Origin of the sequence: Pseudomonas sp. LAM2023, from assembly GCF_016620375.1 — a bacterium.
Lineage (GTDB): Bacteria > Pseudomonadota > Gammaproteobacteria > Pseudomonadales > Pseudomonadaceae > Aquipseudomonas > Aquipseudomonas anuradhapurensis.
Map to the genome: position 1 here is coordinate 1 of NZ_JAENHV010000009.1, position 55,367 is coordinate 55,367.

General features: G+C 62.8%; 55 protein-coding genes and 3 pseudogenes (1 of these 58 running past the window's edge). 37 read left to right on the forward strand and 21 right to left on the reverse strand.

All coding sequences use genetic code 11. The features are described 5' to 3' along the window. From JKP78_RS00110 to JKP78_RS00130, 5 genes and pseudogenes are all read left to right on the forward strand, one after another. Positions 1 to 1,215: RHS repeat-associated core domain-containing protein (locus JKP78_RS00110; protein ID WP_234454389.1), on the forward strand; the 1,215-nt coding region annotated here is incomplete at its 5' end. 3 nt (positions 1,216 to 1,218) lie between these two features. Continuing rightward, a complete protein-coding gene (locus tag JKP78_RS00115) occupies positions 1,219 to 1,848 on the forward strand; it encodes a hypothetical protein (RefSeq protein ID WP_186685524.1) in 630 nt (209 codons plus the stop codon). Between the two features lie 124 nt (positions 1,849 to 1,972). Further along, positions 1,973 to 2,301: pseudogene (locus JKP78_RS24940) on the forward strand (RHS repeat-associated core domain-containing protein); the annotation flags it as partial. Positions 2,302 to 2,680: 379 nt separating this feature from the next. Then, a complete protein-coding gene (locus tag JKP78_RS00125) occupies positions 2,681 to 2,971 on the forward strand; it encodes a hypothetical protein (protein ID WP_186685526.1) in 291 nt (96 codons plus the stop codon). Between the two features lie 550 nt (positions 2,972 to 3,521). Further along, positions 3,522 to 3,887 carry a hypothetical protein gene (locus JKP78_RS00130; protein WP_186685528.1) on the forward strand — a complete coding sequence of 122 codons (366 nt, stop codon included), beginning with the start codon at positions 3,522 to 3,524 and terminating at the stop codon, positions 3,885 to 3,887. A 165-nt stretch (positions 3,888 to 4,052) separates the two neighbouring features. On the opposite strand, the gene JKP78_RS00135 is transcribed toward JKP78_RS00130, so the two are convergent. Beyond that, positions 4,053 to 4,277 (reverse strand): hypothetical protein, encoded by a 225-nt coding sequence (locus JKP78_RS00135; protein WP_186685529.1) that lies wholly within the window; start codon positions 4,275 to 4,277, stop codon positions 4,053 to 4,055. Between the two features lie 26 nt (positions 4,278 to 4,303). Then, entirely contained in the window at positions 4,304 to 4,786 is a 483-nt protein-coding gene (locus JKP78_RS00140; protein ID WP_200625805.1) for a hypothetical protein, read from the reverse strand. Positions 4,787 to 5,015: 229 nt separating this feature from the next. Between JKP78_RS00140 and dapF the strand changes: the two genes are divergently transcribed. Together dapF and JKP78_RS00150 are read left to right on the forward strand one after the other, a co-directional pair. Further along, positions 5,016 to 5,822, forward strand: a complete 807-nt coding sequence (dapF, locus tag JKP78_RS00145) for a diaminopimelate epimerase (protein WP_200625806.1) — start codon at positions 5,016 to 5,018, stop codon at positions 5,820 to 5,822. A gap of 120 nt (positions 5,823 to 5,942) precedes the next feature. Continuing rightward, positions 5,943 to 6,992, forward strand: coding sequence for an alpha/beta hydrolase family protein (locus JKP78_RS00150; RefSeq protein WP_186685532.1), 1,050 nt, complete (start codon positions 5,943 to 5,945; stop codon positions 6,990 to 6,992). Between the two features lie 33 nt (positions 6,993 to 7,025). On the opposite strand, the gene JKP78_RS00155 is transcribed toward JKP78_RS00150, so the two are convergent. Further along, complete coding sequence (locus JKP78_RS00155; RefSeq protein WP_186685533.1) at positions 7,026 to 7,454, reverse strand: MAPEG family protein; 429 nt, start codon at positions 7,452 to 7,454, stop codon at positions 7,026 to 7,028. A 190-nt stretch (positions 7,455 to 7,644) separates the two neighbouring features. On the opposite strand from JKP78_RS00155, the pseudogene JKP78_RS00160 reads away from it, so the two are divergent. Further along, positions 7,645 to 8,468 (forward strand): annotated as a pseudogene (locus tag JKP78_RS00160) (MmyB family transcriptional regulator). 6 nt (positions 8,469 to 8,474) lie between these two features. Here JKP78_RS00160 and JKP78_RS00165 read toward each other — a convergent pair. Beyond that, a complete protein-coding gene (locus JKP78_RS00165) occupies positions 8,475 to 9,701 on the reverse strand; it encodes an MFS transporter (RefSeq protein ID WP_170029521.1) in 1,227 nt (408 codons plus the stop codon). A gap of 233 nt (positions 9,702 to 9,934) precedes the next feature. Continuing rightward, positions 9,935 to 10,810, reverse strand: coding sequence for a universal stress protein (locus tag JKP78_RS00170; protein WP_200625807.1), 876 nt, complete (start codon positions 10,808 to 10,810; stop codon positions 9,935 to 9,937). 180 nt (positions 10,811 to 10,990) lie between these two features. Here JKP78_RS00170 and JKP78_RS00175 point away from each other — a divergent pair, with 180 nt between their 5' ends. Continuing rightward, positions 10,991 to 11,239, forward strand: a complete 249-nt coding sequence (locus JKP78_RS00175; RefSeq protein ID WP_170029523.1) for a hypothetical protein — start codon at positions 10,991 to 10,993, stop codon at positions 11,237 to 11,239. Positions 11,240 to 11,348: 109 nt separating this feature from the next. On the opposite strand, the gene JKP78_RS00180 is transcribed toward JKP78_RS00175, so the two are convergent. The 3 genes from JKP78_RS00180 to JKP78_RS00190 all read right to left on the reverse strand — a co-directional run bounded on the left by JKP78_RS00180 (position 11,349) and on the right by JKP78_RS00190 (position 13,667). Next, positions 11,349 to 11,729: a termination factor Rho gene (locus JKP78_RS00180; RefSeq protein WP_186685535.1), complete on the reverse strand. Its 381-nt coding sequence runs from the start codon at positions 11,727 to 11,729 to the stop codon at positions 11,349 to 11,351. A gap of 97 nt (positions 11,730 to 11,826) precedes the next feature. Then, positions 11,827 to 13,290 (reverse strand): MFS transporter, encoded by a 1,464-nt coding sequence (locus tag JKP78_RS00185; RefSeq protein ID WP_200625808.1) that lies wholly within the window; start codon positions 13,288 to 13,290, stop codon positions 11,827 to 11,829. Positions 13,291 to 13,307: 17 nt separating this feature from the next. Then, positions 13,308 to 13,667, reverse strand: a complete 360-nt coding sequence (locus JKP78_RS00190; RefSeq protein WP_186685539.1) for a hypothetical protein — start codon at positions 13,665 to 13,667, stop codon at positions 13,308 to 13,310. A 289-nt stretch (positions 13,668 to 13,956) separates the two neighbouring features. Between JKP78_RS00190 and pstS the strand changes: the two genes are divergently transcribed. The 9 genes from pstS (at position 13,957) to JKP78_RS00235 (ending at position 23,820) form a co-directional block, all read left to right on the forward strand. Further along, positions 13,957 to 14,988, forward strand: coding sequence for a phosphate ABC transporter substrate-binding protein PstS (pstS, locus tag JKP78_RS00195; RefSeq protein WP_170029527.1), 1,032 nt, complete (start codon positions 13,957 to 13,959; stop codon positions 14,986 to 14,988). Between the two features lie 72 nt (positions 14,989 to 15,060). Beyond that, a complete protein-coding gene (gene pstC, locus JKP78_RS00200; RefSeq protein WP_186676966.1) occupies positions 15,061 to 16,026 on the forward strand; it encodes a phosphate ABC transporter permease subunit PstC in 966 nt (321 codons plus the stop codon). Continuing rightward, positions 16,026 to 16,919 carry a phosphate ABC transporter permease PstA gene (gene pstA / locus JKP78_RS00205; protein ID WP_186686030.1) on the forward strand — a complete coding sequence of 298 codons (894 nt, stop codon included), beginning with the start codon at positions 16,026 to 16,028 and terminating at the stop codon, positions 16,917 to 16,919. The genes pstC and pstA overlap by 1 nt, the downstream gene beginning before the upstream one ends. Before the next feature lie 75 nt (positions 16,920 to 16,994). Then, entirely contained in the window at positions 16,995 to 17,756 is a 762-nt protein-coding gene (pstB, locus tag JKP78_RS00210) for a phosphate ABC transporter ATP-binding protein PstB (protein ID WP_217858976.1), read from the forward strand. A 46-nt stretch (positions 17,757 to 17,802) separates the two neighbouring features. Next, on the forward strand, positions 17,803 to 18,501 hold the full coding sequence (locus JKP78_RS00215; protein ID WP_186685541.1) for a hypothetical protein: 699 nt from the start codon (positions 17,803 to 17,805) through the stop codon (positions 18,499 to 18,501). After that, a complete protein-coding gene (locus JKP78_RS00220; RefSeq protein ID WP_200625809.1) occupies positions 18,501 to 19,127 on the forward strand; it encodes a hypothetical protein in 627 nt (208 codons plus the stop codon). Before JKP78_RS00215 ends, JKP78_RS00220 begins: the two co-directional genes overlap by 1 nt. A 288-nt stretch (positions 19,128 to 19,415) precedes the next feature. After that, positions 19,416 to 20,600: a porin gene (locus JKP78_RS00225; RefSeq protein ID WP_186685545.1), complete on the forward strand. Its 1,185-nt coding sequence runs from the start codon at positions 19,416 to 19,418 to the stop codon at positions 20,598 to 20,600. A gap of 177 nt (positions 20,601 to 20,777) precedes the next feature. Continuing rightward, positions 20,778 to 21,941, forward strand: coding sequence for a nitric oxide-sensing protein NosP (nosP, locus tag JKP78_RS00230; protein WP_186676955.1), 1,164 nt, complete (start codon positions 20,778 to 20,780; stop codon positions 21,939 to 21,941). Then, positions 21,910 to 23,820: a PAS domain-containing hybrid sensor histidine kinase/response regulator gene (locus tag JKP78_RS00235; protein ID WP_186685547.1), complete on the forward strand. Its 1,911-nt coding sequence runs from the start codon at positions 21,910 to 21,912 to the stop codon at positions 23,818 to 23,820. Before nosP ends, JKP78_RS00235 begins: the two co-directional genes overlap by 32 nt. 5 nt (positions 23,821 to 23,825) lie before the next feature. Here the strand turns inward: JKP78_RS00235 and JKP78_RS00240 are convergent, their stop codons facing one another. The 6 genes from JKP78_RS00240 to JKP78_RS00265 all read right to left on the reverse strand — a co-directional run bounded on the left by JKP78_RS00240 (position 23,826) and on the right by JKP78_RS00265 (position 29,137). Then, positions 23,826 to 24,491 carry a response regulator gene (locus tag JKP78_RS00240; RefSeq protein WP_186676943.1) on the reverse strand — a complete coding sequence of 222 codons (666 nt, stop codon included), beginning with the start codon at positions 24,489 to 24,491 and terminating at the stop codon, positions 23,826 to 23,828. 57 nt (positions 24,492 to 24,548) lie between these two features. Further along, positions 24,549 to 25,109, reverse strand: coding sequence for a PQQ-dependent catabolism-associated CXXCW motif protein (locus JKP78_RS00245; RefSeq protein ID WP_200625810.1), 561 nt, complete (start codon positions 25,107 to 25,109; stop codon positions 24,549 to 24,551). Between the two features lie 287 nt (positions 25,110 to 25,396). Then, complete coding sequence (locus JKP78_RS00250; protein WP_170029538.1) at positions 25,397 to 26,188, reverse strand: ABC transporter permease; 792 nt, start codon at positions 26,186 to 26,188, stop codon at positions 25,397 to 25,399. Continuing rightward, positions 26,185 to 26,925 carry an ABC transporter ATP-binding protein gene (locus JKP78_RS00255; RefSeq protein ID WP_186685551.1) on the reverse strand — a complete coding sequence of 247 codons (741 nt, stop codon included), beginning with the start codon at positions 26,923 to 26,925 and terminating at the stop codon, positions 26,185 to 26,187. The genes JKP78_RS00250 and JKP78_RS00255 overlap by 4 nt, the downstream gene beginning before the upstream one ends. Then, positions 26,922 to 27,911, reverse strand: a complete 990-nt coding sequence (locus JKP78_RS00260; RefSeq protein ID WP_200625811.1) for a YVTN family beta-propeller repeat protein — start codon at positions 27,909 to 27,911, stop codon at positions 26,922 to 26,924. Before JKP78_RS00260 ends, JKP78_RS00255 begins: the two co-directional genes overlap by 4 nt. Before the next feature lie 32 nt (positions 27,912 to 27,943). Next, entirely contained in the window at positions 27,944 to 29,137 is a 1,194-nt protein-coding gene (locus JKP78_RS00265) for an ABC transporter substrate-binding protein (RefSeq protein WP_186685555.1), read from the reverse strand. Between the two features lie 157 nt (positions 29,138 to 29,294). Here JKP78_RS00265 and JKP78_RS00270 point away from each other — a divergent pair, with 157 nt between their 5' ends. Then, on the forward strand, positions 29,295 to 30,572 hold the full coding sequence (locus JKP78_RS00270; protein WP_200625812.1) for a HAMP domain-containing sensor histidine kinase: 1,278 nt from the start codon (positions 29,295 to 29,297) through the stop codon (positions 30,570 to 30,572). Further along, positions 30,569 to 31,207, forward strand: coding sequence for a response regulator (locus JKP78_RS00275; RefSeq protein WP_200625813.1), 639 nt, complete (start codon positions 30,569 to 30,571; stop codon positions 31,205 to 31,207). The genes JKP78_RS00270 and JKP78_RS00275 overlap by 4 nt, the downstream gene beginning before the upstream one ends. Before the next feature lie 286 nt (positions 31,208 to 31,493). Here the strand turns inward: JKP78_RS00275 and JKP78_RS00280 are convergent, their stop codons facing one another. Both JKP78_RS00280 and exaA read right to left on the reverse strand, forming a co-directional pair. Then, the gene (locus tag JKP78_RS00280; protein ID WP_200625814.1) at positions 31,494 to 32,153 is read right to left on the reverse strand and encodes a pentapeptide repeat-containing protein; all 660 of its coding nucleotides are present in this window, start codon (positions 32,151 to 32,153) and stop codon (positions 31,494 to 31,496) included. A gap of 63 nt (positions 32,154 to 32,216) precedes the next feature. Beyond that, entirely contained in the window at positions 32,217 to 34,097 is a 1,881-nt protein-coding gene (gene exaA, locus JKP78_RS00285; protein ID WP_200625817.1) for a quinoprotein ethanol dehydrogenase, read from the reverse strand. 253 nt (positions 34,098 to 34,350) lie between these two features. Here exaA and pedF point away from each other — a divergent pair, with 253 nt between their 5' ends. The 10 genes from pedF to JKP78_RS00335 all read left to right on the forward strand — a co-directional run bounded on the left by pedF (position 34,351) and on the right by JKP78_RS00335 (position 44,938). After that, positions 34,351 to 34,812: a cytochrome c-550 PedF gene (pedF, locus tag JKP78_RS00290; RefSeq protein WP_170029546.1), complete on the forward strand. Its 462-nt coding sequence runs from the start codon at positions 34,351 to 34,353 to the stop codon at positions 34,810 to 34,812. A 5-nt stretch (positions 34,813 to 34,817) separates the two neighbouring features. After that, positions 34,818 to 35,693 (forward strand): substrate-binding periplasmic protein, encoded by an 876-nt coding sequence (locus JKP78_RS00295; protein WP_186685565.1) that lies wholly within the window; start codon positions 34,818 to 34,820, stop codon positions 35,691 to 35,693. A gap of 144 nt (positions 35,694 to 35,837) precedes the next feature. Continuing rightward, positions 35,838 to 36,599, forward strand: coding sequence for a quinoprotein dehydrogenase-associated SoxYZ-like carrier (locus JKP78_RS00300; protein WP_186685567.1), 762 nt, complete (start codon positions 35,838 to 35,840; stop codon positions 36,597 to 36,599). A 41-nt stretch (positions 36,600 to 36,640) separates the two neighbouring features. After that, positions 36,641 to 37,573 carry a quinoprotein relay system zinc metallohydrolase 1 gene (locus JKP78_RS00305; RefSeq protein ID WP_186685569.1) on the forward strand — a complete coding sequence of 311 codons (933 nt, stop codon included), beginning with the start codon at positions 36,641 to 36,643 and terminating at the stop codon, positions 37,571 to 37,573. Positions 37,574 to 37,845: 272 nt separating this feature from the next. After that, positions 37,846 to 39,630 carry a PQQ-dependent alcohol dehydrogenase PedH gene (pedH, locus tag JKP78_RS00310; protein WP_170029550.1) on the forward strand — a complete coding sequence of 595 codons (1,785 nt, stop codon included), beginning with the start codon at positions 37,846 to 37,848 and terminating at the stop codon, positions 39,628 to 39,630. A 161-nt stretch (positions 39,631 to 39,791) separates the two neighbouring features. Further along, complete coding sequence (gene exaC / locus JKP78_RS00315) at positions 39,792 to 41,312, forward strand: acetaldehyde dehydrogenase ExaC (RefSeq protein ID WP_200625818.1); 1,521 nt, start codon at positions 39,792 to 39,794, stop codon at positions 41,310 to 41,312. 270 nt (positions 41,313 to 41,582) lie between these two features. Further along, positions 41,583 to 41,654: a pyrroloquinoline quinone precursor peptide PqqA gene (pqqA, locus tag JKP78_RS00320; protein ID WP_003243383.1), complete on the forward strand. Its 72-nt coding sequence runs from the start codon at positions 41,583 to 41,585 to the stop codon at positions 41,652 to 41,654. A gap of 50 nt (positions 41,655 to 41,704) precedes the next feature. Beyond that, positions 41,705 to 41,977, forward strand: a complete 273-nt coding sequence (pqqD, locus tag JKP78_RS00325; RefSeq protein ID WP_170029552.1) for a pyrroloquinoline quinone biosynthesis peptide chaperone PqqD — start codon at positions 41,705 to 41,707, stop codon at positions 41,975 to 41,977. An 89-nt stretch (positions 41,978 to 42,066) separates the two neighbouring features. Continuing rightward, positions 42,067 to 43,230: an alcohol dehydrogenase-like regulatory protein ErcA gene (gene ercA / locus JKP78_RS00330; protein WP_170029553.1), complete on the forward strand. Its 1,164-nt coding sequence runs from the start codon at positions 42,067 to 42,069 to the stop codon at positions 43,228 to 43,230. Continuing rightward, on the forward strand, positions 43,214 to 44,938 hold the full coding sequence (locus JKP78_RS00335) for a PAS domain-containing hybrid sensor histidine kinase/response regulator (protein ID WP_170029554.1): 1,725 nt from the start codon (positions 43,214 to 43,216) through the stop codon (positions 44,936 to 44,938). The genes ercA and JKP78_RS00335 overlap by 17 nt, the downstream gene beginning before the upstream one ends. Positions 44,939 to 45,084: 146 nt before the next feature. On the opposite strand, the gene JKP78_RS00340 is transcribed toward JKP78_RS00335, so the two are convergent. Further along, positions 45,085 to 46,872, reverse strand: coding sequence for a thiamine pyrophosphate-requiring protein (locus JKP78_RS00340; RefSeq protein ID WP_200625819.1), 1,788 nt, complete (start codon positions 46,870 to 46,872; stop codon positions 45,085 to 45,087). 78 nt (positions 46,873 to 46,950) lie between these two features. Beyond that, on the reverse strand, positions 46,951 to 47,373 hold the full coding sequence (locus JKP78_RS00345) for a low affinity iron permease family protein (RefSeq protein ID WP_186685579.1): 423 nt from the start codon (positions 47,371 to 47,373) through the stop codon (positions 46,951 to 46,953). A 157-nt stretch (positions 47,374 to 47,530) separates the two neighbouring features. On the opposite strand from JKP78_RS00345, the gene JKP78_RS00350 reads away from it, so the two are divergent. From JKP78_RS00350 to JKP78_RS00370, 6 genes and pseudogenes are all read left to right on the forward strand, one after another. Next, positions 47,531 to 47,773, forward strand: a complete 243-nt coding sequence (locus JKP78_RS00350) for a hypothetical protein (RefSeq protein WP_170029557.1) — start codon at positions 47,531 to 47,533, stop codon at positions 47,771 to 47,773. Further along, a complete protein-coding gene (gene xth / locus JKP78_RS00355; protein ID WP_200625820.1) occupies positions 47,770 to 48,567 on the forward strand; it encodes an exodeoxyribonuclease III in 798 nt (265 codons plus the stop codon). Before JKP78_RS00350 ends, xth begins: the two co-directional genes overlap by 4 nt. A gap of 308 nt (positions 48,568 to 48,875) precedes the next feature. Then, a pseudogene (locus tag JKP78_RS24945) lies at positions 48,876 to 50,162 on the forward strand (chemotaxis protein CheB); the annotation flags it as partial. A 136-nt stretch (positions 50,163 to 50,298) separates the two neighbouring features. Further along, positions 50,299 to 51,045, forward strand: a complete 747-nt coding sequence (locus JKP78_RS24950; protein ID WP_325166777.1) for a hybrid sensor histidine kinase/response regulator — start codon at positions 50,299 to 50,301, stop codon at positions 51,043 to 51,045. Between the two features lie 226 nt (positions 51,046 to 51,271). Then, positions 51,272 to 51,691 carry a general stress protein gene (locus tag JKP78_RS00365; RefSeq protein ID WP_170029560.1) on the forward strand — a complete coding sequence of 140 codons (420 nt, stop codon included), beginning with the start codon at positions 51,272 to 51,274 and terminating at the stop codon, positions 51,689 to 51,691. Between the two features lie 60 nt (positions 51,692 to 51,751). Next, positions 51,752 to 52,630, forward strand: coding sequence for a manganese catalase family protein (locus JKP78_RS00370; protein ID WP_186685583.1), 879 nt, complete (start codon positions 51,752 to 51,754; stop codon positions 52,628 to 52,630). A 43-nt stretch (positions 52,631 to 52,673) separates the two neighbouring features. Here JKP78_RS00370 and JKP78_RS00375 read toward each other — a convergent pair whose 3' ends face one another. The 3 genes from JKP78_RS00375 to JKP78_RS00385 all read right to left on the reverse strand — a co-directional run bounded on the left by JKP78_RS00375 (position 52,674) and on the right by JKP78_RS00385 (position 54,397). After that, positions 52,674 to 53,183: a ferritin-like domain-containing protein gene (locus tag JKP78_RS00375; RefSeq protein WP_186674443.1), complete on the reverse strand. Its 510-nt coding sequence runs from the start codon at positions 53,181 to 53,183 to the stop codon at positions 52,674 to 52,676. 254 nt (positions 53,184 to 53,437) lie between these two features. Beyond that, on the reverse strand, positions 53,438 to 53,644 hold the full coding sequence (locus JKP78_RS00380; RefSeq protein ID WP_200625821.1) for a tautomerase family protein: 207 nt from the start codon (positions 53,642 to 53,644) through the stop codon (positions 53,438 to 53,440). 18 nt (positions 53,645 to 53,662) lie between these two features. Beyond that, positions 53,663 to 54,397 carry an SDR family NAD(P)-dependent oxidoreductase gene (locus JKP78_RS00385; RefSeq protein ID WP_200625822.1) on the reverse strand — a complete coding sequence of 245 codons (735 nt, stop codon included), beginning with the start codon at positions 54,395 to 54,397 and terminating at the stop codon, positions 53,663 to 53,665. Positions 54,398 to 54,521: 124 nt separating this feature from the next. Between JKP78_RS00385 and JKP78_RS00390 the strand changes: the two genes are divergently transcribed. Then, positions 54,522 to 55,367, forward strand: the 5' portion of a protein-coding gene (locus tag JKP78_RS00390; protein WP_186685589.1) for a LysR family transcriptional regulator. Its footprint extends 75 nt past the window's final position; the window shows 846 of its 921 coding nt (coding positions 1-846); it begins with the start codon at positions 54,522 to 54,524; its stop codon lies beyond the right edge, outside the window.

Here is a 55,367-nt window from a genome sequence, read left to right on the forward strand (position 1 = left end):
CGCCCGCTGGAAGCCGATCCACGGCGCAACAAGCTGATGGACAACCTGCTGCGCGAGTACGCCGGGACCCATTACAAGTACGACGAACGCGGCAACCTGATTCATCGGCTGCACAACGGCTCCCATGCCCATTTCACCTGGGACCTGTTCGACCGGCTAACGGGGTACAACGACGACAAGCTCAAGGTCGACTACAGCTACGACGCCCTGGGTCGACGGTTGCACAAGCACTCGGTGGCGCACTTCTGGGACAGGCCGGAAGCGGGCACCGGTTGGAACCAGCTGCAACGGGCCAAGCGCCAACGTGAACTTGGCTGCGGCTTTACCCTGTTCGGCTGGGATGGCGACACCTTGGCCTGGGAAAGCTCACCGCCAAGGGACGATGGCGATACTGGCCGTACCGTGCATTACCTGTACGAGCCGGGCAGCTTTGTGCCGGTCGCTCAGGCGCTGCGCAAGAGCCCGATCCGCTTGCACAAGCAACCGGACTGGAGCCAGCGCGAATACGATTTTGACCAGGATCCGCTGTGGCATACGGAGGTGAAACCGCAGGCGTTTGACGCAATTGCCTGGTACCAATGCGACCATCTCGGCACGCCGATGGAGCTGACCGATGAGCAGGGCGATGTTGCTTGGGCGGGGCAGTACAAGGCGTGGGGTGAAGTCAAAGAGGAGCGCTCGGAATGGGCCAAACAACACGGCCTGAGCAACCCGATTCGCTTCCAAGGTCAGTACCATGATCACGAAACCGGGCTGCACTACAACCGCTATCGATACTATGATCCAAAGGCTGGGCGATTTGTTAGCTTGGATCCGATTAGCTATGCGGGCGGTTTGAATTTTTATGAATACGCCCCTAACCCGCTAGAATGGGCTGACCCGCTTGGCCTGCAACGCGTAATCGCTACTAAAAGTCGTTCTATAGCGCTGAGAAAAGCCCAGCAGCATGCACAAGTTCCACGGAAGAGCAAGGGCGGCGAGGAGATTCCAATTGAACAGTTACGAGACGACAGCCGAGGAAAGAATTACGCAACTCTAAAAGGTTGTGGCGTTAAGTGCCTCGGTAGATCCTATACAGACGGATCCGAAGTATTTGATCATCCTGATGGCCACCCACATATGACGGGTGAAGGGCAACCTGAACACCATAGAAGTGCCCATGTACATGCTACCGATAAAAAAGGCGAAACAATTATTTTTACTTATCCGGGCTAGGTTATGACTAATTACGATTTGGTCGTTTATGGTGATGCGTTTCGGAAATTCAAAAATATTTCAAATGATTTAATTAGAGGGCTTCCTGCAAAAGATGATGACGAATTTCTCACAATGACCGCTTCAAGTGCTAGTGGTGTTGTAGGCTTCAAAACGTGTGAGAATTCGGAAGAATTTATAAGGCGCCTGCTAAACAGATGTTTCTACTTGGATGCGAGTAAAAATCGTATATGTAGGCCTGGAGAGCAGGTAGAAAAAAATATCCCAGGATATATATTTATGAGCAAAGGGGGTGAATTTGAGGTTCTTGTGAAAGAGTATGAGGACTATGTTTTGAGTTGCAAGAAGCATAGGGTTTTATCGAAGTATCATGATGTGCCTTCTCCTGCGCCCGCTTTGCTATCAGTGCTCATCGATGATGATCGTCGCAAAGTTAGCGTGGAGCTTTATGAGAGCTTACTGGCAACGTGCCATTTTTTTGGAATAAGGATCAGTTCCGGGGAGCATGGTTGGGGTGCATTTGATCTGGTCTCATCCAGTATGGATCATGTGTTGAATATTATCTCAGATCTTGCTGCTCCTAGTGGAAATATAAAGTTTGTCAATGACGCGAAGGAACTTCCGTACAATTGATCTTATAGGGGGCGTCATGCTCGCATGATAATAGTGTAAAATTTGGGATGGCAAGATAACCCATCAAAAATGGGCAGCATTGGCAAACTTTTTCAGCCAACCTGCCCGCGAATTTCTCATTTGTTACCTGTACGAATCGGGCAGCTTCGTGCCGGTTGCTCAAGCGCTGCGCGACAGTCCGATCCGTTCGCAGGAACAGCCGGAATGGAGTCAGCGCGAATATGACTTTCACCAGGATCCGCTGTGGCACGGAGGTGGCGAAACAGCATGGCCTAAGTAACCCGATTCGCTTCCAAGGCCAGTATCACGATCATGAGACGGGGCTACACTACAACGCTATCGATATTATGATCCGGAAGCTGGTAAGTTCCTTAGTCAGGATCCCATTAGCTATGCTGGGGGCTTGAACGTTTCAATCCAATACAATGGACCGATCCCCTAGGGCTGTCCCCTAAGTCAATTGCTAAAGCAATTTTTGAGCTGAGAGCGGGTCGTAGTGTAACGGTATGTTCATTCAAGGATGCATCAGCAGTTCTATTCGGAGCCTTCCCAGGCGCACAAAAGTCTGCGGGGCGGGTGATAAGGATGCAGATAAAACTGCAAGAGACAAGGCGGCGTTCAAGTCAAATCGTCAAAATGGATCAGGTCTGGCGTCTTACCATATGGATTACAAAATTAATCCTGCTACCGGCGTTCTCTTTGGGTACGAATCTTTGCCGGACGGGCACCCGCATAAAACTATTCCTCATGTAAGCGTTGTTACGCCAAATGGGGGAAGGGCTGATATATTTGTAGAGCGCCGTGCTAGTTGTCAGCGGAAATAGGAGGTGGCATGGTCGGGGTAAATGATTTGAAAGAAATCAATGCGCGACTTAGAAATAAAGGGTGTATATGGGTTAATGCGGAATATTGGAGTGAGGGCGAGTTGATAAAAAAGGAGCTTTTTTTGAGATTGTCTGGCTCTAGGTGTAGCGTGGGTTTTGATCATTATTTAGATAAATATGAGGATGCAACTAGTCTATACATGGCCTATGTTCGTAGAGATTTTGATCAGCTATCTGATGCTATAGAATTTTGTATTGGAGAGTTGTCTTTTAAGGTCCAGGATTTTTTGGCGAGTTGATTGCGGGGTGATTCGGCTTGTGAGTATTCGCAATTAAATTGTACATTAAAGGATAGTAATGGTTGCTATTAAGCCTGTTGCAACTACAAGGAGGGCAGATACCTGATCGACGGTTTTCACAATGGTTCCCAGGCCATCTCACCTAGGACCTGTTCAACCGGCTAACGGGGTACAACGACGACAAGCTCAAGGTGGACTACAACTACGATGGCCTTGGCGAATTGGTGCCTCCCATCATATTTACCGAGATGCAGCGATGAAAGGGATTTTAGGGTATGGCATTAATGACGATTAGCCTTCATAGAAAGAAACCCTGATGGTAGGACGAGAGGAACCCCGCAGTACCGTGCTAACACGACGCAGAATAGTGTCTCTACTGCAAGGGTTTTGGGTGGCGAGATCATAGTGGATTATAGCGCTCTACGATTAGCGGGGTTGAGCCCAATGGTTGTGAAGTGTGCGGCATTGCAGGCTAGGATTTCACTGGGATGGAGTTGGCAGTGATACAACTACACAGACGCCCTTGGGGCGTGCGAGGTTTAATAAAAAAATGAAGTGTGTAGAGCAGTTGGCTTACAGTAAGTTAAAGCGTTTCGTAGATGGTGTTTCGAATAGAGATTCATTCCTATTGCGGCGAGAGTTTTCTATAACTCCTTCTGTGATTGACGAAATATGTGAATCAATTGATGGTTTTTATGATTCGGGAGTAAAGCTTTCAATTGCGAACTTGGCAAATGCTGGGCAGGTTCAAGCTGGAGGGCGAAGTTTGATCGATTTTTATCCTATGGATGATGGCGCTTTAGGTGTGGAATGTGTATTGCTAGTTGATGGCAAGGCAGGGGAGGCCATTCTGCATGCTGAATTTTCCATTGAGGGTGATAAGTGCGAGTTGAAGTACAGGTATATAGGCGCTTGATTTGAGTCCCTCAGTGTTGTTGCTGTTTGGTGGGTTTGATTGAAGAGTGGAAGCTGTATTAAACTTAGGCTGCGGTTTGTTCGCTGGCGAGGGTTGTGTTGATTCCTGCCGGCTTAGTGCTTCTCCATATTCGGCGTATTTTGATTTAAATTTTTTCCTCTCAAATCATCGTCTAGTCAGAAACAACCCGATGCCGACCAGCACAGCAAGGGCAGACATCAACCCCAAGTCAAAGCCCTGCAAATGGGGCCGGCTCAGCGCAACGCTACCAATCAGTCCTGCAATGATCATTGCAACGCCTAGCCACTTACGCAGCCGGTACGGTTTAAGGACTCGTTCAAATAGAAAAGCCAGCGCAACGAAGATGACTACCTGGATAGGTTCGGACATCTGCACCTCCTATCAAGCCCTGATGATCACTCAGCAGTACGCTGCGGGCCAATCCCACCATTCACCTGCGCCTGAATACTCACGATAACGTCGCCAGCATGGTAAGTGGGTAAAACGTCATTAACGTAAGAGCGCACCCCCATCCCTACAGCAGTGCCGGCGGCGAGCCCTGCTAGTGGCCCGGCCAGATTGCCCACGGTACGGGCAGCCCCACCGAAGGCGGACAGAGCCAGGTTGGCAATGCTGGTGCGCTGGGTATTGAGAGTGTCTGCTTGTTGACTGGTCAGCGGTTGGGAAATGCCGACCATCATCACGCAGGGCAGGTTTTTTGCCTGCATCTTGTCGTATATCTCTACGACTTTGCTATTGACTTGAAAATGGGCGCGCTTTGCTTCGCCGAAATGCAGCTCGCGCAAGCGGCCGCGTTCACTGTCGGTAAGGGTGATCTGCGAGACGCTGAACACGATCCCGTGGTTGCCCATGTACTGATATGTTCCTTCAAATTTCATTCAACGCATCCTTTCGTAACAGACATTGATTCTGAACAACCGGGTATCCAGATGCAAATTCGCAGCTTCGCACGGTACGCTCCCTCCCGCGCTTGCCGGTATTCATAACGTTTGCTCTCGGCCAACGTGACGCCCCCACCCAGGGCCCGCTAACGGCGCAACGGTCGTGTGCTATGTTTCAGCCACACTTCATCATTTCCCGCCCCGAATCGTCCTGGTGGACCAACTCATGCAGTTCGTAAAATATCACGCAGCTGGCAACGACTATCTCGTCTACCACGACGATATCCCATTCGATTTCTCGACCCCGGCTATCTCGGTGATATGCGATCGGCATAAAGGACTGGGCAGTGACGGCATCCTAGTGCCTGTCATCGAGCCAGGCAAAATGCTCTCGGTGCGTATTTTCAACACCGATGGCTCCGAGGCGGAGAAGAGCGGCAACGGCCTGCGAATTCTGTGTCGCTACCTTTGGGACCAGGGCATCGTTACAGACGAAGCGTTCGAACTGGCAACCAAAGGCGGCAAGGTTCATTGCCAGGTACTCGACCACGGAAGACGCATTTCCATCGCCATGGGTATGGCGGCATTCCCCGAGACCGAACGCCACGCAGTGGACGTCGATGGCATGCAACTGCAACTGAACCCCGTATCGATGGGCAACCCCCATTGCGTAGTGTTCGTCGAGCAACCCACCGAGACACTTGCACGCCGATTCGGGCCAATCATTGAGCACTTGGCACTTTTTCCAAACAGAACCAACGTCCAATTCGTCAACGTTGTGGATCGCCGAAACCTGACGGTGCAGATCTGGGAGCGTGGCGTGGGCTACACCCTGTCTTCGGGCACCAGCAGTTGTGCCGCTGCGGCAGTCTCACATCGGCTTGGGTTCGTTGATGATCAGGTGACCGTGCACATGCCGGGGGGGCAAATCACCATCGAGCTCGATGAGGCCTACAACGTCCTCATGCAGGGCCCGGTGTGCAAGATTGGGCGGTATTGGCTGGATCAAGAGTGTCTGTCACAGATCGGCTGAATGCGCTCATCGCAACCCCGCTGCGCAAAAGTATGGGTGTGCCGCCACCATGGCTGGTATGGTGCCTGCGCTCGGTTCGCATCCTCTCGACACTGAACCCCGTCAAGGAAGACAAAAACAATGAAAACAGTCCTCGGCCTGCTGCTCTTCATTAGCCTGCAGCTACCGGCATTCGCTGGCTACAAGACCATTGGCTTCCAAGCCTCGACATTATCGGACGAGCAAAATGCCCGCCCGCTGGAGCTGGTCATCTGGTACCCGAGTACGACCACTGCCGCCCCCCGGCTGGTCGCTGATACCGCAGTGTTCATCGGTGACCTCGCCGTACACGACGCACCTCCAGCTGCAGGCACATACCCGCTGGTGGTGCTTTCCCACGGCTTTCGCGGAAACTGGGGCAACCAGTCGTGGCTGGCCAGTGCACTGGCCCACCAAGGCTACATCGTGGCGGCGGTCAACCACCCCGGCACCACCACCCGCGATCGCGGCCCTGCGGCCGCGGCACAGTTGTGGCAGCGCCCCATCGACCTGCGCCGGGCCATTGATGCGGTGATGGCCCGGGCGGGCCAGGTTGGACGGGTGGCGAAAGGGCAGGTCGCAGTGGTCGGCCATTCCCTGGGGGGCTGGACTGCGCTGGAAATCGCCGGCGCCCGGTTCGATGCCACGCGCTTCGCCCAGGACTGCGTCACCCATCCGCAGTTGTCCAGTTGCAGCGTTTACAAACAGATCAATCCCGACCGCGACCCGGTATCGCAGGCACGCCTGGGCGGCGATCTGCGCGACGACCGTGTCACCGCCATCGTTACCCTGGATCTTGGCCTGTCACGGGGCCTGAGCGATGAAAGCCTGGCGGCATTGCCGGTGCCGGCGCTGGTGATTGCGGCGGGTGCGCCTTCGGCAGACCTCCCGGCGCAGTTGGAGTCTGCCGACCTGGCCAAGCGCCTGCCTGCGGCGACCAGCCGTTATGTCGAGATCGCGGACGCCAGCCACTTCAGCTTCCTGTCGCCGTGCAAACCAGGTGCGGTGGCGTTGCTTGAAGAGGACGCGGCTGGGGACGGCGCTATTTGCCGAGATGGTAATAGCGCCCGCACGCGGACGCAGATCCAGTTGCAGATTGCCTCACTGGTCAGTGGCTTCCTGCAGCAGCATTTCGCCATGGCTGATCGCTGAGGCCGTTGGACAGTTGACACCTGGCCGGCTCGATCACGGCGATAGCAGGGTCTTCATGAGCGATGCGCAGAGCCCCAGCAAACAGAAGATGCCGACACCGTAGCAGGCCGTTCGCCAAGGCTGGATGCCCTTCAGGTAGGCCAGGGTGTGCAGTACTCTGGCGACGGTAAACACAATGCTCAGACTGGCCGTGACGGGTGCAGGGGCATTCAGGGCAATGGCCAGCCCACCGAGCGCGAAGAACGCCGGAATGTTTACCAGGTCGTTCGCCCATGCCCGGCTGCCTCGGATGACTTGCGCCAGCTCCTGGCCCCGAGCTGCCCGCTTGAACACAGCGGCATCCTCTGCATTGGTGAATGCCTTGTGACGTAACCGGAACAAGCCCTGGTAGCAGGACACCGCAAACATCTTCAGGAACAGCACCACCACGCATGATGCATAGACCGTCAATGCACTGGTCATCCCTGGCGCCTCCGGTCAATGGTGGGATAGGGAAACAGCGAAAAAAGCCGCAAAGAAGCCAGCGCAAACAGGCGAACTGCCATGGTCCTGTCCTTGGTAGGGTTTGCTGGCACAGTACGGACAGGGTGCTTTACGCTCAATGACCTGTGAGGTCATGACACAGGACACAAGGATTAATCGGAGGTAAGGCATGGATCGCTTGCGGTACTACCAGAAGACCGTCACCCCAACTACGACGGCGGGCCAGCATGTGCGCAACCTGCGCCGTCAGGCGGGGCTCAGTCAGCTGGACCTTGCGCTCATGGCCGGCGTTTCCCAACGCCACCTCAGCTGTGTCGAAACTGGGCGCGCCAGAGCGAGCCCCGGTACCTTGCACGCCGTGCTTTCGGCCCTGGGGGCATCGCTGGAGTACTGCAACGAAGTGTTTCTCGCTGCTGGCTATGCCCCTCGCTACGCCGCAACGCCGCTCGAATCGCCCGCCCTGGATGTAGTTCACGCGGCCATCGAGCAGATCCTGCAGGCGAACAATCCGGTGCCTGCCATCGTCCTCGACAACAACTGGGACATTGCAGCTGCCAATGTCAGCACCGGTCTGCTGTTGGCCATGGCGGGCATACCGCAGGATTCGGCTGCAGGCCTTAACTTGTTGGAGACGCTGCTCAGCCCCGGGGGGCGGGGTGACCGCTTGGCAAATGCGCAGGAGGTCCGTGCCGCTGCCTGGCACCGTGCGGCCCGGGAGTCGGCCTGCAATCCGGCCCTTGCCAAGCGCCTGAGCAGCCTTCCGCCCCCGGGTAATGCCATGCAGGCAACGGTCACCAGCCCGATGCTGCTGACACGTGTGTGCACGGCAACTGGTGAGTTGAGTTTCGTCTCTACCTTCACCACCTTCGGCATGCCACTGGACATTACCGTGGAGTCATTGCAATCGAACATTTGATACCCGCCGACCTGTCGACCCGGCAACGGATGGCGCAGGCGTTCGAGCAGTGGAACCTGGCACACGGCTATCGCTGATGGCCCTCAGCCGGGTTGCGCCGCCAGGCTGTTGCTGACATTACGCCCCAGCACCAGCACGGTGGCGAAGCCACAGCCGACCAGCGCCGTGGCCAAGCTCAACAGCACCGCGCTGCCCAGCTGGTCGACGATGCGCCCGCCGAAGAACGAGCCCAGCGCAATGATCACCTGGAACATGGCAACGAACAGCGGCATGCCACGTTCGACATCCTTCGGTGCGACCACGAACATCCAGATGCTCGCGCAGGCCGGGAACGCACCGAAGGCGAAGCCCCACAACCCGATCAGCATCGCGGCACCGCTGAGGCCGGTGGCGAAGTGCGGAAACAGCGCGGTGCTGGTGCCGATCATCACCGCGACCAGTAGCAGGGTATGGCGCACGCTGCGGTTGGCCGCGAAACCGGCAAACAGATTGCCGATTACCCCGGCCACGCCATACAGCAACAGCAACGAGCCAATGGTCGGCCCATCGAAGCCGGAGCTCTGCTTGAAGAACGGCGCCACATAGGTGTACGCGGCAAAGTGCGCCAGGCCGATCAGCAGGACGGCGATCAGGCCGACGCGCGCCAGTGGGTTGATGAACAGGGCCGGCAGGTCGCTGATACGGATGGCCTTGTCCGGGTTGAGCCGGGGCAGCAACAGTACCTGCGCCAGCAGCACCGGGACACCCAGCAGCGCGGTGATCAGGAAGGTCATGCGCCAGCCCATCAGGCCACTCAGCCAGGTGCCTACCGGCACGCCCAGCACGGTGGCCAGGGTCACCCCGACCATGATGATCGAGGTGGCCTGGGCAACGCCCACGCCCTTGGGGGCCAGGCGGCCGCTGAGGGCGATGGCGGTCGCCCAGAAGCCACCGATACTGATGCCCAGCAGCACGCGCCCGAACAGCAGCAGGCTGAAGTCGCTGGCATAGGCCACCACGGCGTTGGCGATAATCATGATCAGTGTCAGGCCGATCAGCAGGTAGCGACGGTCCAGGGCGCCAATGCCCACCGACAGCAACGGCGCGGCAAGGGCGGCCATGATGCCGGGCAGGGTCACCATCAGGCCGGCGTGGCCGGCACTGATGCCGAGGTCGCTGGCCACGTCGTTGAGTACACCCACCGGCAGAAACTCGCTGGTCACCAGCGCGAAGGCGCCGACGGCGACCGAGAGAATCGCCAGCCACTGTTGTTTGACACTTTGTTGCGCATGTTCGGGCAGGCCACGAGGAGCCTGGCTGGAATTTTCCATGGTCTTGGATTCCGGAAGGGAGATGTCGCCTGAAGCAGGCGCTAGGAGCGGGGAAGAATCTGAAAGCGATTGTACGGGGCGGTTTTGCCAGGCCAACAGGCGTCGCTCGATAGTAATCATCAATGCGATCGATGCAACGCCTTGCGCGCAGCACCCGTTGTTGGCCTGGGGTATAAAGCAGCAGGCTACCGCCCGCCAAAATGGAGGACGGCTGTCCTCCACCTCACGGCAGGTTACGGCGCGACCAGCACATCACATTGGGACTCGTTCAGCACCTGCTGGGTGACGCTGCCGATCAACAGTTCTTCCAGTGCGCCTTGCCCCTGTTTACCAACCACGATCAGGTCGCATTCCAGCGCCTGTTCCTGTTCGGCAATGCGCCACGCCGGGTCACCGTGCAGCACGATCTGCCGGGCTTCGGGCAGCCCTGCGAGTGCGCTCAAGGCCGCGAGTTGCTGTTGGGCATCCTGGCGGATGACATTGCGATAGTGCTTGAGGGTGTCGTGATCGATGCTGGTGAAGCGCATGCTGCTTTCGAAGGGGGCCTGGTACACATGCAGCAAAACGATCTCGGCCTGCGGTGCAATGGTTCTGGCCAGTTCGAGGCTGCGCAGCGACGCCGAGGAAAAATCCACCGGCACCAGCAAGGTGCGATAGGTATCGCGCGGTGGCTGCTTGACCACCAGCACAGGGCAGGGCATGCGGTCGAGCATTTTCTGTACCGTCGAGCCCAGCAGCACGCGGCGTACCAGGCTTTGGCCCTTTGCTCCGCAAACCAGCAGGTCGCTGCGTTTGTCCTGCACCACGCGGGTGATCTCGGCGGTGACCGAGCCAGTGGCGACTTCCACACCGGCGCCAATGTCGTAGCGCTGGAACAGCATCGCGGCCAATGCGCGAATTTTCTCGCCAGCGGTATCCAGCACGCGCTTCAACAGGCCGTCATCCGGTGCAGCCAGTTGCTTCAGGCGCTCGAAGGGGGCCGGGTTGGCAACGTACAGCAGGTCCAGTGGCGCCTGGTGCGCCTTGCTCAGGTATGCCGCGCGCTCCGCCGCGTTGCGGGCAGAGGGCGACAGGTCGGTGGCTACCAGTATGTGTTTCAGCGGGCTCATGTGGGGCTCCTTGTCCAAAGCCGTGCGTGCAGCCATCGTCGCGCGAACCCCGCTGGGCGGCTTGATTTACATCAAAGGAGTACGGCACAGGGCGTCAGCACTGCGCCTGGCAATTTTTTGCATGAGCCAGCTTGATGCTTTCACATAGCCATACTAATACTAAGGTGTTGCCGAAAGGGGATGATCATGCAGACGCGCTTCGTTGTGGTTCCCGCTGTGCCACTCAAGAAAGAGACCTATCCTCGCCGGCTTGGCTTTCCTGCCGCCCTGGGGGAGGGTTACGACCTCTACGACACGCAAGACAAGGTTCGCCTGAGCCTGAACCTGCCGACTCGCGCGCAGGCTGAATTCGAATGTGAATGCCGCAACCGTTGTCCGGATGCCGATGCCACGCCTATCGCCGGCAATGGCCTGGGGGCCATGGGCTGAACCGCGCTGGATGCTGCTGGCAATCCCCGCTGCCACCGGGGCCGCTAACGGCTTGCGCGCCAAGTGTTGACCCCGGCGGCACCGTGGCCGCCCCCTGTCTCGATGTGCCTCAAGCGTGCTTGCGCAGCGCTTCAACCAACTGGGCCTTGGTCATGCTGGAGCGCCCCTTGATGTCCTTGCTGCGCGCTTCCTTCATCAGGCTTTGCTTGGTCTGGGTTTGCAGTGAGGCGCCCGAGCTGCGCGAATGGCCCTGACGTGACTTGGCGGCGCGTTTGGCCGAATCCGCGCGCGCGGTTTTCTTCTCGGCAGAAGAGGTCTTGCTGCCGGAGCCGCCTTTCTTCTCGCCACCTCCGGATTGTTTGTTGACCGTGGCCCAGGCACGGGCTTCGGCTTCATCCTTGGGCACGCCTTTGTGTTCGTAGCTTTCCTCTATATGTTCGGCCTTGCGCTTCTGCTTGTCGGTGTATTTGTCCTTGTCGCCGCGTGGCATGGTCTTCACTCCTGCTGTGGGCTTGCACGGTTGAACCCCGTGCAAGGGCAGAGTGCCGGGCAATGGACGAGCGGTGCCCCGGCCCGGCCGGCTTGGGTCAGGTGTCGCTGACCTGCGACAGCGGCCTGGCCACGTGCTCGAGCGGGCGGCGCTCGGCTGCCACGCCCCACACCGCCTGGGTGAGCGCGGCGATGACCATCAGCGCCGCGCCGAGCAGGTAGCCATACAGCACGTTCAGGCGCTCACCCGATGCGATCAGCGCGCCGAACAGGGTGGGGCCGATGAGGCCGCCGAGGCCTGTGCCAAAGGCATAGAACACGGCAATGGCCAGTGCGCGGATTTCCAACGGGAAGGTTTCTGCCACCGTCAGGTAGGCTGAACTGGCCGCAGCCGAGGCGAAGAAGAAAATCACCATCCAGGCGAGGGTCTGCTGCATCACATCGAGCAGCTGTTGCTGGAACAGGTAACCGCTGGCCGCCAACAGCAGGCCGGACACCAGATAGGTCAGGCTGATCATGATGCGTCGGCCGACCAGGTCGAACAGCCGGCCGAGCAGCAATGGCCCGCAGAAGTTGCCCAGGGCGAAGGGCAACACGTACCAGCCCACCTGTGCCGACGGCACGCCATAGAAGTCGGTGAGCACCAACGCGTAGGTGAAGAAGATCGCGTTATAGAAGAAGGCCTGGGCGGTGAGCAAGGTCAGGCCTACCAGCGCCCGGCGCCGATGCAGGACGAACAGGCTGTGGAAGACTTCGCGCAGCGGCGTATGATCACGCCCGCGCAAGCGCAGTGCAGGCCCCTGCAACGGCGGTAGGGCAATGCCGCGTTGCCGGTAATGGCGTTCGATGCCGGCAACGATGCGTTCGGCTTCCTCCGGCTGGTTGTGAATCATCAGCCAGCGCGGGCTTTCCGGTATCCACAGGCGCATCAGCAGGATGACCAGGCCGAGCCCTGCGCCAATGCCAAAGCACAGGCGCCAGCCCAGCTCGCCACCTGCCACGGCCGGGTCGAGCAGCACCACCGCACCCACCGCGCCCAGCGCCGCGCCGATCCAGAAGGTGCCGTTGATGGTCAGGTCGACCCAACCGCGGTAACGCGCCGGGGTGAATTCCTGGATGGTCGAGTTGATTGCGGTGTACTCGCCGCCGATCCCGGCACCCGTGAGGAAACGGAACACCAGGAAGCTCCACAGGCTCCAGGAAAATGCCGTGGCCGCCGTGGCGCCGATGTACAGGCACAGGGTGATGAAGAACAGCCTGCGTCGCCCCAGGCGGTCGGTCAACCAACCGAACAACAACGCGCCAGACACTGCGCCGGCGACGTAGGCTGCGCCGGCCAGGCCGATGTCGGTGGTGCTCATGGCCAGGGCCGGGCTGTCCTTGAGGGCCCCCGACAGCGAACCAGCCAAGGTGACTTCAAGGCCATCGAGCAGCCAGGTGATACCCAGCGCCAGCACCAGCAGCGTATGAAAACGCGTCCAGGGCAGCCGGTCGAGGCGGGCGGGAATGTCGGTGCTATGCAGGCGCACCTGCGCCGAGCCAGCGTCGGAAGGTGTCGTCACGCCAGGTACCCAGTGCCTCAGCTTCCCGAACCTGCGCCACTGCCACCCGCGCCGCCCGAACCGCTGCTGCCGCTTCCGGTCCCGCTGCCACTGCCGGAACCGGTACCCGTGCCGCTACCGCTACCCGAACCCTCGGTGGTGCCATCGCCGCCGGTGCTGTCGGTGCCATTGTCATCCGTGCCGCCCGTGCCCGTACCCATGCCGTCAGCCGGGGTGCCCGAGCCGCTCGCTCCCCCTTGGCCGTTCATGTGGCCATTATCGTGGGGCTGGCTGCCCGGGGCGGGCTGGTCGATGATGTCGGTGGCGGCCAGCGCCAGGGGCGCGCCGGTGCTCAGGCACAGGGCGAGCAGCAGCGATCGAAGCGTTGTCGGTTGCATGGTGAATCTCCTTTTCCAGTGGGTCACCCACTGTTCGGCCCGTAACCGGTGCACGGGTGCCGCGCTGGCGACGGACGGGCGCCAGGGCCATTCGCATGGTCATGCAATCGACATGTCAGGCCGTTAACGTTGGGCCAGACGCTTTTGCATGCGTCGTCGCCTCCGAGAGCTGGGGTGCGCCGTGATGGCGCGGCCGGGCGGCTCTATCCCGCGGCATGCCATTCATCGGTCACAAAGCTGTAACATTGCTGCTGCAAAGTGTGCCGGCCATCACACGGAGCGCTTTTCGATGATACGCCTGATGAAGTCTGCTGCACTTGCCGTTGCCGTTTCTGTCTGCGCCACTTCGGCCGCCTTCGCTGCAGAGAACGTACGCCTGACCGGGTCTGGCGCCAGCTTCCCTGCACCGATCTACCTGACCTGGTTCAAGGCCTTCAGCAAGGAAACCGACGGCGTCACCGTTGATTACCAGTCCAAGGGGAGCGGGGCGGGTGTTCAGGATTTTCTGAACAAGACTGTCGATTTTGCCGCCAGCGACTCGGCCATGAAGGCTGAAGAGATCGCCAAGGTCGGCGAGGGCGTGCAGTTGCTGCCAATGACCGCCGGTGAAATCGTCCTGGCGTACAACCTGCCGGGCAACCCGAAAGGGCTGAAGCTGCCGCGCGACGTCTACTCGAACATCTTCCTCGGCAAGATCACCCAGTGGAACGACCCGCAGATCGTCGCGGCCAACCCCGACCTGAAGCTGCCAGCTACCCCGATTACCGTAGTCGTGCGTGCCGACTCCAGCGGTACCACGGCGGTGTTCACCAAGCACCTGTCGGCGATCAACGCTGACTTCAAGCAAGCGCTGGGCGAGGGCAACACCGTCAACTGGCCCGCCAGCGACAAGTTCATCAAGTCGCCGAAGAACGACGGGGTAACCGCCACCGTGCGCCAGACCCCAGGTGCCATCGGCTACATCGAATACGGCTTCGCCAAGCTGGCCAAGGTCGACTTCGCCCAGTTGCAGAACAAGGCCGGCCAATACGTGGTACCGAACGCCGAAAGCGGTGCCGAGGCGCTGGCTGCGGTGAACATGCCGGAAAATCTGGTGGCCTGGCTGCCTGACCCGGACGGTGCCAAGTCCTACCCGATCACCTCCTACACCTGGATGATCTTCCGCAAGGACAACGGCAACCCGGCCAAGGCCAAGGCCATGCGCGACATGGTCGAGTACAGCCTGACCGAAGGGCAGAAGATCGCCGATTCGATGGGCTACATCCCACTGCCGCAATCGGTGGTCGACCAGGTTCGCAAAGCGTCCGCCAACATCCAGTAATGCCCTCGGGCGCTCCCGGTGCGGTCCTGTGGCCATGCCGGGGGTGTTTGCCCCCTGTCCCGGAACTTGCCCATGAACTCACCTTTCGCCATCCCGGATAACCCCCACTCCGCTTGCCAGCCGCCGTCTGCGAAAGACTTCCTGGTGGACCGCAGCTTCCGTGCGCTGGCACGCATCGGTGTGGTGCTGGTCCTGGCGCTGGTCTTCGCGCTGGTCTACGAAGTGGGCCGCAAGGCCCTGCCAGGTATCGAGAAGCACGGCTTCGATGTGTTGTTCGGCAGCGTCTGGGACGTCAACCAAGGCAAGTACGGCATTCTGCCGGCGATCTGGGGCACGCTGTACAGCGCCCTGATCGCCCTGTTGATCGCCGGTTTCTTCGGCGTCAGCATGGCCATTTTCCTCACCCAGGACTTCCTGCCGGCCAAGCTGGCGGCAGTTTTCCGCACCATTGTCGAGTTGCTCGCTGCGATCCCCAGCGTCGTCTACGGCCTGTGGGGCATCTACGTGGTGATCCCGGCCATCCGCCCGCTGACCACCTGGCTGAACAGCGAGCTGGGCTGGATTCCGTTTTTTGGCACGTCCCTGAGCGGGCCCGGGCTGCTGCCTGCCGCGCTGGTGCTGGCCATCATGATTCTGCCGACCATCGCCGCCGTTTCGCAGGATGCGCTGACCAGCGTACCGATGAAAACCAAGCAGGCGGCCTACGGTCTGGGCGCCACCCACTGGGAGGCGATCCTCAAGGTGATGGTGCCATCCGCAGCCACCGGCATCTTCGGTTCGCTGGTGCTCGGCCTCGGCCGGGCGCTGGGCGAAACCATGGCCCTGGCCATGCTGGTGGGCAATGCCAATACCATTTCCGTGTCCTTGTTCGCCCCGGCCAACACCCTGGCCGCGCTGCTGGCCCTGAACTTCCCGGAGGCCGGCCCGAACGAGGTCGAGGTACTGATGTACGCCGCGCTGGTACTGATGTTCATCACCCTGCTGGTGAACGTACTCGGCTCGATGATCATGCTCTACGCCCAGCGGGGTAACAAATGATGACCGACCTGACCTCCCCGACCAAGGCTTTGCCCAGCCTGCAGCGCAAGCTGGAAGGCCGTTCCCTGCGCAGCCTGGTGCTGACCACGCTGGCCTGGTGCGCGGCGCTGGTGGCCAGTGTGCCGCTGGTTTCGGTGCTGTACATGCTGATCACCCGCGGTGGTGCACGCCTCAACCTGGAGGTGTTCACCGAGCTGCCGCCCACCGGCTTCGAGATGGGCGGGGGCTTCGGCAACGCCATGGTCGGCACCTTCGTCATGGTTGGTATTGCCGCGGCCATCGCCGTGCCGGTCGGTATTCTGGCCGCGGTGTTCCTGGCTGAACTCGGCCCGGACAGCAAGCTGGCCAATGCTGCACGCTTTGCCGCCAGGATGCTCACCGGCCTGCCATCGATCCTGGCCGGGGTATTCGCCTACGCCCTGGTGGTGATGACTACCGGCACCTACTCGGCGCCGGCAGGCGGCGTGGCCCTGGCGGTACTGATGCTGCCCATCGTCGTGCTGACTGCGGAAGAGTCGATGAAGATGGTGCCCAAGATCATGAAGGATGCTGCCTATGGCATGGGCTGCACCCGGGCCCAGGTGATCTGCAAAATCGTCCTGCCCACCGGCCTGCCGGCCATCCTCACCGGCGTCATGCTGGCCGTGGCGCGTGCCGCCGGCGAAACGGCGCCGCTGTTGTTCACCGCGTTGTTCAGCAATTACTGGATCCTGCATGACGGCGACCTGGCCGTGATGAACCCGACGGCCTCGCTGGCCGTGCTGATCTACAACTTCTCTGGCATGCCATTCGACAACCAGCTCGAGCTCGCCTGGGCGGCCTCGCTGGTACTGGTGATGATCGTGCTGGTAATCAACATTCTGAGCCGAGTTTTCGGCAAGCCCAAGTACTGAGAAAGGGAGCATTCGACCTTGAACGTATCCACTGCGCAAAAAGCCGCTCCCGTGGTCAGCGAAGCCCCCATCGTCATGGACTGCAAGCTGGACAAGATCTTCTACGGCAACTTCATGGCCGTGCGCGACAGCCACGTACCGATCCGCAAGAACCAGATCACCGGCTTCATCGGCCCGTCCGGCTGCGGCAAGAGTACCGTGCTGCGCAGCCTCAACCGCATGAACGACCTGGTCAAGGGCTTCCGCTTCGAAGGCCACGTGCACTTCCTCGGCCAGGATGTCTATGGCAAGGGGGTCGACCCGGTCGTGGTGCGCCGCTATATCGGCATGGTGTTCCAGCAGCCGAACCCGTTCTCGATGAGCATCTTCGACAACGTCGCCTTCGGCCTGCGCCTGAACCGCTACAAGGGCGACATCGGCGACCGCGTGAAGCATGCCCTGCAGGGCGCCGCGCTGTGGGACGAAGTCAAGGACAAGCTCAAGGTCAGCGGCCTGTCGCTGTCCGGCGGCCAGCAGCAACGCCTGTGCATCGCCCGCGCCATCGCCACCGAACCGGAAGTGCTGCTGCTGGACGAGCCGTGCTCGGCGCTCGACCCCATCGCCACCCGCCGGGTGGAAGAACTGATGGTCGAGTTGAAGAAGGACTACACCATCGCGCTGGTCACCCACAACATGCAGCAGGCGATTCGTGTGGCTGACGAAACTGCGTTCTTTTCGGTCGATATTTCCCAGGGCACCCGCACCGGCTACCTGGTCGAAATGGGCCCGACCACGCAGATCTTCCAGAACCCGCGCGAGCAACTGACCGCCGACTACATCAGCGGCAAGTTCAGCTGAACCTTGGCCGCATCATTTTCCGTTGAAGTGTTACTCGGGGTTTCCAATGCCTGCCACGCGTCGTCTTGACCTGTCAGCGGTAGAGCGCGCACTGCGTGAGGTGCAGGGCCGTTTTGCCGAACTCAGCGAACACTTCACCGAGCCGCGCGATCCGTTCACCGACGAGGTGCTGCTGAATGTGGTTGAAGGCTATGCCCTGATTGATGACTATGTCGCACGTGGCATCGACCTTTTCGACCTGCAGCAGTTGAACCTGATGCTGGAGATCAATGCCACCGTGCTGTGCGGCAGCGACCCCGCCCGCCGCCTGGAATTCGCTGCGCATCTCGCCGCGACCGAGGCGCACTTCTTCAATAACGTCGAGGGCGGCATCAAAGACCTGTACAACTGGTACAGCGCCTACCGCAGTGACTCGGTGTGGAAGCGCGCAGCCGGTGTCTACGTGCGTATCCTCAGCAAGCCGCAGCTGTTCATCGAAGGCAACAACCGCACCGGGTCGCTGATCGTCAGCTACTTGCTGATGCGCGCAGGGCTGCCGCCCTTCGTGCTGTCGCTGGACAACGCCGAGGGTTACTTCAACCCGTCCTCGGTCATCCGCAATTCCGCCAAACACGGTGTCAAGGCCTTGTACGAACTACCCAAGATCAAGAAGAAGTATGCCGCCTTCCTCGAAGCGAAGGCGCCTGAAGCGGGCAAGTTCTTCCTTGGTGGCGTGTCCGTACCTGCCTGCGAGAGGTGCCGCTGATGCACCGCTCGTCACTGCTGCAACGTGGCTGGCAGGCCATCGAACGCCGCTTCAACCGGCCAAAGGTGCGCATCTCGTTCGACATCGACGACACGCTGGCCTGCCAGGCAGACCACGCCGCCGCCGAACACAGCAAGCTGCCGGCCTTTGTCCACCGCTGGTTGGGCGAACCCCTGCGCAGTGGCACGCGCTCGCTGATCCGCGACCTGCGCCGCCAGGGCTGTAGCATCTGGATCTACACCTCGTCGGGGCGCACGCCGTCCTATATCCGCCGCTGGCTGATGCTCTACGGCATCCGCGTCGACGGCGTGGTCAACAGTGACCGGCACCAGCATGTCCTGGCCAGGAACGGGCTTGGCCATGCACCTTCGAAGTTGCCCTCGGCTTTCGACATCGATCTGCATGTGGATGATTCCGAAGGTGTGCGGCTGGAAGGCATCGATCACGGTTTCCGTGTGCTGGTGGTGTGCCCGAAGGATGAACACTGGGCGCAGAAGGTGAAGGATGCGGCTGTCGATGTACAGGCACAGCTGGCCTGGCAACAACCGCACCGCTATGAAATGCCGGTGCGGCTGCGTCCGCAAGCGCTCGCTTCGCGAAACGACACGATTGCGCTCGGATTGTGAGGTGGGCGACGCGGTGGTTGGCACCGGCGGTGCCGGTGATCGCGGCTGAAGCCGCTCCTACAGGTACGGCGTCAGGTCGAAGGCGGGCTTTTTGTATTGGTACCTGCCTGCCATTAATGCCTAAACCCTAAGTCTCGCCTCCCGGCCCAACCCGGTAGCGGGCCCGAATGGTCGCATCCCACACGCCGGCCCAAAGCACCCGCCAGCCCGCTCCAAAGCAGCGTTTCTGGCCCTTTGCCCGCTTCTGATAATCGCCTCCGACATCCCGTCCCCGTTTCGGAGCGCGCCATGTACAACAATAAGAATCTGTCTCCCCGTTTGCTGGCGGCTGTCACCGTCAGCCTGTCGAGCCTTTGCCTGAGCAATGTCGCCGAGGCCGAGATCATGCTGTACGACAAGGACCAGACGACGTTTTCCACCGACGGCTATATCAACGCCTTCTACGTCAACAGCGATGTCGATCGCGAGGGTGAGCAGTACGACCGCCGCCAGTCGCGGGTGAAGATGGGCTTCCTACCCAACTACCTGGGCTTCAACATGGGCAGGCAGGTGGATGACCTCAAGCTCGGCGCGCGCGCCTCGTTCTGGGTGACCATCAACGACAGCGAAACCAACGGCACCGACACCGCCATCGATGTGCGCCAGTTCTACGGCACCGTGGCCAACCCGGAATGGGGCGAGGTGCTGATCGGCAAGGATTTCGGCCTGTTCGCCCGCTCCAACATCCTGCTCGACGAACTGCTGGCCGGTTATGGCCAGGTCAGTGACACCCTGGGCCTGGTGGACGGCGGCGGGGTATCGTTCGGCAACATCGGCAGCGGCTACCCATACCCGTTCCCCACCTCGCAGATCACCTACCGCACCCCGGTGATGGACGGCCTGCGCGTCGCGGTCGGCATCATGGACCCGGTGGACACCAACGACAGCAGCCCGACCGGCAAGGCCTACCAGGAGAACCCGCGTACCGAAAGCGAGATCACCTACCAGTTCGACCTGGGCGGGGCGCAGATCTACAGCTGGCTCAACGGCAGCTACCAGACCTCCGACAACACCGACCCGGCGGTGCAGTCGGTCACCTCCAAAGGTGTCGGCTATGGCGTGCAGGCGAAGATGGGCGGGCTGTCGCTGACCGGTTCGGGGTTCCAGGCCAAGGGCATCAACCCGTTCTTCACCAACAACGCTGGCGAACCGACCCTGCGCAATGTCGACAGTGACGGCTACCTGCTGCAGGGCTCGTACAAGTTCGGCAAGAACCGCGTGGCGCTGTCCTATGGCAAGACCAAGGACGATGGCAACGGCGCGGTCGACAGTGGTGCGGATTATGAAACCCGTGGCATCGCGCTGTTCCACGACATCAACGACAACCTCAAGCTGGTTGCCGAGTACAACCAGTTTTCCATCGATGGGCATGAAACCAGTGCACAGGACGAAGACACCGATACCTTCGCGGTGGGGGCAGTGCTGACCTGGTAAACGCCGGGCCCCCAGCCGCGGTGTGCGCATCGCACCGTGGCCGGGGGCCACAGGGCGTCCACAAATGGCGGGGCGCTTTACATCCATGGAAGTGGCCACCCGCTACCCAAGTAGCATTCGTCGCCAATGATCGCCTTCGTACACTCTTTGCTCAGCCAACCCGCGCCGGAGACCAGGATGCAGCAGGCTCACAACGACGGTGTGGTCAGCGCCATGTCCCAGGCCACCGACGCCCGGCTGGCGGCCGAGGAACTGGCGGCGCAGCTGCTGCACCCGCACCTGGGCTTCGTGCTGTTCTTCTGTTCCGCCGAATACGACCTGCAGGTCCTGGGCGAGGCCCTGGAGCAGGGCTTTGGTGGCATCCGCCTGGTCGGTTGCACCAGCGCCGGCGAGATCACACCGCTGGGCTACGGCCGCAACTGCATCACCGCGGTGGGCTTCGATCATCGGCATTTTTCCATCGCCACCGAGCTGATCGATGAGATGGAGCACTTCAGCCTGATCGATGCCCAGCAGATGGTCGAGCGCCTGGTCAGCACCTGTCGCAGCAATACCCTGGCGCCGATCAAGGGCCACAGCTTTGCCCTGACCCTGCTCGACGGCCTGTCCAGCCGTGAGGAGATGGTGCTCGCGGCGCTCAGCGCCGCCCTTGGGGATATTCCGCATTTTGGCGGTTCGGCCGGCGACGACAATTACCTGACCCGCACCCACGTGTACTTCGGCGGCGCGTTCCATAACGGCGCGGCGGTGGTGGTGCTGGTCAATACCTGGCTCGACTTCGAGGTGTTCACCACTCACCACATCCTGCCACGCCAGGAAAAGCTGGTGGTCACGGGGGCCGACAGTGCCTTGCGCCGGGTCTTCGAGCTGAATGCCGAGCCGGCAGCCGAGGAGTACGCCCGGCATATCGGCGTGCCGGTGGCCGACCTCGACCACCAGGTATTCGCCGCCCACCCGCTGGCCGTGCGTATCCATGACCAGTACTACGTGCGGGCGATCCAGCAAGTGCACCCGGACCAGAGCTTGAGCTTCTACTGTGCGGTGGAGAACGGCATCGTGCTCACCGCCATGACCCCCGGGCCTTTGTTGCCCAACCTGCAGCAGCTGTTCGACGGCTTGCAGCAGCGTCTCGGCCCACTGTTGCTGACCATCGGTTGCGATTGCTTTCTGCGGCGGCTGGAACTGGAAGGCCAACACGGCCTGGAGCCGATCGGCGCGTTCCTGCGCGAGCAGCGGGTGATCGGCTTCAACACCTACGGAGAACAGTTCAATGGCATGCACATCAACCAGACCTTCACCGGCGTCGCCATTGCCCGCAACCGGCCTCCCGTCAATCGCTGACCTGCAGCTTGAAATCACCCGGTTGCAGCATGAGAACCACAAGCTGCAGCGTATCAACGGCGCCCTGATCGAGCGCGTCGAGTCCGGTGTGACGCGTGGCAACGACCCTTACGCGGCGTTTCAGCACTCGGTGGTGCTGGCCGAGCAGGTGCGCGAACGCACCGATGCCCTGAACCAGGCGATGGCCGAGCTCAAGGCGGTCAACCGTCTGCTCAGCGAGGCGCGGCAGCGCGCCGAGACTGCCCACCAGCACCAGATCCGCCTGATTACCGACAATGTCCCGGCGTTGATCGCCTACCTCAACGCCGACCTGGTCTACGAATTCACCAACAAGGTCTACGAAGAATGGTACTGCTGGCCCCCTGGCGTGATGCTCGGCCAGCGCCTGCGCGAGGCCCACAGCGAACAGCATTACCAGCGCCTGGAAGCCTACGTGGCACGTGCGCTGGCCGGCGAGAGCGTCACCTTCGAATTCGCCGAAACCAACAGCAGCGGGCAGGAGCGCTACATGCTGCGTTCCTACGTACCGAATCGCCTGGCCAATGGCGAGGTCGCCGGCATCTTCGTGCTGATCCGTGACATCACCGAGCGGCGCAATACGGCGCAGGCGCTGCACCAGGCCTACCAGCACCTCGAGCAACGGGTACGCGAACGCACGGCAGAGCTGACCAGCCTCAATGAGCAACTGTTGCGCGAAATCGAGGAGCGCAGCCGCGCCGAAGCGCGCCTGCGCGAGGCCAAACGCGAGGCCGAGCAGGCCAACCTGTCGAAGACCAAGTTCCTCGCGGCGGTCAGCCATGACCTGCTGCAACCGTTGAACGCGGCGCGGCTGTTCACCAGTGCGCTGCTCGAAAGCCGCGAACCGCAGGACAGCACGCAGCTGGTACGCAATGTCAGCAACTCGCTGGAGGATGTGGAGAACCTGCTGGGCACCCTGGTGGATATTTCCAAGCTGGACGCCGGGGTGATCAAGGCCGACGTCGCACCCTTCGCCCTTGGCGAACTGATGGACAACCTTGCCGCCGAGTACGCCCAGGTGGCCCGCAGCGAAGGGCTGGCGCTGCATTTCGTCAGCTGCTCGGCCGTGGTGCGCAGTGATATCCAGTTGTTGGCGCGGATCCTGCGCAACCTGCTCAGCAACGCCATTCGCTATACCCCGCGTGGGCGTGTGGTGCTGGGCTGTCGGCGCCTGCGAGGCGGCCTGCGCATCGAAGTGTGGGACAGCGGCATCGGCATTGCCGAAGAGCACCTGGAGGAAATGTTCCAGGAATTCCGTCGCGGCGATGTGCAGCGCCCGCAGCAGGACCGTGGCCTGGGCCTGGGCCTGGCGATCGTGGAGAAGATCGCCGGTATCCTTGGCCATCGCATTCGGGTGCGCTCCTGGCTTGGCAAAGGCTCGGTGTTCGCGGTGGAGGTGCCACTGAGCACTGCCGCGCCCAAGGCCCAGCCGAGCCTGGCGATCAGCGAGCCGATGCTGGAACGCCTGCGCGGGGCACGGGTGTGGGTGCTGGATAACGATGCCGCCATCTGTGCCGGCATGCGCACCTTGCTGGAGGGCTGGGGGTGCCAGGTGGTGACCGCATTGTCGGAAGAGGACCTGGCACGCCAGGTGGACAACTACCATGCCGATGCCGACCTGCTGATTGCCGACTACCACCTCGACAACGACTGCAATGGTGTCGATGCGGTGGCGCGGATCAACGCCCGCCGCACCCAGCCGCTACCGGCGTTGATGATCACCGCCAACTACAGCAACGAACTCAAGCAGCAGATCCGCGAGCTCGGCCACACCCTGATGCACAAGCCGGTGCGGCCGATGAAGCTGAAAACGGCGATGAGCCACCTGCTTTCCAGCAGCCAGCCATCGCTTGGCGCATAGCCGGTTCAGCGGCGCAGGTAATCGCCGAAGTCGATATCGCCAGCGCTGAGGATGGCCTGCACCCGGTTGTGCACGTTGAGTTTGCGCAGGATCGCCGAAACGTGGGCCTTGACCGTGGTTTCCGCGATGTCCAGGGTATAGGCGATCTGTTTGTTCGACTCGCCCTTGGTCATGCGTTCGAGCACCAGCAGTTGCTTGCGGGTCAGCGCCTGGAGCATTTCCGGCGGGAAGCTCGGGGTATCGTTCAGGCGCCGGCTGGTGGCGCTTTTCTGCGCGCGGATGATATCGGGCGGCAGGTAGACATTGCCGTTGAGGATCTGCTCGATCGCTTCGATCATCTGCAAACGTGGCGACGACTTGGTGATGAACCCCACCGCACCGTAGGTGATGGCCTGCAGCACGATCTGCTTTTCCTGCTCGGCCGAGACGATCACCACCGGTGTGGTGGGGGCCTCGTTGCGCAGGGTGATCAGGCCATTCAGGCCGTGCATGCCAGGCATGTTCAGGTCGAGCAGGATCAGGTCGAGGTCATCGTGCTCGCGGGTCAGTGCCAGGGCGCTGTCCAGGTCGGCAGTTTCCATGACTTCGCTACCCTGGAACCCGTCGCTGATGACATTGTGGATAGCTTCGCGAAACAGCGGGTGATCGTCGGCAATCAGAATTTTGTACATGGCCTTTTCACCTCGTTTTTATGGGATGGAGCGGTGGCACGCATTCGCCAAGCGAATTCAGGGGAAGGGTTCCGGTTGCGCGGGGACAAGTGGCAGATTGGCCTGCTGCCAGGCGTCCAGGCCGTCGCGATACCAGTACAGGTTGTTATAGCCCAAGGCGTTCGCGCGTTTTACCGCGTTCCAGCTCAGCCAGCAATCCGAGCGGCAGTAGAACACCAGCGGTTGCTGCCTGCGCCCGGCGGTGGCGTCTTGCAGGTGGCGGGCGAAGTAACCTTGCCAGGCCGCGCTCAGCTCGCCGTCGCCGGTGTTGGCCAGCCAGCGGCTGCCGGGGATGTTGCTGTGCGGTTGGTCTTCGATGAAGCGGCCTTGCAACCATTGGCGCCGATAGACGTCGATCAGGACCGGGGCAGGGGTCTGCTTCAGCAGCCCTTGCAGCGTGGCGGTGTCGATCACCTGGGCGCCGTCGACCTGCTGCGGGGTCGGGCTGCGGTAGATGCTGGTGCGATAACCGTCGGCGGAAAACAACGGTTCCGTGCCGGCCTGGGCGATGCCCAGTGACAGACTCAGCGAAAAGGCCACCAGCAAGGGGCGCGGCAGCCGGGGCAGGGCACGTGGCATGGGGGTTATCCTTTTTGTTATAGGCCCATTACATGCCAGCGGCGGTGCATTGTGAATGCGACGATCAGATAGCAAAGGCAGTACTAAAGTAGTAGATGGCCTGGCGCGTTGACGGTTGCACCGATTCCCGGATGGATGCCCCCCCCTGTAGGAGCGGCCTCGTGTCGCGATCGGGCTGCAGCGCAGCCCCACGATTGCAGCTGCGCCGCAGATACCGCCGGGGCTGCGCTGCAGCCCGATCGCGACACAAGGCCGCGCCTACAAAAGCGCGTTCCATGCGGGGGGGATCAGCGTGGCTTGCGCAGTGCCGCGTGCTGGGGGTTGAAGGTGAGGATCGCCAGCAGGCTGAACAGCGCGGTCAAGCCCAGGCACACCGCCAGTGCCAGCAGGTTCAGTCGTTCGTACAGGGCAAAGCGCACCAGTTCCACCGCATGGGTGAACGGGTTGACTGCACACAGCCAGTACAACCACTGGCTGGCCTCCTGCATCTTCCACAGCGGGTACAGTGCCGAAGACAGGAAGAACAGTGGGAAAATCACGAAATTCATCACCCCGGCAAAGTTCTCCAGCTGGCGGATCGCGTTCGACAGCAACAGCCCCAGGGCGCTGAGCATCAGTGCCACCAGCAATAGCGCCGGTAACGCCAGCAGCAAGCCGGCGGCCGGTGGTTGCACACCGTATAGCCAGGCAATGGCCAGGAAGGCGTACACCTGCAGCAAGGAAATCAACGAGGTTGCCAACAGCTTGCTGCCAAGCAGGAACGGCCGTGGCAACGGGCTGGTCAGCAGCACGCGCATGCTGCCCATCTCGCGGTCATAGACCATCGACAGCGAGCCCTGCATGCCGTTGAACAACAGGATCATGCAGGCCAGGCCGGGGATGATGTACACCTCGTAGGGGATATAGGTGTCGTAGGGTTCGATGATCGCAATGCCCAGGGCCGCGCGAAACCCGGCGGCGAACACCAGCAGCCACAGCAGCGGGCGCACCAGGGCGCTGAGAAAGCGTGTGCGCTGCAAGACAAAGCGCAGGCATTCGCGCAGCAGAATGCCGTTGAAGCATTGCCAGTAGGCGTTCATTGGGCTTTCACTCCTGAAGGCGCGCTGGTCAGGCGGGCGAAGGCGTGGTCGAGGTCGCCGCCGTGCGCCTGGCTCAGCGCCGCGGCCGTGCCGCTGGCCACCAGGCGCCCCTGATGCAGGATCAGCAGGTCATCGCTGGGTTGGACTTCGTCCAGCAGGTGGGTGGTCCACAACACGCTGAGGCGTTGTTCGCGGCACAGCAGCCGCAGGTGCTGGTTGAGCGCCAGGCGGCTGGCCGGGTCGAGGCCGACGCTGGCTTCGTCGAGCAACAGCAGGCGCGGCTCATGCAGCAGCGCACGGGCAATCTCGACTCGGCGTCGATGGCCGATGTTCAATGCCCGGACTGGCTCGCGGCGGCGCTCATCGAGGCCCTGGCGGGCCAGTTCGGCCTCCACCCGCAGGTTGGCCTGGCGCCGCGGCAGGCCATGCAGCGAGGCGTGGTAGCGCAGGTTCTGTTCGACGCTGAGGTCCAGGTCGAGGGTGCTTTGCTGGAACACCACGCCCAACTGGCGCAAGGCCGGGCGTGCGGCATTGCGCAGGGAACAGCCGCACACGCGGATGTCGCCTTGCTGCAGGTCGTAGAGCCGCGTGAGCAGGGCGATCAAGGTCGACTTGCCGGCACCATTGGGGCCCAGCAGCGCGGCGAAGCGCCCGGGCGCCAGGCTGAACGTGACCTGCCTGAGCGCCTGGCGCTGGCCGTAGGCAAAGCTCACGTCACTGACTTCCAGCGTGTTCATGGCGTCACCACCACGCCCCAGGGGTAGCGGCCGACCTTCACTGACTTGAGCACCTTGAGGTTTTTCGCATCGATCACCGACACGTCACCGCTGACTCCGTTGGTGGCCAATAACTGGCTCTGGTCCGGGGTGAACGCCAGTTGCCATACCCGTCGCCCCACCAGCAGGTAGTCGAGCACCTCGAAGGTCTTGGCATCGACCACCGCCACATGGTTGGCGGGGCCCAGGGCGACGAAGGCGTACTTGCCATCGGCGCTGAGCTTGATCCCCACCGGCTGGACCTTGTCCGGGTGCACGCCCTTGATCTGGAAATTCAGGGTTTTCAACACCTGGCGCGTGGCCACGTCGAGAATGGTCACGGTGCCGCCGATTTCCGCCGAGGCCCACAACCGCGTACCGTCCTGGCTGAACTCGACAAAGCGCGGCCGCTGGTCGACCGGGGTGCTTTCGGCCAGGGTCTGGGTGCTGGTGTCGATCCAGTGCAGCATGTTGGTGGTTTCGCTGGTGTTGACCGCCCACTTGCCATCCGGGCTCACGGCCATGCCTTCAGGCTCGATGCCGACATCGATCTGCCCGAGTACCTTGTCGGTCTGGGTGTCGATCACGGTCACCAATGCGTCGTCCTCGTTGGACACGTACAGCCAGCGGTCGTTGGGGTGCAGGGCGAACTGCTCCGGGTCCTTGCCGGAAGGCAGTTCCTTGATGATCTTGCGGGTGGCCACGTCCATCACCTGGACCCGGTCCGAGTCGCTGGCGCAGATGTACAGCAGCTTGTGGTCGTGGGACAGCAGCAGGCCGCGCGGGCGCTGGCCTACCGGCAAGGTCTCGGTGACTTCCAGGGTATGCAGGTCGATCAGGCTGAGGCTGTTGTCCTTCTCGTTCGAGACCCAGGCGGTGGCGGCCATGGCCTGGCCGCTGGCAAGCGCCAGGGCGCCCGACAGCAGGCTGGGGTGAAGCAGGGCCCGGTGGAGCAGGCGGCGAGGCATGGCGAAATCCTTTTTTTGTTGTGGTTATCGGCTCAGGGGTAGCGACAGCTGACTTCGGGCTTGTCGTAGCCCAGGCTGTCCATTTCGTTGAACGGGTGCAGGAAACCTTCCTGCGGCGAAGTGCTGACCAGCGCCCGTGGCTGCACCAGCGGGATCGGCTGGCGCAGCTCGCCGTTCCACGGGCGATAGCTGAGCTTGCGGCCCTTGAAACCGTCCAGCGGCAACTGCTCGCTGAGCAGCAGCTGCTGCACGGTGTGCGGCTCGGCCTGGCGCAGTTTGCTGACTGCGCTGGCGACACTGCGCACGGCCATCCAGGCGGCGAAGTCGCGGTCGTTCATCCAGCGCCCGGCCTGGGCCTCGAAACGCTTTTGCAACTGCGCCGCGCCGAAGGTTTCCACGGTCTTGTGCCAGCCGGTGGGGGTCAGGCCCTGGGTTCCGGCGACCGGGCGTGGGTACCAGGTCTGGTAGGGCAGGTACTCGCCGAAATCGCCGCGTTCGTCGGCTACCAGCACCACATCGTATTCGGCAGTTTGCGTGAACAGCGGCATGTCGGCCTGGGCGCTGCGGCGCTGGTCGTTGTCGAAGGTCCAGGGTTTCTCCGCCACCAGCTGCAGGCCGAAGCGCTTCGCGGCACGTCGCAGGGCAGCGGCGTAGGCGCGGTCGTCATCGGTCTGGCCGACGATCAGCAGGGCCCGCTGCCATTTGCGCAGCGCCAGGAATTGCGCCAGAGCATCGGCCAGCATGGCGCGGCCAGGCAGGCTGTGCAGCACATTGCCCAGGCACTGGCTGCTGCGCAGGCTGTCGTCCGGGCTACCGGCATTGAACAGCAGGCTGTCGGGCAATGCGCCAGACAAGGCGCGCAGGCTGGCAGCGGGGGCATTGACCACGAACAGCCGCAGGCCCTGCTCATGCTGGGCCTTGGCCGCCTGCAGCAGGGCTTCGGGGCTGTCGACGCTGGCTTCGGTGAGTTGGAATTGCTGCTGCAGGAAGCGGCCGCTGCTGTTGCTGTCGACAATTGCCAGCCTGGCGCCTTGCAGCCCGGCATCGGTGGGCTCGGGGATGACATTGGACAGCAGCGGGCCAGGGTCGGGGCGATAGCCCAGGTAGCCGATGCGCACCTGCAAGGGCTCGGCAGCCTGGCCCCGGGCAGCGGGCGCCAGGGCCGTAGACAGGGTGGCGGCGAGGGCCAGCAGGCAGGTCAGGGCGAGGTGGGCAGGCTGGCGCATAAAGCGACTCCACGGCAGATGGCGCCAGCATAGGAAGCCCACCGCGACGGGGAAATATGCAGAAAGTAGCGCCCGGCCGGTACCAAGGTAGTAATTCGCCACGCTGGCCCCGGTCTTACGATGGGCCGCAATCTCGCCACACTGAGGAAAACCGCGCATGCGCCTGCTTGACCTGTCGGCCCTGTGGCGGATCAACCTTTGCGTCACGGTGTTTTTCCTGCTGGTAATGCTGGCCTGTGCCGGGGTGCTGTTGCACCAGGCGGTGGCCGATGTCGAGCGCGAGTTGCAATCGGCCGAAGCGGTGGTGGCGTACCTCGGCGATACCGCCGAGCGCGACCCGGCCCATCTGCAGCCACGTTTGACCCAGAGCCTGCGCCATGTGCGGGTGCACTGGCTGGCGGCGGATGAAGCGCTGCCGCTGCCGCAGGAGCGCGGCGTGGATGCCTGGCTTGGCCGACACCTGCTTGGCGAGCGCCACCACGCTACCCGGTTGCTGCAGCTGAGTGATGGTCGCCGGGTAGCGATTGCCGTGGATGCACGGGATGAAATCGACGAAGTCCGCGACTCGCTGCAACAGTTGGTGGGCCTGTGCGGCCTGGCGCTGTTGCTGAGCTTGCTGACCACCCGCTGGGCCGTGCGCCGCGGCATGGGTTTGCTGGACGAGCTGCTGCAGGCCCTGCGCCAGGTCTCCGGTGGGCAGTTGAGCGCGCGCCTGCGCGAAGCCGGCCTGCCGGAGGCACGCCAGCTGGCCAGGCATTTCAACCACATGGCTGCATCGCTGGAACAGGCCCGCACCGACAATGCCCAGCTGACCCAGGCGCTATTGGCCGTGCAGGAGCGCGAACGCACCCAGCTGGCGCAAACCCTGCACGACGACCTCGGGCAATACCTGGCAGGTATCCGTGCCCAGCTGTGCCTGCTGCGCATGGTGGCCGACCAGCCGGCAGCGGTGGCGCAGACCACCCGCACCCTGGAACTCGATTGCCAGCGCCTGCAGCAGGGCTTTCGCGCGTTGGTGCACGACCTGTATCCGCTGGCGCTGCAGCACATGCCGCTGGCTGAGGCGTTTGCCCTGCTGGTGAGCCAATGGCAGGCCAGCCAGGGTATCGATTGTCGCCTGCGGGTCGGCGCGCGCCTGCCAGCGTTGCCTGGGGCGAGCCGCACGCACCTGTATCGCCTGTTGCAGGAGGCGTTGACCAACGTCGCCCGTCACGCCGCGGCCAGCCAGGTGCGGGTGCGCCTGCAACGCAGCGCCAGGGGCTTGCGCCTGCTGGTTCGCGATAACGGTTGCGGCGCGCCGCAGCCGCTACGCCATGGGGTCGGCCTGCACTCGATGGCCGAGCGCGCCCGCAGCCTGGGCGGTGAACTGTGCATCTTCAGCCGCCCGGGCGCCGGCTGGGCGCTGGCCCTGAAGATTCCCTTGGAGGTGCAATGAATATCGTGTTGGTCGATGACCACGCCGTGGTCCGCCAGGGCTATGCCAGCTTGTTGCGGGCGGTGCTGCCGACGGTGCAGGTGCGCGAAGCGGCCAGCGGCGAGGAGGCGCTGGCGCGGGTGCAGGAGCAGGTGCCCAACCTGGTGATCATGGACTTCGGCCTGCCCGGTATCAGCGGCCTGGAAACCACCCGACGGCTGCGCCAGCGCTTGCCGCAACTGCGCGTGCTGTTCTTCAGCATGCACGATGAACTGCCGCTGGTGCGCCAGGCGCTGGACGCCGGGGCCTCGGGTTACCTGACCAAGAACTCGGCGCCCGAGGTGCTGGTCGAGGCGGTGCAGCGGGTGCTGGCCGGGCAGGCCTATATCGAGCAACCGCTGGCCACCCAGCTGGCTTGCACCTCGCATCAGCGTACCAGCGACCCACGCCTGCAGTGCATGACCCAGCGTGAGCTGGAGATCTTCGTGATGCTGGCCAAGGGCACACCGGTGCGGGTGATCGCCGAGCAGCTGTGCATCAGTGCCAAGACCGTGTCCAACCACCTGACCTTGCTCAAGAGCAAGCTGCAGGTCAGCTCGCATGCCGAGCTGGTGCACCTGGGGATCGACCTGGGGGTGGTGCGGGTGGCGGGGTAACGTTCGACCTGGCAGATGCAGCGCCTGTGAGACCGAGCGCCGCCCGCGCGGCGCATCGCGAGCTGCGCTCGCTACGTTTGTTTCGGGCCAATCATGCCTGTGGGATTGGCGCGCGTACGCTTTGGCGCATGACGAGATGTCGTGTCGTATGAACCAGGCGGTCGCGCGCGCCTGTCACAGGCGTTACTGGCCCGAAACAAACGCAGGAGCGGATTTATCCGCGATGCGCCGCGCGGGCGGCGCTCGGCCTCCCAGGCGCTGAACCTGTCACGCCGGACCCTTCGGCTCATTTGTCCCAGGTCTCTGGGCAGCCCTTGCATCCCTGCATGTTGGCATCCTGGAAATTCCCATAATGCTGCCGCGCCCCACGCAGGTCGGCGCCCTCCAGGTTGCTCTGGCTTAGCTTGGCCTCCTGCAGGTTGGCATCGCCCAGGTTCGCCCCCTGCAAATCAGCCTTGCTCAGCCAGGCCATTTCCAGGTCCGCCGCCCGCAGGTTGGCCTGGTGCATCTTCGCCCCGGACAACCTGGCGAATTCCAGGTAGGCCGCGCCAAGGTCGGCCCTTGCGAACTGCGCGCCTTGGGCAAACAGGCCCCAGCCCTGGATCGCCACCAGCTTGCTGTCGCTCAGGTCGGCCAGGCGCAGGTTGCTCTGCTGCAGGCTGGCACGGGTCAGGTTGGCGCCCTGCAGGCGGGCCTTTTCCAGGTTGGCCAGGTCCAGTCGGGCGTGGCGCAGGTCGGCACCGCGCAGGTCGGCATCGGCCAGGTTCATCTTGCGCAAGTCCTGGTTGGCCAGGTTGGCGCCACGCAGGTCCGCCCCCGGGCACTGGCTGGCTTCGGCAATCAGGCAGCCGTTGATGGTCAAGGGGGTATCGCTTTCAGCGTCGTCGGCGTTCATGGCCAAGGTAGGGGAAAGTACCAACAGCAAAGCCAATGGCAAATAGTTCATGGCAAAGGTCCCGGCAGGAAGGTGACAGGACGGGGAGGGGCGAAGGCCCGCTCCCCGCGAGGGTCAACGTTGTGCGGTCTGCTTGTCCCAGCTCGGGATCTTGAACACCCAGAACGAGCCGCCCTGGGCCACCGGCTTGGTCAGCTCGGCCATGTCGCCGCCCCACAGCGGTACCGCGCCGCCGTAGCCCACGGTCACGCCGATGTACTGCTCGCCGTCCTGTTCCCAGGTGATTGGCGGCGAGACGATGCCGCTGCCGGTCTGGAACTTCCACAGCTCCTTGCCGGTCTTGGCGTCGAACGCCTTGAAGAAGCCGTCACCGGTACCGGTGAAAACCAGGTTGCCCTTGGTCGCCAGCACGCCGGCCCACAGTGGCAGCGGTTCCTTGTGCTCCCACACCAGCTCGCCGGTGCTCGGGTCCATCGCGCGCAGGGTGCCGACGTGGTCGTCATACATGCGCTTGATGCGGAAGCCCATGCCCAGGTACGCAGAGCCCTTCTTGTAGTTCACTTCCTCGGTCCAGTATTCCTCTTTCCACTGGTTGCCGGGGATATAGAACAGGCCGGTATCCTGGCTGTAGGCCATGGGGTTCCAGTTCTTGCCACCGAGGAACGGCGGCGAGACTTCCACCGGCTTGCCTTTGCTTTCCCCCGGCAGGGGCTTGGGCGGGCGCTGGCCGGGGTTTTCCACCGGGCGCCCGGTGTTCAGGTCGATATGGCTGGCCCAGGTGATGTTGTCGACGAAGGGGAAGGCGTTCTGCAGCTTGCCGTTGCTGCGGTCGACCACATAGAAAAAGCCGTTGCGGTCGGCATGGCCGGTGGCCTTGACCAGCTTGCCGTCCTTGTTCTTGTAGTCGAACAGCACCAGCTCGTTGTTGCCGGAAAAGTCCCAGGCATCGTTGGGGGTGTGCTGGTAGAACCATTTCACCTCGCCAGTGCTCGGGTCGACGCCGACCTGGCCGGAGGTGTACAGGCTGTCGTAGTCGTGCGGGTTGCCGTCCTTCGCGGTGCGCGCCCAGGTGTTCCATGGGCCCGGGTTGCCAGCACCGACGATGATGGTGTTGCTCTCGGGGTCGAAGCTGGCGCTTTGCCAAGGGGCACCGCCGCCGTGGCTCCAGGCTTCGACCTTGCCGGTCTCGGTGGTCGGGTCATCCGGCCAGGATGGTGCCTTGACGTTGCCGGTGGGGGTGCTGTCCTTGCCGTTCAAGCGGCCCATATGGCCTTCGACGAATGGCCGCATCCACACTTCCTCGCCGGTATCCGGGTCGCGCGCGAATAGCTGGCCAACCACGCCGAACTCGTCACCCGAGCTGCCGTGGATCAGCAACACCTTGCCGCTGGTCTTGTCCTTGATCAGCACCGGGGCGCCGGTCATGGTGTAGCCGGCGCTGTGGTCGCCGAACTTCTTGTTCCACACCACTTTGCCGGTGCGCTTGTCGAGGGCAATCACGCGTGCATCGAGGGTGCCGAAGTAGATCTTGTCGCCGTAGATCGCCGCGCCGCGGTTGACCACGTCGCAGCACGGGCGGATGTTCTCCGGCAGGCGGTGGTTGTAGGTCCACAGGCGCTTGCCGGTGCGGGCATCGAGGGCGAACACCCGCGAATAGGACCCGGTGACGTAGACCACGCCGTCGCTGACGATGGCCTGGGATTCCTGGCCGCGTTGTTTCTCGTCGCCGAAGGAGAAGGACCACGCCGGCGTCAGCTTGAACACGTTCTGGTCATTGACCTGGGCCAGCGGGCTCCAGCGCTGGGCGTTGGTGCCCATGCCATATTGCAGCACGTCCTGGGTGGTCAGGTGATCGTTGGCGATGTCTTCCCAGGTCACGTTCTTGCCGGCAGGCGCCGCCGTGGCCACCGTGCCCAGGGCCAGGCTGCCGGCCAGCAGCAAGGCACGCAGGCTCAGGCACAAAGGGGAAAGGGCAGGTAGCGTTGTTGTTGTCATGGTTGCAGTTCCCTGTGGAGTTTTGGCCTGCACAGGGTGAGCTGGTGCGGTTGTCGCGGGATACGGAAAACTTCCCGCGCTGGCCGGGAAAAGTTCCCGTACGGCACCTCTTTTGGCCCTTCGCCACATGCCCTACTACCAAGGGAGTAAGGCCCGGCCACCAAAGCAGGATACGGCGCTGCACGGGCTGTTCCTAAGATGGCGGCACGGCCTCTGTGGTTGAGGCCTTGCGTGCAATGGTGAGGGCATAACAATGACAACACAACGAAACGTCTTGCTTGCTGCAGGCCTGCTGGCCGGCGCTGTGCTGACCGGTACGGTCTGGGCCCATGGCAATGTGGTGCCCCAGGCTGTGGAAACCAAGGGCCTGACCCCGATCAAGGATGCGGGTGTGGCCGTGGACGGCGACGGCTGGGCAGCGGTCAACCCGTATCGCGAGTCTCCCGAGCACGACAAGGCGGTGGAAATTGGCGCCTCGGCCTACAACCAGAACTGCGCCGCCTGCCATGGCCTGGAAGCCAAGTCTGGCGGTATCGCCCCGGACCTGCGCATGCTCGACGCCGGTGAGGCGGGTGACGAGTGGTTCGTCGAGCGGGTACGCCACGGCGCGGTTCGCGACGGCCGGGTGTACATGCCGAAGATGGCCGACTACCTGAGTCAGGAAGCCTTGTGGGCGGTACGCACCTACCTGGACAGCGTGCACGTCGAGGAGTGACGGCCATGCGCCTGTTGGCGGTGCTGTTGTCTGGCCTGCTGCTGTGTTGCGCGGCAGCCCAGGCGCAGGTACGCAACTACGACGCTATCATCGCCGCCGGCGAATTGAAGGTGGCGGTGTACAAGGATTTTGCGCCCTACAGCTTCGAGGACCACGGCCAGCCGCGCGGGGTCGACGTGGAGTTGGCACAGGCCCTGGCCAGTGCGCTGGGGGTGCGCCTGCAACTGATCTGGGCGCCGCCCGGGGAAAAGCTCGACGACGACCTGCGCGATTACATCTGGCGCGGCAGTCCGCTGCGCAACCAGCAGCTGGCCGACCTGATGATGCGTGTGCCTTACGACCACGCCTACGCGCAGCGGCGCAACGACGTCGGGGAACTGGAAAACGCCCAGGTGGTGATGTTCGGCCCCTATCAGCAGGAGCGCTGGCAGGTGGCCTATGATCGCCGCCGCCTGGCCTCGGTAGCCAGTGTAGCGGTGTTCCAGCAACACCCCATCGGGGTCGAGGTGGACAGTGTGCCGTCGTTCTACCTGACCTCGGTATTCAATGGCATGCTCAGTGCCAGGACCCACCATTACCCCAACGTTCAGCAGGCGTTCGGCGCCATGCAGGCTGGCCAGGTGGACGCGGTGATGGCCATGCGCGGTGAGGTCGACTGGCAACTGCACCAGGCCGCCGACCCGCAGCTGGCCCTGGCGGAAAACGCCTACCCGAACCTCGGCAAGCAGGCCTGGGACATCGGCATGGCAGTGCATGAAAGCAACCGGCAGCTGGCCTATGCGGTGGAAGAGGCGCTCGAGGCGCTGATCCGCGAGGGCCAGATGAAAGCGATCTACGCCAGTTACGGCCTGCGCTACGAGGTGCCGGAAATGTATCAGTAGGTGCAGATCTCCCTGTGGGAGCGGGCGTGCCCGCGAAGCAGGCGCTGCGGTGGTTGGCACGGGCTTGGCCCGTGTTCGCGGGCATGCCCGCTCCCACAGGGGCGGCGCTGGCTCAAGGATAATCGCGTCATCAAGGAGCGGGCCATGAACTGGCGAGCGACTTTCCTGCTGGCCTGCTGGCTGCCTTGGGCAGCCCAGGCCGCCGAACCGAATGCCACGTCGGACCCGGTGCCGTCGGTGATGTGGGACTTCTACCATAAGCAGTTGCTGGGCCAGGCAGCGTTCGTCTTCGATGACCGGGTCAAGCTGCTGGCACCACCCTTTGCCGAGGACGCACGCCAGGTGCCGCTGGAGATCGACGCGCGGGCATTCAGCGGCGAGGTGGTACGGATTCTGGCCTGGGCCGAGCTCAACCCGCTGCCGCGGATTGTCGACTTCGAGCCCGGCGAGCGCGTACTGCCCTGGTTGTCGATCCGCATCCGTATCGAACAGGCCACGCCGCTGCGCGCCGCGGTGCTGACGCGCGACGGCCTGTGGCACGTCGGCTCGACCCTGATCGATGCCGCTGGCGGCGGTTGTACCGCGCCCAGTGTGGTCCGCACCCAGCCCGGCTGGGAGGAGCACCTGGGCGAAGTGCTGGGCGGGCGCTACCCGCGCGGCGACAGCAGCCGCCTGCGCCTGCAGGTGGCCCACCCGATGGACAATGGCCTGGTCAGCGGCATTCCGGAATTCTTCCTCAACCATGCCGAGCTGCAAGGCGCGGACGGCCAGCGGCTGGCCAGCCTCGCGCTGTATCCGGCAGTCAGCGAAAACCCCAACCTGGGCTTCGATATCCTCGGTCCCGGGCCGACCCGGCTGCTGTTGCAGGACAACAGCGGCAACCGCTTCGAGGCTGCGCTGCCTTGAGCGCGTCGCCTGGCTTCACTTACCGACCCGAGGCGCCCGTCATGCATTGGATCCTGCTTCTGCTGCTGTGTCTGGGCCTGCCGGCCCAGGCTGACCTGGCCTACCGCCTCGAACCTCGGCAGATCGCCGAGGGCACCTGGCTGCTGGAGGGCAGCACCGCTAATTTCGCCAAGGACAATGGTGGCAACATCGTCAACACCGCGTTCATTGTCACTGACAGCGGGGTGGTGGTGATCGACAGCGGGCCGTCCAAGCGCTACGGCGAAGCGCTGCGTCAGGCGATTGCCGCCACCACCGACAAGCCAGTAGTCGAAGTGTTGCTGACGCACCATCACCCCGACCATGTGCTGGGCAACCAGGCCTTCGCCGATGTACCGATCGGCGCGCTGGTCGGCACCGGCGAGCTGCTGCGCCAGCAGGGTGAGGCCATGGCCGAGAACATGTATCGCCTGGTTGGCGACTGGATGCGCGGCACCGAGGTGGTGTTGCCAACCCGGGTACTGGAGCCAGGTGTGCATGAAGTGGGCGGGCATCGCCTGCGGCTGCTGGCGCTGGGCGGGCATACTGGTGCCGACCTGGCGATTCTGGATGAAACGACCGGTGTGCTGTTTGCCGGCGATCTGGTGTTCTACCAACGGGCGCTGACCACGCCCAACAGCCCGGGGCTGGAGGTCTGGTTGCAAGACCTGGATACCCTGCAGGCGCTGCCCTGGAAACAGTTGGTACCTGGCCATGGCCCGGTGGCCAGCGATGCCCGGCCGTTTGCCCAGATGCGTGACTACCTGGGCTGGCTGGATGGCCTGATGCGTGACGGCGCGGCGCGTGGCGATGACATGGCCGAGATGATCCGCAGCCCGATCCCGCAGCGCTTCGCCGGAATCAGCCTGACCCGTTACGAGTTGATCCGCAGTGTCAGCCACCTGTATCCACGCTACGAGCGCCAACAATTGCGGCGCATCGACGCCAGGGACTGACGCGCCCTTGTAGGAGCGGCCTTGCGTCGCGATGGGCTGCGCAGCAGCCCCGGCGATTTCTGCCAGAAGCACACATCCTGGGGCCGCTGCGCAGCCCATCGCGACGCAAGGCCGCTCCTACAAGGGCGCGCAGGCCGTGGCGGCCAGCCCCATACCAAGGAACTAGAAAACTCCGCACTGCGGGCAATTGTTGGCAAACAGGCGGCGACCAAGAATTCTCGGCACACCGGGAAATTTTCCCGGGCACAACAAAAAAACCAAAGGTAGCCGTCATGACCCGATCCCCACGTCGTCCCGTGTTCGCCGTGAGCCTGGTGCTCAGCGCCATGCTGCTTGCCAGCGCGGCCCACGCTGCTGTCAGCAATGAAGAAATCCTCCAGGACCCGAAGAACCCGCAGCAGATCGTGACCAACGGCCTGGGTGTGCAGGGCCAGCGCTACAGCCCGCTCGACCTGCTCAACAGCAACAACGTCAAGGACCTGCGGCCGGTCTGGGCGTTCTCCTTCGGCGGTGAGAAGCAGCGTGGCCAGCAGGCTCAGCCGCTGGTCAAGGATGGGGTGATGTACCTGACCGGTTCCTACTCGCGGGTGTTCGCCGTGGACGCCCGCACCGGCAAGAAGCTGTGGCAATACGATGCGCGCCTGCCCGATGACATCCGCCCGTGCTGCGACGTGATCAACCGGGGCGTGGCGCTGTACGGTGACCTGGTGTTCTTCGGCACCCTGGATGCCAAGCTGGTGGCCCTGAACAAAGACACCGGCAAGGTGGTGTGGAGCAAGAAAGTGGCCGACCACAAGGAAGGCTACTCGATCAGCGCCGCGCCGATGATCGTCAACGGCAAGCTGATCACCGGGGTGGCCGGTGGCGAGTTCGGCGTGGTGGGCAAGATCCAGGCCTACAACCCGGAAAACGGCGAGCTGCTGTGGATGCGCCCGACCGTGGAAGGGCACATGGGTTACGTCTACAAGGACGGCAAGGCGATCGAGAACGGCATTTCCGGCGGCGAGGCAGGCAAGACCTGGCCTGGCGACCTGTGGAAGACCGGCGGTGCAGCACCTTGGCTCGGCGGCTACTACGACCCGGAGACCAACCTGATCCTGTTCGGTACCGGCAACCCGGCGCCGTGGAACTCGCACCTGCGCCCGGGCGACAACCTGTACTCCTCGTCGCGCCTGGCCCTGAACCCGGACGATGGCACCATCAAGTGGCACTTCCAGAGCACGCCGCATGACGGCTGGGACTTCGACGGCGTCAACGAGCTGATCTCGTTCAACTACAAGGCCGGCGGCAAGGAGATCAAGGCGGCCGCCACTGCCGACCGCAACGGCTTCTTCTACGTGCTGGACCGCACCAACGGCAAGTTCATCCGCGGCTTCCCGTTCGTCGACAAGATCACCTGGGCCAGCGGCCTGGACAAGGATGGCCGGCCGATCTACAACGAAGCCAGCCGTCCAGGGGCACCGGGCAGCGAAGCCAAGGGTAGCTCGGTGTTCGTCGCCCCGGCCTTCCTCGGCGCCAAGAACTGGATGCCGATGGCCTACAACAAGGACACCGGGCTGTTCTATGTGCCGTCCAACGAGTGGGGCATGGATATCTGGAACGAAGGCATCGCCTACAAGAAGGGCGCGGCGTTCCTCGGTGCCGGCTTCACCATCAAGCCGCTCAACGAAGACTACATCGGCGTGCTGCGTGCCATCGACCCGGTCAGCGGCAAGGAAGTATGGCGCCACAAGAACTACGCACCGCTGTGGGGCGGGGTACTGACCACCAAGGGCAACCTGGTGTTCACCGGCACGCCGGAAGGCTTCCTGCAGGCGTTCAACGCCAAGACCGGTGACAAGGTCTGGGAGTTCCAGACCGGTTCCGGCGTGCTCGGGTCGCCGATCACCTGGGAAATGGACGGCGAGCAGTACGTTTCGGTGGTCTCCGGCTGGGGCGGCGCGGTGCCGCTGTGGGGCGGCGAAGTGGCCAAGCGGGTCAAGGACTTCAACCAGGGCGGCATGCTCTGGACCTTCAAGTTGCCCAAGCAACTGCAAACCGCCAGCGCCAAGCGCTGACGCCATGCCTTGCCGCTTGCCGCCAGCCAACCGGCGGCAAGCGGCCCTACTACCAAATGACGAGAGCCCCGCTGCCAACGATGCATTCGCCCGGCAGGCGGGGCTTTTTACCATCGGTTCATCGCCTGTCGCCGGACAGGCATCGACCACAGAGGCTCAGCATGATCTACGCACAACCCGGAACCCCTGGCGCCATCGTGTCCTTCAAGCCACGCTACGGCAACTTCATCAATGGTGAGTTCGTGCCGCCGCTGGGTGGCCAGTACTTCACCAACAGCTCGCCGGTCAATGGCCAGCCGATTGCCGAGTTCCCGCGCTCTGGCGCCGAGGACATCGAGCGCGCCCTGGACGCCGCCCATGCCGCGGCCGAAGCCTGGGGCAAGACCTCGGTGCAGTACCGTGCCCTGGTGCTGCTGAAGATTGCCGACCGTATTGAACAGCATCTGGAAGTGCTGGCCGTTACCGAAACCTGGGACAACGGCAAGGCCGTGCGCGAAACCCTCAATGCCGACGTGCCGCTGGCTGCCGACCACTTCCGCTACTTCGCCGGCTGCATCCGCGCCCAGGAAGGCGGTGCTGCGGAAATCAACGAAGGCACCGTGGCCTACCACATGCATGAGCCGCTGGGCGTGGTCGGGCAGATCATCCCGTGGAACTTCCCGCTGCTGATGGCTGCCTGGAAACTCGCCCCGGCCCTGGCCGCCGGCAACTGCGTCGTGCTCAAGCCGGCGGAGCAGACACCGCTGTCGATCACCGTGTTCGCCGAACTGATCGCCGACCTGCTGCCTGCCGGCGTGCTGAACATCGTCCAGGGCTTTGGCCGTGAAGCCGGCGAGGCCCTGGCCACCAGCAAGCGCATCGCCAAGATCGCCTTCACCGGTTCCACTCCGGTGGGCTCGCACATCATGAAATGTGCCGCCGAGAACATCATCCCGTCTACCGTCGAGCTGGGCGGCAAGTCGCCGAACATCTTCTTCGAAGACATCATGCAGGCCGAGCCGGCGTTCATCGAGAAGGCCGCCGAAGGCCTGGTGCTGGCGTTCTTCAACCAGGGCGAAGTGTGCACCTGCCCGTCGCGGGCGTTGATCCAGGAATCGATTTACGAGCCGTTCATGGCCGAAGTGATGAAGAAGATCGCCAGGATCACCCGGGGCAACCCGCTGGACACCACGACCATGGTCGGTGCCCAGGCTTCGGAGCAGCAGTACGACAAGATCCTTTCCTACCTGCAGATTGCCCGGGAGGAGGGTGCCCAGCTGCTCACCGGTGGTGCTGCCGAGCGGCTCGCCGGCGACCTGGCCAGCGGTTACTACATCCAGCCGACCCTGCTCAAGGGCCACAACAAGATGCGCGTGTTCCAGGAGGAGATCTTCGGCCCGGTGGTGGGCGTGACCACCTTCAAGGATGAGGCCGAGGCCCTGGCGATCGCCAACGACAGCGAGTTCGGCCTGGGCGCAGGCCTGTGGACCCGCGACATCAACCGTGCCTACCGCATGGGCCGTGGGATCAAGGCGGGGCGGGTATGGACCAACTGCTACCACTTGTACCCGGCGCATGCCGCGTTCGGTGGCTACAAGAAGTCTGGTGTGGGTCGTGAAACCCACAAGATGATGCTCGACCACTACCAGCAGACCAAGAACCTGCTGGTGAGCTACGACATCAATCCGCTGGGCTTCTTCTAACATCTGGTCGGTTGACGCGGTCGACTGTAGGAGCGGCCTTGTGTCGCGAAAGGGCTGCGCAGCAGCCCCGGCGATTTGCGCGTTCATGCTGTATTCCTGGGGCTGCTTTGCAGCCCTTTCGCGACACAAGGCCGCTCCTACAAATATCGCGCAACCGATCCTCCTACCAACGCACCTCGCAAGCTCGTTCCAAAGTAGCATTCGGCCCTGGCGCCGAGCATGCATTAATGCCTCTACCGGAATCGCCCGGCATAACAAGAGGACCGCCCCATGTGGACTAAACCCGCCTACACCGACCTGCGCATTGGTTTCGAAGTAACGATGTACTTCGCCAATCGTTGATGCCTGGCCGGCCATCGTCGCGATGGCCGGGCCTTGTGTATCAAGCCCCTATGGAATTGATCGATCCCGAGCAGACCCTGGCCCTGGCCCGCGGCTTTCGCCTGCGCTGGGAGCCGCAGCTGGCGTGCCCGCTGTTGCTGCATGCGGGGGGCGTCATCGAGCTCAACGCCAGTGCCGGCTGGGTGCTCGAACTGCTGGACGGCCAGCGTAGCGTGGCGGCAGTCATCGCCCGGCTGGCGCAGCGTTTCCCCGGGGTGACCGGGCTCGACGAGGATGTGCTGGCGTTCCTGGAGGTGGCCCGCGCCAAGTGCTGGGTCGAATGAGCCGTGGCCAGGCTTTGGTCTGGTTGCTTTCGCCACGGGATGCTTTACGCTGGCGGTTACCTTCCAGAACAATAAGAACAGGCTTTCCGATGAGCCAGAGTTTCAGCCCGCTTCGCAAGTTCGTTTCGCCTGAAATCATTTTCGGTGCCGGTTGCCGGCATAACGTGGCCAATTACGCCAAGACCTTCGGCGCGCGCAAGGTCCTGGTGGTCAGCGACCCGGGTGTGATCGCCGCCGGTTGGGTCGCCGACGTCGAGGCCAGCCTGCAGGCGCAGGGCATCGACTACTGCCTGTACAGCGGCGTGTCGCCCAACCCACGGGTCGAGGAAGTGATGCTCGGCGCCGAGATCTATCGGCAGAACCACTGTGACGTGATTGTCGCGGTCGGTGGCGGCAGCCCGATGGACTGCGGCAAGGCCATCGGCATCGTGGTCGCCCACGGGCGCAGCATCCTCGAGTTCGAAGGCGTGGACATGATCCGCGTGCCCAGCCCGCCGCTGATCCTGATCCCGACCACGGCCGGTACCTCGGCCGACGTGTCGCAGTTCGTGATCATTTCCAACCAGCAGGAGCGCATGAAGTTCTCCATCGTCAGCAAGGCGGTGGTCCCGGATGTGTCACTGATCGACCCGCAAACCACCCTGAGCATGGACCCGTTCCTGTCGGCCTGCACCGGCATCGACGCGCTGGTGCATGCCATCGAAGCCTTTGTTTCCACCGGCCACGGCCCGCTGACCGACCCCCATGCGCTGGAGGCCATGCGCCTGATCAACGGCAACCTGGTGCAGATGATCGCCAACCCTGGCGATATTGCCCTGCGCGAGAAGATCATGCTGGGCAGCATGCAGGCGGGGCTGGCGTTTTCCAATGCGATCCTCGGCGCGGTCCACGCCATGTCGCACAGCCTGGGCGGCTTCCTCGACCTGCCGCATGGTTTGTGCAACGCGGTGCTGGTAGAGCATGTGGTGGCGTTCAACTACAGCTCGGCGCCGGAGCGTTTCAAGGTGATTGCCGAAGTGCTGGGCATCGACTGCCGCGGCCTCAACCACCGGCAGATCTGCGCGCGCCTGGTGGAGCACCTGATCGCCCTGAAACGCGCCATCGGCTTCCATGAGACCTTGGGCCTGCATGGGGTGCGCACGGCCGATATCCCGTTCCTGTCGCAACATGCCATGGATGACCCATGCATCCTGACCAACCCGCGTGCGTCGAGCCAGCGTGATGTCGAGGTGGTTTATGGCGAGGCCCTCTGACGACCAGCAGCGGGCCCTGGCCGGGCTGCTGGGGCTCGGCGACCACTCGGCACGCAAGAGCCATTACCCGGAGCTGGCGGCCCGCCTGGACGAGCTGGAGGCCGAACGCAACCGCTACAAGTGGTTGTTCGAGAATGCCGTGCACGGGATTTTCCAGGCCAGCCTGCAAGACGGCATGCGCGCGGCCAACCCGGCGTTGGCGCGCATGCTCGGTTACGACAACCCGCAAGCGTTGCTGCAGTGCCTGACCGATTTTGCCAGCGACCTGTTCGTCGAGGCCGACGAGCTGCACGCCATCACCGCGACCCTGGCCCGTGAACGCAGCCTGCATGGCTATGAAACCCGCTTGCGCCGCAAGGATGGCAGCCATATCGATGTGCTGATGAACCTGCTGCTCAAGCCTGGCCATGAGGGCCTGGTGGAAGGGTTTGTCGCCGACATCACCGAACGCAAGCTGGCCCAGCAGCGCTTGCAGCAACTCAACGACGAGCTTGAGCAACGAGTGGCTGCACGCACCGACGAACTGCTGGAGGCCAACCGCAACCTGCAACAGCAGATTGCCGAGCGCAAACAGATCGCCCGCGCCCTGCGCGATGCGCGCGACGCTGCGGAAACCGCCAACCGCAGCAAGGACAAATACCTCGCCGCTGCCAGCCATGACCTGCTGCAGCCGCTGAATGCTGCGCGGCTGCTGATTTCGACCTTGCGCGAACGGCCGTTGCCGGAAGCGGAAAAAGTGCTGGTGGAACGCACCCATCAAGCCCTGGAGGGTGCTGAGGACCTGCTGACCGACCTGTTGGACATTTCCCGGCTTGACCAGGCAGCGGTCAAGCCGGACGTCGCGTCGTATCGTCTCGACGAACTGTTCGGGCCGCTGGTTTCAGAGTTCCGCACGGTGGCTGACGCGGCGGGCCTGAAACTGCGTGCCCGCATTGGCGACTACGCCATCAGCACCGACCTGCGGTTGATGACGCGCATCCTGCGCAATTTTCTCAGCAATGCCTGCCGCTATACCGATGAAGGCCGGATCCTGTTGGGGGCCAGGCGCCGTGGCAGGCATTTGCGCCTGGAGGTGTGGGACACCGGGCGGGGTATCGCCCAGGATCGGCTGCAGGCCATCTTCCTTGAATTCAACCAACTGGACGTGGGCCGTGCCGCCGATCGCAAGGGCGTGGGCCTGGGGCTGGCCATCGTCGAACGGATCGCCAAGATCCTTGGCTACCGGGTCGAGGTGCGTTCGTGGCCGGGGCGTGGCTCGGTGTTCAGCATCGAAGTGCCGCTTGGCCAAGCGGTGCCGCTGCCGGTCCACCCGGCCGTACCGCAGCCTGGCACCGGCAACCCATTGCCGGGCCGGCGGCTGCTGGTAGTGGACAATGAGGTGAGCATTCTCGAGAGCATGGGCGCATTGCTTGGGCAGTGGGGCTGCGAAGTGGTGACAGCAACCGACCAGGCCGGAGCATTGCTGGCCTTGCAAGGGCAGGCACCGGAATTGATCCTGGCAGATTTTCACCTGGACCACGGTGTGGTCGGCTGCGAGGTGGTCAGGCACTTGCGCGAGCATTTCGGCAGCGCCATTCCGGCGGTGATCATCACCGCTGACCGCAGCGATCAGTGCCGACGCTCGTTGCACAAGCTCGGTGCGCCGCTGCTGAACAAACCGGTCAAGCCGGGGAAACTGCGTGCAGTATTGAGCCAACTGCTGGGCTAGGCATTGCTGGTCATTCACTAGCGAAGCGGTTGGCTGGCACCGGCTGTGCCGGTGATCGCGGCTGAAGCCGCTCCTACCGGTGCAGCGTCAACGCGAAGCCGGCGCTTTACTTGTGGGAGCGGGTTCACCTGCAGTTACCCGGTTGCTCATTTCTTGCCAGGCAATACCGAACTGAGGACCTGCCTGGCCGTCTGCAGGATGACCCCGGCCTGGTCAGGGTCGCCCTTGAGCAAGCTGCTGGCGAATTTCTTCGCCTGTTCCAGCTTGATGTGCGGCGGTAGCGGCGGCACGTTCGGGTCGGTCTGGAACTCGATCAACACCGGCCGGTCAGCCGCCAACGCCCGCTCCCAGGCGGGGATGATGTCCTCCTCGCGATCCACATAGATGCCCTGCAGGCCAATGGACAAGGCGAACAGGTGATAGGGCACATCGGGTATCGACTGTGAGGCTTCGAACTTCGGGTCGCCCTCCATGACCCGTTGTTCCCAGGTAACCTGGTTGAGGTCTTCGTTGTTGAATACCGCGCAGATCCACTGCGGGTTCTGCCATTGCTGCCAGTACTTCGCCACGGTAATCAGCTCGGCCAGGTTGTTCATCTGCATCGCGCCGTCACCGACCAGCGCCACCACGCAGCGCTGCGGGTGGGCGAGCTTGGCTGCGATGGCGTAGGGCACGGCAGCGCCCATGCTGGCCAGGCCACCGGACAGCGAACATTGCATGCCCTGGCGAATTTGCAGGTCGCGGGCGAACCAGTTGGCACAGGAACCGGAATCACTGGTGACAATGGCCTGGTCCGGCAGGCGCGGGGAGAGCTCGTACACCACGCGCTGCGGGTTGAGCGGCTCGGCTGTGGCGTGGGCGCGTTTGGCCAGGGTCTTGTCCCACTGCGCACGCCAGCTTTCGATCCTGTCGCGCCAGCCCCGTTCGCGTTTGTGCTCAAGCAGCGGCAACAACGCAGCCAGGGTTTCACCGGCATCGCCAACCAGGTTCACCTCCATTGGGTAGCGCAAGCTGAGCATGTCCGGCTGCAGGTCGATCTGTACGCCGCGGGCCTGGCCTTCCCGCGGCAGGAATTCGGAATAGGGGAAGCCGGAACCGATCATCAGCAGGGTGTCGCATTCGCTCATCAGCTGGTAGCTGGGTTCGGTGCCGAGCAGGCCGATGGCGCCGGTGACCCACGGCAGCTCGTCGGGTAGCACGGCCTTGCCCAGTAGTGCCTTGGCCACCCCTGCACCGAGCTTCTCGGCTACCGCCATGACCTGCTCGCTTGCCTGCAGTGCACCGGCGCCGACCAGCATCGCCACCTTGCGTCCGGCATTGAGCACCTCGGCAGCGCGCTGCAGGTCTGCCTCGAAGGGCAGCACCCTGGGCCTGCTGTAGCCGATGCCGGAATGCAGGGTGCCGTGTGCCTTGGGCGGCTCGTGATAGGGCAGGTCCTGCAGGTCGTTGGGCAGGATGATGGCGGTGACCCGGCGTTCGCCGATGGCGGTACGTACCGCGCGGTCGAGCAGATGGCGTACTTGCCCGGGCGTCGAGGCCTGCTGGACGAAGGCACCGGCCACGTCCTTGAACATCGACAACAGGTCCAGCTCCTGCTGGTAGTGCCCGCCCAGTGCCGCACGCGCCTGCTGGCCAACGATGGCCAGCACCGGCTGGTGGTCCATGCGCGCGTCGTACAGGCCGGTCAGCAGGTGCGAAGCGCCGGGGCCGGAGGTGGCCATGCACACGCCCAGCTCGCCGGTGAACTTGGCATGCGCGCTGGCCATGAAGGCGGCCATCTCCTCGTGCCGAGCCTGGATGAACTGGATCTTGCCATTGGCCCTGGCCAGTGCGCCGAACACGCCATTGATGCCATCGCCTGGGTAACCGAAGATGCGCCTTACGCCCCATTGGTACAAGCGTTCCACCAGAAAGTCGCCTACCGTGCCAGTCATGCTGTTCTCCTGGGCTGTCATCAATAGGGGTCTGGACTTGGCACAGCTCGGGAAAGTTTCACCTGTGTCGCCCGCAGCCTAGGGTTGCTGGTCGTCCATTCGTTGCTCCGGCTGTTCCTGCTGCTCTGCGCCGGGGGGGCCGCCTGCGGCTTGCCCGCCTTCAGCCAGGGCGCGGTATTCCTTGCGTAGCGCCTGCAGCTTCTTGCTGTCCATGTCTTCCAGGTCGAGGACCGACATCTCGGTATGCTTGGTCGCACGGATCAGCTCGTCTAGCTTGACGTGAATGATGTCGTTGTCGCGGTTCTGGGTGTTCTGGATCAGGAACACCATCAGGAAGGTGATAATGGTGGTGGAGGTATTGATGATCAGCTGCCAGGTATCGTTGTAATGGAACCACGGCCCGGTGAGGCCCCATATCACGATGAGCAGCAAGGCGATGAGGAAGGTCTGAGGTCGTCCGGCGTGGTTGGACAACCATTGGCAGAATTGGGCGAATTTCATGATCTCGTCTCCAGGTGCGCCTGTAGCTTGGGACCCTGGCAACGGTCGGGAAGTTGTTTTTTTCGGTAGGCCCGGGACGCACGGTCTGCCGCGTTGAAGTTGAACGTCGCACGACCACGGCGCTCTTACATGCAAAGGGTACAGTGAGGGCTTCTTGATGAGCATTGAACGCAGCATCCCCGAGCTTGCGGCCTGGTATGCCCAGTACGACGACATCAGTTACCGGCGCGAGTCACCGGACGCCTACCATCACGAGCTGGTGCGCACCGCTGAAGCCCTGCGCGACGACGGCACCATTGACTGGGACGACTGGCTGGCCCTCAAGGCACTGGCCGACGATGCCCATGTGCATGCCCTGGAAGACGCCGTGCAGGCCCATGTCAGCGACCCTGACGCATGAAAGCGCTGAAGATCGCCACGTTCAACATCAATGGCATTCGCAGCCGCCTGCCGGCCTTGCTGGCCTGGCTGGAACGGGAACAGCCGGACATCGCCTGCCTGCAGGAACTCAAGGCGGCGGATCAGCAATTTCCCCGCCAGGCACTCGAAGCGGCGGGTTATGGTTGTGTCTACCAGGGCCAGCCGTCGTGGAACGGCGTGGCCATCCTGGCGCGGGGCAGCGAGCCGCTGGAGGTGCGTCGTGGCCTGCCAGGCATGGAGGACGATACGCAAAGCCGCTATCTGGAAGCGGCAGTGCATGGCGTGCTGGTGGCATGCCTCTACCTGCCGAACGGCAACCCGCAACCGGGGCCGAAATTCGACTACAAACTGCGTTGGTTCGAATGCCTGATCCAGCACGCGCAGGGTTTGTACGGCAGCGGCCACCCGACGGTGATGGCGGGTGATTTCAATGTGGTACCCACCGACATGGATATCTACAACCCGCGTTCCTGGTTGAAGGATGCCTTGCTGCAACCCGAGTCTCGGGCGTGCTTCGCCCGGCTGCTTGGGCAGGGCTGGGTCGATGCAATCCGCCATCTCTACCCCGACGAACGTATCTATACATTCTGGGATTATTTCCGCAACCACTGGGCACGCAACGCCGGCCTTCGTATCGACCATTTGTTGCTCACCCCTGACCTGGCGCCCTACCTGAAGCGGGCAGGCGTCGATGCCTGGGTGCGTAACGAAGCCAAGGCCAGCGACCATGCGCCAACCTGGATCGAACTGGGCACGCGGCGCCGGCAAACATAGCTGCTCCAGCTTGCACGCCCCTGCGCTAGCGAGGGCGCCTGCGGACCCTGGCGCGGCCGCTGCCGTGGCCTCCTTGCCGGTGCGCAAGGACGGCGCAAGCGCCTGTTAACTTATACAAAGTTGAACTTCTGTAGAACTTAAAGCGCAACTAGCCCCGTTCTATCTGCCATATATCGCGCATGTGCGAATCCGCCACCTATGACCGCCCGGCAGATCAATACTTGTTATCATTGACGCTTTACTCTCCTGCGCCAGTCTCACGAGAACACACTGTCTCGCCAGGGTTTCATCGAATACGAGTGCAAACAATGAAAAGGACGATCAAACCTTCTCCCAGCTCCAAGCCTGAGCGGGACGGGATTGTGCCAAGTCATCTCAATTTCCCGGTAGTAGGTATCGGTGCCTCTGCTGGCGGGCTTGCCGCCCTGAAAGTATTTTTCGAACACATGCCGGCAAACAGCGACATGGCGTTCGTCATCGTCCTGCATCTGTCGCCAGACCACGAAAGCGTGGCGGACAAGATCCTGCAGGCCTCCACTGCCATGCCGGTCATTCAGGTAACGGGCACCTCGCGCATCGAGCCGAATCATGTCTACGTGATATCGCCCGCCAGTCAATTGGCAATGAATGATGGCTACCTGAAAGTGGTGCCGTCGACCCGGCCATTGGGCAAGCATATTGCCATCGACCTGTTCTTCCGCGACTTGGCGGACGTGCACAAGGAATACAGTTTCTGCCTGGTGCTTTCCGGTACCGGCAGTGACGGTGCGGTGGGCCTGTCGCGGATCAAGGAGCAGGGCGGCATCACCATCGTGCAGAGCCCGGACGATGCCGAGTTCGACGGCATGCCGCTGGCGGCAATCGCCACCGGCATGGTCGATGCGGTGTTGCCGGTGGCAGAAATACCGCACAAACTGCTGGAATTGTGGCGTAACACGCAGACCATCAAGTTGCCCGCTCCGCATGACCTGAAGGTGTCTGCACAGACCGAGGAACATGCACGCGAGGACGCCGAGCGGGTCATTCAGGATATCCTGCGCACCTTGCGTAACCGCACCGGGCACGATTTCAAGCATTACAAGCGTGCAACCGTGTTGCGCCGCATCGAGCGCAGGCTGCAAGTGACGACCCAGCCGGATCTACCCAGCTACCTGCGTTACCTGGAAGAAACCCCGGATGAAGCCAAGAAGCTGCTTGGCGACATGCTGATCGGAGTTACCAACTTCTTCCGCGACCGCGAGGCCTTCGAAGCCCTCGAACGCCATGTGCTGGGTTCGCTGCTCAGCGCCAGGGACGAGGATGACAACCGTGAAGAGGTGCGCATCTGGTCCGCTGGCTGCTCGACCGGCGAAGAGGCCTACAGCCTGGCGATCCTGAGCGCGGAACACCAGAAGCTCGAATCCCACCCGCTGAAGCTGCAGGTGTTTGCCACCGACATCGATGAGCGCGCGATTGCCGTTGGCCGCGCCGGGCTGTATTCGGAAGCCATCGTCACCGACGTGCCGCCGATGCGCCTGCGGCAGTATTTCGTCAAGGAAAACGAGCATTACCGGGTGCGCAAGGAAGTTCGTGAAAAGGTCTTGTTCGCCAAGCACGGACCTGGTCGGCCTGGTCAAGTCGATCCATGCCATCGCAGCGGAGGAGTACCCGTCGGCACGTATCACCCTCGAGCTGCCCCAGCCGGGCACCTCGCTGGTGGTCGATGGTGACCCGACGCGGATCGAGCAGGTGGTGTGGAACCTGCTCAACAATGCCCTGAAGTTCAGTGGCGAGAGAGCCCGCGTGCGGGTGATGCTGAGCCGCACGGAAAACTGCGCGCGTCTGGACGTGAGCGACAATGGGCCGGGGTTGTCGGCTGCCGACCTGTCCAGCATTTTCGACCTGTTCAAACAGGCCAAACATGCTAGCCACCGCCGCGATGGCCTGGGTATCGGCCTGGCCTTGGTCAGGCAGTTGGTCGAAGCCCATGGCGGTACCGTGATCGCCCGGTCGGCCGGGTTGGGGCATGGCTCGACCTTCAGCGTCGAGTTGCCGCTGTCGAACCAGGCTCAGCCCGAATTACCACCAGCCGACCCCTCCGAGGATGGTGATGGCCGGTTGAAAGGGTTGCGAGTGCTGCTGGTGGACGATTCGCCGGAAGTGGTCGACGTGATGCGCATGCTGCTGGAAATGGAAGACGCACTGGTCAGCAGCTACCTCGACCCACGCCAGGCGCTGCAGGAGGCCGCCGAGAAACGTTTCGATGTGATCCTGACGGATATCGGCATGCCGGAAATGGACGGGCATGAGTTCGTCAGCGCCTTGCGCGAGAAAAAACAGCACCGTCTCACCCCGACGATCGCGCTGAGCGGTTACGGCACCCACCAGGCCAAGCGGGCAGACGAGGCGGCGCTGTTCGATCGTCGGCTGACCAAGCCGGTGCAGTACGACGAGCTGGTCGAAGCCATCGAAGCGGTCTGCCGCATCGGCCAGGCTTGAAACCTTGGGCGGCCTTGTGCAACACAAGGCCGCTTGCCAGCAATTGGCGCCGCGGATGCAAACCCCAAGCAATACCGCGTCGGGGGTTTGTTAGCCCGAATATCTTGTGCCCAAGTGCTTAAAGCATTTCGTCAGCGATAGCGAAATCACTTTCAGCCCGCAGCGTTTGCCTTCGGTCATTAGTGAACACAGACCAACCTGTGTTAACCACATGAGGTGAATGATCATGGCTAGCAACGACGACAAACGCAGCAACCAGGGCGGCAGCGCCAACACCAACCCCGGCAACTTCGCCAACGATCGCGAGAAGGCATCGGAGGCCGGCCATAAGGGCGGTCAGGCATCGGGCGGCAACTTCAAGAACGATCCTGAACGCGCCGCTGAAGCCGGGCACAAGGGCGGGCAGATGTCGGGCGGCAATTTCAAGAACGATCCTGAACGTGCTGCGGAGGCCGGCCATAAAGGCGGGCAGATGTCCGGTGGCAACTTCAAGAACGATCCTGAACGCGCCTCCGAGGCAGGCCAGAAGGGTGGGCAGGCTTCCGGTGGCAACTTTGCCAACGACCGCGAGAAGGCCTCCGAGGCCGGCCGTAAAGGCGGCCAGCACAGCCACGGCGGCGGTCGCAACAGCGATGACAACCGCTGATCACCATTGAACCGACCGAGGCGGCCATGGCCGCCTCGGCACGCTGATGAGGATTTGCCAATGTTCATGCACAACAAGCGACTGCAGTATACGGTTCGCGTCGCGCAGCCCAACCCGGGGCTGGCGAACCTGCTGCTGGAACAGTTTGGCGGCCCGCAGGGCGAACTGGCTGCAGCGATGCGCTACTTCACCCAGGCGGTGACCGAGGATGACCCGGGGCGCAAGGACATGCTGTTCGACATTGCCACCGAAGAGCTGAGCCACCTGGAGATCATCGGCTCGATCGTGGTGATGCTGAACAAGGGTGCCAAGGGGCGCCTGGCCGAAGGGGTGGAAGCCGAAGGCGAGTTGTACCGGTCGTTGACCGGGGCCGGCAACGATTCGCATATCACCAGCCTGTTGTATGGCGGTGGTGCAGCGCTGGTGAACTCCGGTGGCATACCCTGGACCGCAGCCTACATCGACACCATCGGCGAGCCGACGGCGGACCTGCGTTCCAATATTGCCGCCGAGGCCAGGGCGAAGATCGTCTATGAACGCTTGATCAACGTCACCGACGACCCGGGTATCAAGGATGCGCTGGGGTTCCTGATGAGCCGTGAAATCGCTCACCAGCTGTCGTTCGAAAAAGCCTTGCACTCGATCCAGCCGAACTTCCCGCAAGGCAAGCTGCCGGGCGACCCGGAAGTCAACCGCACCTATTTCAACCTGTCCCACGGCGGCGAAATGCGCGGCTCATGGAACGAAGGCCAGGACTGGATCTATGTCGACCAGCCCGAGCCGGCGGTGAACGGTGGCGACGGAATGGCCACGGTGCAGCTCGACGAACAGTCGGCGGCAGCAGCCGAAGCGATGAAGGCCAGAACAATGTCCAACCCCGAGTTGCAGCCCTTGACCGGGGCAGAACTGGGCAAGGTCAACGGCGACGAGCCGCTGTAATGACACCCCGCAACGGATCATCCGATCCGCTGCGGGGCCCATTCTAGCGCTTGGCTTCGGCATCCGGATCGGCGGAGCGTGCCAGGAATGCCCGGGTGATTTCTGGCAGGTGCTCCTTCAGCCATAGGGCCATGGCTTCCTCTTCCTTCAGAATCGACCTGCATGCCTGCGCCGTGGCGCCGTCGCCAGCTGCCTCGGCCGCTTCGATCAGTACCGTGTAGGACGCGATCTCCATGTTCTCGAACACATAGCCGGACATGGCACCCTTGACTACTTCATCGCTCATGACCATGCCCCCAACGGCCTGGCCGAAGGCCATGAGCTTGCCTGCCAGGTCCTTGAGGGTGGACGTACTGCCCCCCAGCCGCTCGATGCATTCCAGCAGCAGACGTTGCTGGCCCTGGGTTTCTTCGATGTGCTGCACGATGCGGCCCTTGAGCTGAGGATAATGCTCGAGGCGCTCCGCCTGGCCCTTGAGCATGCTTTCGGCTTGCTGCTCCATGGCATGGGCGTCACGCAGCCAGTCCAGCAGGTTGTCTTGTACCGTTGCCATTTCAAGTACCTCTCCGTTCCAGTGACAGGTACTGTTGTGAGGCCGATGCGGGTTGGAACGGTCGAACCACTCGACGGATGGCAGCAGAAGCTGCAGATCGAAAGGCCTGCACCATGCAGATGGGAGCGGAGCGGGCATGCCCGCGAACCCCGGCGTCGCCGGTACCCTCCGGCGCGTCGCCTGCTACGCGGATAAACCCGCTTGTAGGTTGTGTCTGGCTTGCCGGCGATCGGCTCGCACTGCGGCCCTTAGGTTCAGCCCCTTTCTCGCGCTCGGACGGCGGTCACCGTCTCGCCACCTACCCCCCAGTTATCGGTCGGCACTTCCTCGATCACCACGAAGGTACTGGCCGGCGGCTTGCCCAGCACCCGCTGCAACATGTGCGTGGTCTGTTCGATCAACTGGCGCTTTTGCTCGGCGCTCACCCCTTCATCGGTGACGCGAATATGGACATATGGCATGGCTGTTCGCGCCTCCGCTCAGTGCCAGGTGCCAGCGGTACTACCGCCATCCACCGGCAGGATGACACCGCTGACGAAGCGCGAGTCCGCCAGGTACAGCACGGCGTCCACCACGTCCTGTGGCGCGCCAGTGCGGCCGCTGGGCGACAGCGCGCCCATTCCCTGGACGTTGCCGCCATGCAGCGGCGTATCGATGATCCCCGGCGCCACGGCATTCACCTGCACGCCGCTGGCGGCCAGTTCCAGCGCCAGGGCTTTCACTGCCTGGTTCAGGCCGCCCTTGACCAGCACCGGCAGCAGGGCCGGCACCCGAGTGTCTGGTTGCAGGGCGATGGAGGCAGTGATGGCGATGATCTTGCCATGCCCCTGGCGGGTCATGAGCCGCGCCGCTTCCTGGGCCGGGTAGAAGAACCCCTTGAGGTTGGTGCCGACCAGCGCGTCGACATCCGCTGCGCTGTACTCCGTGGCTGGTTTGGCAATGAAGATGCCGGCATTGTTGATCAGCAGGTCGACACCGCCGAAGGTCTCCACGGCGCGGGCGAACAGGCGCTGTGCGGTGCCTGGCTCGGCGATGTCACCGGCTACGCCGATGAAGCGCGAAGGCTGGCCGAGGCGGGCGGCGGCCTGCTCCAGGCGGGCCTGGCTGCGGGCGTTGCCGATGACGTTGTCGCCGCGTACGAGGAAGGCCTCGGCCAGGGCGAAACCCAGGCCGCTGGAGGCCCCGGTGATGATGACGGTACGTGCGGTGTTCATGTGGCTGATCTCCAGTGAAGTGAGCCATGGGCTCGGTGTGGAGCCACTTTAGGGCGTTACTGGTGCTTGAAAAATGAGGCGCATGGTATTTCAATCGATACACCATGTAATTGATCGAGCCGCCATGAGCCGCCATTTCGATGACCTGCAACTGGGCAGCTTGGAGCTGTTCTGCCTGGCTGCCGAACGGGACAGCTTCAGTGCTGCCGCCACCGAGGCTGGCGTCACGCCGGCGGCGGTCAGCCGCAGCGTGGCACGCCTGGAGGAACGCCTGGGTGTGCGCCTGTTCGTCCGCACCACCCGCCAGATGCGCCTGTCTGCAGCGGGCCTGGCCTATTACCAGCAATGTCGGCAAGCGCTGGGGCAGTTGGTCGAGGCCGAGCGCCAGGTCACGGGCGGGCAGGTCGAGCCGAGCGGCCGTTTGCGCATCAGTGCGCCCACGCCTTACGCCCACCACCGCTTGTTGCCGCTGCTGCCGCGGTTCCGCCAGCGCTACCCGAGCGTGCAGGTGGATGTACATGTCAGCAACCGCAATGTCGACTTTGCCGAGGAACCGTTCGACCTGGCGATCCGTGGCCGCGAGCCGAGCGATTCGCGACTGGTGGCGCGGCGCCTGGAGGATGCCGAGCTGGTGGTGGTAGGCACGCCGGGTTACCTGGCCCGTGCTGGCAACCCGCAAACCCCGCAGGACCTGCTGCAGCATGACTGTATCCAGTTCGAGATGCCCAGCACTGGCCGTCGCCCACCCTGGACCTTTCGCCAGGGTGGGGTACAGGTGGAGGTCGACACCCAGGGGGCGCTCACTTGCCAGGGCGACTTCCTCGCCACCGCCACGCTGGTGCGTCATGGCGGCGGCCTGATGCAGGCTTACCGGTTTACCGTGGCCGATGCCCTGGCCAGTGGCGAGCTGGTGGAGGTGCTGAGCGCGTATGGCGGGACGTCAAGGCCGTTCATGCTGCTCTACCCGCAG

Coding starts and splice junctions, on each gene's coding strand:
- JKP78_RS00335 (WP_170029554.1), top strand. CDS start 43,214: ATGGCGAGGCCCTCTGACGACCAGCAGCGGGCCCTGGCCGGGCTGCTG.
- JKP78_RS00340 (WP_200625819.1), bottom strand. CDS start 46,872: ATGACTGGCACGGTAGGCGACTTTCTGGTGGAACGCTTGTACCAATGG.
- JKP78_RS00255 (WP_186685551.1), bottom strand. CDS start 26,925: ATGAACACGCTGGAAGTCAGTGACGTGAGCTTTGCCTACGGCCAGCGC.
- JKP78_RS00265 (WP_186685555.1), bottom strand. CDS start 29,137: ATGCGCCAGCCTGCCCACCTCGCCCTGACCTGCCTGCTGGCCCTCGCC.
- JKP78_RS00220 (WP_200625809.1), top strand. CDS start 18,501: ATGCACCGCTCGTCACTGCTGCAACGTGGCTGGCAGGCCATCGAACGC.
- pedF (WP_170029546.1), top strand. CDS start 34,351: ATGACAACACAACGAAACGTCTTGCTTGCTGCAGGCCTGCTGGCCGGC.
- JKP78_RS00125 (WP_186685526.1), top strand. CDS start 2,681: ATGGTCGGGGTAAATGATTTGAAAGAAATCAATGCGCGACTTAGAAAT.
- JKP78_RS00305 (WP_186685569.1), top strand. CDS start 36,641: ATGCATTGGATCCTGCTTCTGCTGCTGTGTCTGGGCCTGCCGGCCCAG.
- JKP78_RS00175 (WP_170029523.1), top strand. CDS start 10,991: ATGATCATGCAGACGCGCTTCGTTGTGGTTCCCGCTGTGCCACTCAAG.
- JKP78_RS00135 (WP_186685529.1), bottom strand. CDS start 4,277: ATGTCCGAACCTATCCAGGTAGTCATCTTCGTTGCGCTGGCTTTTCTA.
- JKP78_RS00380 (WP_200625821.1), bottom strand. CDS start 53,644: ATGCCATATGTCCATATTCGCGTCACCGATGAAGGGGTGAGCGCCGAG.
- JKP78_RS00385 (WP_200625822.1), bottom strand. CDS start 54,397: ATGAACACCGCACGTACCGTCATCATCACCGGGGCCTCCAGCGGCCTG.
- ercA (WP_170029553.1), top strand. CDS start 42,067: ATGAGCCAGAGTTTCAGCCCGCTTCGCAAGTTCGTTTCGCCTGAAATC.
- JKP78_RS00280 (WP_200625814.1), bottom strand. CDS start 32,153: ATGAACTATTTGCCATTGGCTTTGCTGTTGGTACTTTCCCCTACCTTG.
- JKP78_RS00245 (WP_200625810.1), bottom strand. CDS start 25,109: ATGCCACGTGCCCTGCCCCGGCTGCCGCGCCCCTTGCTGGTGGCCTTT.
- JKP78_RS00155 (WP_186685533.1), bottom strand. CDS start 7,454: ATGACCAGTGCATTGACGGTCTATGCATCATGCGTGGTGGTGCTGTTC.
- JKP78_RS00350 (WP_170029557.1), top strand. CDS start 47,531: ATGAGCATTGAACGCAGCATCCCCGAGCTTGCGGCCTGGTATGCCCAG.
- pstA (WP_186686030.1), top strand. CDS start 16,026: ATGACCGACCTGACCTCCCCGACCAAGGCTTTGCCCAGCCTGCAGCGC.
- JKP78_RS00130 (WP_186685528.1), top strand. CDS start 3,522: ATGAAGTGTGTAGAGCAGTTGGCTTACAGTAAGTTAAAGCGTTTCGTA.
- JKP78_RS00190 (WP_186685539.1), bottom strand. CDS start 13,667: ATGCAACCGACAACGCTTCGATCGCTGCTGCTCGCCCTGTGCCTGAGC.
- JKP78_RS00370 (WP_186685583.1), top strand. CDS start 51,752: ATGTTCATGCACAACAAGCGACTGCAGTATACGGTTCGCGTCGCGCAG.
- JKP78_RS00115 (WP_186685524.1), top strand. CDS start 1,219: ATGACTAATTACGATTTGGTCGTTTATGGTGATGCGTTTCGGAAATTC.
- xth (WP_200625820.1), top strand. CDS start 47,770: ATGAAAGCGCTGAAGATCGCCACGTTCAACATCAATGGCATTCGCAGC.
- JKP78_RS00345 (WP_186685579.1), bottom strand. CDS start 47,373: ATGAAATTCGCCCAATTCTGCCAATGGTTGTCCAACCACGCCGGACGA.
- JKP78_RS00150 (WP_186685532.1), top strand. CDS start 5,943: ATGAAAACAGTCCTCGGCCTGCTGCTCTTCATTAGCCTGCAGCTACCG.
- exaA (WP_200625817.1), bottom strand. CDS start 34,097: ATGACAACAACAACGCTACCTGCCCTTTCCCCTTTGTGCCTGAGCCTG.
- JKP78_RS00240 (WP_186676943.1), bottom strand. CDS start 24,491: ATGTACAAAATTCTGATTGCCGACGATCACCCGCTGTTTCGCGAAGCT.
- JKP78_RS00300 (WP_186685567.1), top strand. CDS start 35,838: ATGAACTGGCGAGCGACTTTCCTGCTGGCCTGCTGGCTGCCTTGGGCA.
- JKP78_RS00275 (WP_200625813.1), top strand. CDS start 30,569: ATGAATATCGTGTTGGTCGATGACCACGCCGTGGTCCGCCAGGGCTAT.
- JKP78_RS00140 (WP_200625805.1), bottom strand. CDS start 4,786: ATGAAATTTGAAGGAACATATCAGTACATGGGCAACCACGGGATCGTG.
- JKP78_RS00270 (WP_200625812.1), top strand. CDS start 29,295: ATGCGCCTGCTTGACCTGTCGGCCCTGTGGCGGATCAACCTTTGCGTC.
- JKP78_RS00365 (WP_170029560.1), top strand. CDS start 51,272: ATGGCTAGCAACGACGACAAACGCAGCAACCAGGGCGGCAGCGCCAAC.
- pqqD (WP_170029552.1), top strand. CDS start 41,705: ATGGAATTGATCGATCCCGAGCAGACCCTGGCCCTGGCCCGCGGCTTT.
- JKP78_RS00215 (WP_186685541.1), top strand. CDS start 17,803: ATGCCTGCCACGCGTCGTCTTGACCTGTCAGCGGTAGAGCGCGCACTG.
- JKP78_RS00180 (WP_186685535.1), bottom strand. CDS start 11,729: ATGCCACGCGGCGACAAGGACAAATACACCGACAAGCAGAAGCGCAAG.
- nosP (WP_186676955.1), top strand. CDS start 20,778: ATGCAGCAGGCTCACAACGACGGTGTGGTCAGCGCCATGTCCCAGGCC.
- JKP78_RS00295 (WP_186685565.1), top strand. CDS start 34,818: ATGCGCCTGTTGGCGGTGCTGTTGTCTGGCCTGCTGCTGTGTTGCGCG.
- JKP78_RS00170 (WP_200625807.1), bottom strand. CDS start 10,810: ATGAGCCCGCTGAAACACATACTGGTAGCCACCGACCTGTCGCCCTCT.
- pedH (WP_170029550.1), top strand. CDS start 37,846: ATGACCCGATCCCCACGTCGTCCCGTGTTCGCCGTGAGCCTGGTGCTC.
- exaC (WP_200625818.1), top strand. CDS start 39,792: ATGATCTACGCACAACCCGGAACCCCTGGCGCCATCGTGTCCTTCAAG.
- JKP78_RS00375 (WP_186674443.1), bottom strand. CDS start 53,183: ATGGCAACGGTACAAGACAACCTGCTGGACTGGCTGCGTGACGCCCAT.
- pstB (WP_217858976.1), top strand. CDS start 16,995: ATGGACTGCAAGCTGGACAAGATCTTCTACGGCAACTTCATGGCCGTG.
- pstC (WP_186676966.1), top strand. CDS start 15,061: ATGAACTCACCTTTCGCCATCCCGGATAACCCCCACTCCGCTTGCCAG.
- dapF (WP_200625806.1), top strand. CDS start 5,016: ATGCAGTTCGTAAAATATCACGCAGCTGGCAACGACTATCTCGTCTAC.
- JKP78_RS00225 (WP_186685545.1), top strand. CDS start 19,416: ATGTACAACAATAAGAATCTGTCTCCCCGTTTGCTGGCGGCTGTCACC.
- JKP78_RS00250 (WP_170029538.1), bottom strand. CDS start 26,188: ATGAACGCCTACTGGCAATGCTTCAACGGCATTCTGCTGCGCGAATGC.
- JKP78_RS00260 (WP_200625811.1), bottom strand. CDS start 27,911: ATGCCTCGCCGCCTGCTCCACCGGGCCCTGCTTCACCCCAGCCTGCTG.
- JKP78_RS00165 (WP_170029521.1), bottom strand. CDS start 9,701: ATGGAAAATTCCAGCCAGGCTCCTCGTGGCCTGCCCGAACATGCGCAA.
- pstS (WP_170029527.1), top strand. CDS start 13,957: ATGATACGCCTGATGAAGTCTGCTGCACTTGCCGTTGCCGTTTCTGTC.